Source organism: Solidesulfovibrio carbinolicus (assembly GCF_004135975.1).
Lineage (GTDB): Bacteria > Desulfobacterota > Desulfovibrionia > Desulfovibrionales > Desulfovibrionaceae > Solidesulfovibrio > Solidesulfovibrio carbinolicus.
The window spans coordinates 2786906-2843837 of the sequence record NZ_CP026538.1 but is presented as its reverse complement, the minus strand read 5'-3'; the positions used below and the strand labels follow the sequence as shown (position 1 = coordinate 2843837).

Sequence of the window (56932 nt, the reverse complement as noted above, 5' to 3'; positions counted from 1 at the left end):
GCAGGGCTTTGATGGCGACCACGGTGATGTCGTCGTCCCGGGGCGCGCCGGCCTGAAAAGCGGCTACGTCGGCATGGATGGCCGCCACCAGCTCGGCCGCCGTGCCGCCGGCATGGCGGCGGATCACTTCGCGCAGCCGGTCCTTGCCGTACATGGCGTCCCCGGCGTCGCGGGCCTCCCAGATGCCGTCGGTGCCAAGAAGCAGCACCTGCCCAGGCGTCAGCCCCGGGCAGCTCTGTTCGGCGTAGACATGGTCCGGCAGGACGCCCAGGGGCAGGCCAGGGCCGAGCAATTCGATGAAATCATCGGTAGCCGGGTCGTAGACCATGGCTGGATCGTGGCCGGCCCGAGCCCAGGTCAGCCGACCGTAAGGGGCCAGCCCCCCGCCCTCCAGACGCAGGAAATACAGCGTGATGAAGCGCCCGGAATCGGCCGTGTCCTGCCACAGCAGCGCGTTGGCCAGGGTGAGCAGCTCCGCCGGGCCGCAGCCGACCCCTTGCCCGCCGCGCAGCAGCGCCCGGCCCGTGGCCATGAACAGCGCCGCCGCGATGCCATGCCCGGTGGCGTCGCCCACAATGACGTCGCAGCCGCCGTGGGGAGCCTTGGCAAAGCTGAGATAGTCGAAGTAGTCGCCGCCGGTTTCGTCGCAAAAAATCGTCGCCCCGGCCATGTCCAGGCCCGGCAGATGGGGCGGGGCCTTGGGCAGCAGATTTTGCTGCACTTCCTTGGCTAAAAGCATGTCCTGCTTGAGCCGCATCCGCTCGGCGAGTTTCGGGGCCATGGCGTTAAACGCCGCCGCAAGCTGCCCCAGTTCATCGCGGCCGCCCACCGGAGCCCGGGCGTCGAGGTCGCCCTCGGCCAGCTTGCCGGCCGCCGCAGTCAGTCCGGTCAGCGGCCGGGTCACGGCCCTGGACCCGAAAAAGGCCAGGAGCACGGCCGCGCCGGCTCCAAGCAGCGTGATGCCCGCCACTACCGCCATCATGGCCTTGGTGCGTTTCAGGATGGCCGATTCGGCCGAATCGGCCTGATGCAACACGGCCTGCCTGGGCACCAGCACCAGGAGTCCGGCCGGGGCCTCGGTAAAGGGGCGCAGGGCGGCGAAATAGTCCTCGCCGTCCACGGACAGGGCCACCAACGCCGGTTTATGGGACTGCATGGCCGCGACCAGGGCGGCCTGGCCATCGGCGTTGTCGATGGCCAGCGGCATCGGCGTCAACGGCGTTTTCCAGCCCAGGGCCGGGTCCAGGAAGTCGCGATTGCCGATGAGTTCCAGCCGGCCCGCTTCCAGGCGCACGAAGGAAGCCCGCACCCCGTCGCCCCAGCGGCGCGACAGATCGCTTTCCGGCAACAGCGCCTCCAGGGGCGCATCGACGCCGGCTACGCCGAGAATCTGTCCCTCACGGCCGCGCACCGTACCGGAAACCGTGGCCGTCAGGCGGCCCGTGGCGGCATCGACCAGAATGGTCCAGACGAGGTGGTCCGTGTGCATGGCCGCCTGGAACCAGGGCCGGGCGCGGGCGTCGAAGCCGGCCGGCATGGGGCCATGGCTCGGGGCGGTGGCCATGACGCCGTCGGGCAGGGCGACGTAGGCCCACAGCAGGTTGCCGCCAAGCCGGGCTTGTAGTGTGGCAAACGTCGGAGCCAGGCGGAGCAGAGGCGCGCCGGACGACCGGACCTGGGCCTCATCCACCCCGGACGGAGCGCTGATGGACGGCGCAAGTCCCGGTTCAGCGGGCTGGACTGGCGATTCCAAAATCCGGGCCGCGTCCGTGGCGAGCATGGTTTGGCCCAGTTCGAGCAAAAGCCGGTTGTCGCCCACGTCCTCGCCGATAAGGTCCACCATGAGCGCCAATTCGGCTTCGGCGGCATGCTTGAAGGACTGGGCGGCCCGGGTCGCCAGTTCGTCGCCCAGAAGCCGGGCCTCGCGCAGGGCGTAGTAGCTGACGGCAACCAGGGGCGGTAGCACCAGGGCAAGCAGGATGATGAGCAGTTTGGCGCGGATGCGCATGGCTACCTCGGCCGCCCGGCAAGGGCGCTTGGCGCGGACGCGCCGTGGGATTATGTAGACGGGGCCGGTCGCCTTGGCAAGGCGGCGTTTTCGGGGGCAAGACCGTCGGCGTCGCGGCCGTTGTCTTCGCGCCTGGGGCTTGACAAAAGCGGGGTGGGCGACTAACGACTCCCCTTCGCCTTGCTCTTCCCGGAGGACAGCCGTCCCGGAGGAAGGGCCATGGACCAAAAGGAGGAACCATGCGGAAGTACGAAGCCTTGTTGCTGCTCTCCCCGGAGCTGGCGACGGACAATCGGCAGGAGATCGTCGAGAACCTCAAGGGTGTTCTCGAACGCCAGGGAACCACCATGCTCAGCGTTGACGAGTGGGGCATGAAGGATCTGGCCTATCCGGTGCAGAAAAAGACCCGCGGCCACTACACCCGTTTTGAATTCGCCGCCCCGGCCACGGCCATCGCCGAATTCGAACGCATTGTGCGCATCACCGACGGCGTCATGAAGTTCATCACCGTCAAGCTTGCCGACAAATACGTGCCTGAGGGAGCCTAGCCATGGCCTTTAAGAAAAAGTTCACCCCGAAAAAGAAGTTCTGCCGTTTTTGCGCCAACAAGAACCTGCCCGTTGATTACAAGCGTCCGGACATCCTGAAGGATTTCATCACGGATCGCGGCAAGATCATCGCCCGGCGCATCACCGGCACCTGCGCTAAGTGCCAGCGTCGCCTGACCCTTGAGATCAAGCGCGCCCGCCAGATGGCCCTCTTGTACTACACGGCCACGCACAGCGCCGAACACCTGAAGAAGATGTAAGGTAGGGAAGCCATGGAACTCATTTTGCGCGCGGACGTGGAAAATCTGGGCCGCCTTGGCGATAAAGTCTCGGTCAAGCCCGGTTACGGCCGCAACTATCTGATCCCCCAGGGCCTGGCCATGTTGGCCACGCCAGCCAATCTGCGCCGTTTCGAAAACGAGAGCAAGAAGCTCCAGGCCAAGCGTGACGCCCTGATCGCCGACGCCAAGGGCCTGGCCGACCGTCTGGCCGAAATCGCCATCATCATTGAAGTGCGCGTGGGCGAAGGCGCCAAGCTGTACGGCTCCGTCACCACCGCCATCATCGCCGATAAGCTGGCCGAACTCGGTTTCGACATCGACCGCAAGAAGATCGTTCTGGCCGAACCCATCCGGTCCCTTGGCCACTACGATGTGCCCGTGAAGCTCCTGCCCGAGCTGCGCGGTTCCGTGAAGGTCTCGGTGGTGCGCCAGGGCGGCCCCGAGGATGAAGAAATCGCCGAAGCCGCTCCGGTGGCCGAAGCCCGGGCCGAAGCCGATGGAAACTCCACGGAAGAAACCGCGTAACGCCAGAGCCGCCGGCTCGGGAAGCGGCGAACCGCTGACCGGGCAGGCCCTGGAGCGGGTCTCTTCCGACGTCCTGCGAAAAGTTCCCCCCCAGAACCTCGAAGCCGAACAGTCGGTTTTGGGGGGGATTCTCCTCAAAAACGCCACGCTTTTCAATCTCGTCGACGTCATCGGCGAGGACGATTTCTATTCCCCGGCCCACCGCTTCATCTATCAGGCCATCCTTGATCTGGCCCGGCGCAACGCCCCGGTGGACCTCGTGTCCCTGGCCGAAGCCCTGCGCGCCTCGGGCAAGCTCGACGAGGTCGGCGGCCCGGCCTATCTGGCCGAACTGGCCTCGGCCACGGTCTCGGCCGCCAACGCCGCCCACCACGCTGAGATCGTCCGCGAAAAGTCCGTCCAGCGCCGGCTCATCAGCACCGCCGTGGACATCATCAGCAGCTGCTACGAAGGGGCCCAGACCACCGAACAGCTTCTGGATGCCTCCGAGCAGGCCATTTTTTCCATCGCCGACTCCAAGGCCACCAAGGGGCTCAAGTCCTCCAAGGACATCATCCACAACGTGTTCGAGCAGATCGAACAGCGCATGGAGAACAAGGAACTCGTCACCGGCGTGGCCTCGGGCTACTACCAGTTCGACGAGATGACCGCCGGTCTCCAGCCCTCCGATCTCATCATCGTGGCCGGCCGGCCGTCCATGGGCAAGACCGCCTTTGCCATGAACGTGGCCATGCGCGCCGCCGCCATGTCGGCCATTCCCACGGCCGTTTTTTCGCTGGAAATGTCCATGGAGCAGATCATGCAGCGCATGCTGTGCTGCTGGGGCAAGGTCGATCTGGCCAAGCTGCGCCGGGCGCGGCTTGACGACGAGGACTGGTCGCGGCTCTACGACGCGGCCAATCATCTGTCCGCCTCGCCCATTTTCGTGGACGACACCCCGGCCATCACCACCATGGACCTGCGCGCCCGCTGCCGCCGCCTCAAGGCCGAGCACGGCCTGGGGCTCATCATGGTGGACTACCTCCAGCTCATGCGCGCCTCGCGCCACATCGACTCCCGCGAGCAGGAAATTTCCGACATCTCCCGCAGCTTAAAAGCCCTGGCCAAGGAGCTGCACGTGCCGGTGGTGGCCCTGTCCCAGCTCAACCGCAAGGTCGAGGAGCGCGCCGACAAACGCCCCATGATGTCCGACCTGCGCGAATCCGGGGCCATCGAACAGGACGCCGACGTCATCATCTTTCTCTACCGAGCCGCCGCCTATAAGAAAAAAGAAGAGCTCACCCCCGAGGACAACGTGGCCGAGGTCATCATCGGCAAGCAGCGAAACGGCCCCACGGGCATGGTGAAGCTGCTGTTCCTCAAGGAATCCACGGCGTTTGAGAACCTCTCCGACATCCCGCCCCCGTCCGAATTCGGCATGGGCTGAGTCTTTTCTCCTCCCGCGCCCCTTGAACCCGTGCCCTGCCGGGGGTATAGCCTCGAAGGCACAACACAAGTCACTTAACCCTCCCGTGGAAAGTTTTTAGGGGAGGAGGGGTGTGGGGAGGGACCCCCTTTTTTCAAAAAGGGGGTCCCTCCCCACATTCGCCAGCAAGGAGATGTCGTGGATTGCTACGATGCCGCCGAGGCCCTTTCCCGGCCCGAGATCGCCCAACTGCAGATCGGCCGGCTGCGCCGTTCCCTGGCCCAGGCAGCCCAATCGCCGTTTTACGCCCGCCGTTTTGCCGAGGTCGGGTTTGATCCCGAATCCGTCCATTCCCTGGACGACGTGGGCCGCATCCCCTTTACCACCAAGCAAGACCTGCGCGACAGCTACCCCGACGCCATGTTGGCCCTGCCGCACAGCGAGATGGTGCGGATGCACGCCTCCTCCGGCACCACCGGCACGCCGACGGTCATCTACCACACCCAGAAGGACCTGGACTGGTGGGCTTCGCTCATGGCCCGCTGCATGTACATGGTTGGGCTGAGGCGCACCGACGTTTTTCAGAACATGTCCGGCTACGGGCTTTTCACCGGCGGCCTTGGCATCCACTACGGCGCGGAAAAGCTCGGCTGTCTGACCATCCCGGCCGGAGCCGGCAACAGCCACCGCCAGATCAAGCTCCTCACCGACTTCAAGGTCACGGGCATCCACATCATTCCGTCCTATGCCCTGTATCTGCATTCCATCTTCGCCGAGATCGGCGTCGATCCCCGCGACCTGCCCCTGCGCGTCGCCCTGGTCGGGGCCGAGCCCTACACCGAAGAAGCCCGGGGACGCCTCCAGGAGCTCTACGGCATCAAGGCCTACAACTCCTACGGCCTGTCCGAAATGAACGGGCCGGGCGTGGCCTTTGAGTGCCAGGAGCAAAACGGCATGCACGTCTGGGAGGACGCCTACCTGGCCGAGATCGTCGATCCGGCCACGGGCGAACCGGTGGCCGAGGGCGAACTCGGCGAACTGGTCATGACCACCCTTGGCCGTGAAGGCATGCCCGTCATCCGCTACCGCACCCGGGACATGACCCGTTTCCTGCCCGGACAGTGCCCCTGCGGTCGGGCCCATCGCCGCATCGACCGCTTGCACGGGCGCTGCGACGACATGCTCATCATAAAGGGCGTCAACATCTTCCCCATGCAGATCGAGCGGGTGCTCATGGCCATGCCCGAGGTGGGCCAGGACTACCAGATCGTGCTGGAGCGCGACGGCTACATCGATAACATCCGGGTACGAGTGGAAATCCGCGACGAGTTCTTCGTCGAGGACATGCGCCAGCTCGGGGCCTTGCAAAAACGCATCGCCGCCCGGCTTCGCGACGAGATCCTGGTCACGCCCAAGGTGGAGCTGGTGGAGCGCAACAGCTTGCCCAAGACCGAGGGCAAGGCCTCGCGGGTGGTGGACAAGCGGGAGAGCGGGGCGTGAGCCTTGTCGCCCTGGCCGTTTTCCTCCTGGTCCTGCTCGGCTGCCTGACGCTCCACGTCTTTGGCCTGCCGGGCAACTGGGCGCTTCTGGGCCTGGTCATCCTGTGGGATGTGTTCCACCCGGAACTGCATCTGGGATTTGGGTTTTACGCCCTGCTCGTGTGCGTGGCCCTGGCCGGCGAGGCGGTGGAACTCTTTGCCCAGCTTTTCGGGGCCAAACGCTACGGGGCCAGCGGCAAGGGCAATCTGGGCGGCTTTCTGGGCGCTTTTGGCGGGGCGCTGTGCGGCGCGCCGTTTTTCCTGGGCCTCGGAGCCCTTTTCGGGGCCGTTGCCGGGGCGTTTTTCGGCTGCTATATGTTCGAGCGGCTGCATGGCCGCGACGACGCCGAGGCCCGGCGCGCCGCCCTGGGCGCCCTGTACGGCAAGGTCTTTGGCCTCACGGCCAAGGTGGCCTGCGGCGTCGTCATGTGGACGGCCAGCGCCCGGGAACTCTGGCCGGCCTGAGGCCGACCGCCGGTTCGGCCATTGTTGCAGGTGACCAAAAGATCGTTTTTGCGAAGCATTACGTCCTAACGGCCTTCCGCTCCGAAGGGGAAGCGGATAAAGCGCAGGGAGCGCCATGATTACGACGAGCGATTTTCCCAAATACCGGGGCAAGATGGAGTACGTCTGCCTGGGCTGCCAGGCCCGGTTCGACATTCGCGAACTCTACTACACCTGCCCCCACTGCGGCGGCGTGTTCCTGCTTGAGGACACCACCTTCGACAGCCTGCTTGAATACCCGGCCAGCTACTGGCAGGGCCTTTTCGACAAGCGCGCCTCTTCGCGTTCCACGGCCCTGCGCGGCGTGCTGCGGTTTTATGAGCTCATGGCCCCGGTCATGGAGGAACAGGACATCGTCTACCTGGGCGAGGGCCATACGCCCATCGTTAGCGCCAACGCCGCCCTGACCGAGATGGTCGGCGTACCGTTTGCCTATAAAAACGACGGCCAAAACCCCAGCGCCTCCTTCAAGGACCGGGGCATGGCCTGCGCGTTCAGCTATTTGAAGCATCTCGTGCGGGTCAACGGCTGGGATTCGGTCCTGACCGTGTGCGCCTCCACCGGCGACACCTCGGCCGCCGCCGCGCTCTACGCCGCCTATGTCGGCGGCCCCATCAAGTCCGTGGTCATCCTGCCCAAGGGCAAGGTGACGCCCCAGCAACTGGCCCAGCCCCTGGGCAGCGGGGCCACGGTCATCGAAGTGCCCGGCGTCTTCGACGACTGCATGAAGGTCGTCGAGCATCTGGCCGACAACTACCGCGTGGCGCTGCTCAATTCCAAAAACGCCTGGCGCATCCTCGGCCAGGAATCCTACGCCTTCGAAGTGGCCCAGTGGTACGGCTGGGACACCTACCGCAAATGCGTGTTCGTGCCCATCGGCAACGCCGGCAACGTCACGGCCATCATGGGCGGCTTTTTAAAGCTCAAAAAGCTCGGCATCATCCGCTCCCTGCCGCGCATCTTCGGCGTGCAGTCCCACCACGCCGACCCGGTCTTCCAGTATTACGACGAGGCCGATCCGGCCAAACGCGAGTTTAGGGCCGTGCCCGTCACCCCCAGCGCCGCCCAGGCGGCCATGATCGGCAACCCGGTGTCGTTTCCGCGCGTGGCCCATTTCGCCAAGGAATACGAAAAGATCGGCGGCCCCGGCAGCTTCCAGGTGGTGCAGGTCACCGAGCAGGCCATCGTCGAAGGCATGCTTCTGGCCAACCGCCACGGCCACATCAGTTGCACCCAGGGCGGCGAATGCCTGGCCGGCCTGCAAAAGGCCAAGGAACTCGGGCTTATCGAAGCCTCCGAAGAGGCCATCCTCGACGCCACCGCCCACCACCTCAAATTCATCGGCTTCCAGGAAATGTACTTTGAGGACAGCTTCCCCGCCGCCTACGGCGTCAAGGCCGACTCCAAGTACGTCAACCGGCCGCGCTCCATCATGACCGACGCCGACAAGGCGGCGCTGACTCCCGAAGACTACACCGCCAAGGCCGCCTCGGCCATTGTCGAAAGCTTGGGCTTGGCGCGTAAATGATGAGAACGTAAGAAGAAGATGCCTCCGGCGGCCGGGAGGGGGTTACCCCCTCCCGGACCCTCCCAGTTAGGGGGCGCGTTTTTCGCCAGGTTCCTCCTGGCGAAAAACGCGCCCCCAAACAGGAAGATTCCAGGAAGAACGAGCAGGAACCGTTTGTCGCCCTGCGGCGCAGCCGCCCCCTTTCCCCATGCGGGGGGTCCGGGGGCCTCAGGCCCCCGGCCGCCGGAGGCATATCTTCTCCCCGCAACATAACGCCGGCCTGGAGAGGGGACCTTCTCCAGGCCGGCGTCGGTATTGGCGGCCGGCGGCATGGCGGGAACCGGCTGGCGCTGGCGGGCGGGAGGAGGACGGTTGCCCGTTCGCCAGCGTGGGAAGATCGTTGGTTATGTGTTCATGACGTGGCCCGGACCACACCCGACCAAACCATCGGCAGACGTCAAAACCCCCTTGAACATTTTCCCATGATGGGGGTCTGGGGGCCTAAGGCCCCCAGCGGAGAGGTCCAGGAGAGGCAGCGCCTCTCCTGGCCGCCGGAGGCTCTTCCCTCTTCTCTCCTTGCCGCTACGCGGCGCGACGCGTGGCAGCGGCGAGTTCGCGGGCGGCGGCGGCGGGCACGATGAGCGGCGTGCGGAAGGTGAAGCCTTCGCTTTCGCCCCAGACGGCTTCATCGGCCGGCCGGCCGTCGTAGCAGACGTCGTCGATGACGAGGTAGTCGGCCACGCCGAGGATGGCGTCCCAGCGCTGGACGAAAAATTCGAAGCGGCTCATGTCGTAGTCGGTGACGTTGCGCCAGGTCCAGGTGCGCGAGCAGGCCTCGTCGTCGTAGCCGAGCAGGCACAGGCTCTTTTCCGGGCTCTCCAGGAAGGGCCGCTGGGTGAGCATGGCGGCCGAAGCACTCATGCGGGAGACGTCGAAAGCAATGCAAGCGCCGTCAAGGGCGGCTTCGATGCGCGCATCGGCGGTCAGGCGCATGCCGCAGGTGTTGTTGCTGTTGGCGCGCCACCACTCGATGGAGTTGGTCTTGTAGAGATTGTCGCCGAGCATGCAGACGCGGGCGGCGGTTTCGACGTTCACCGGATGCAGGGCCAGATCGCAGCAGACGCCGGAGATGGTCAGGGTCAGGTTCATATGGGGACTCCTTGGGAGATGATTTCGGGTGATGCAGTGCTTGCCCGTTTGATTGAGAAAAAAAGCACTTTTCATGCCGAATATTTTTATCTTTATTTCTGGTATGTTGAAAGTGTGCCAAGGGGTTTGGTGACTCTGTTGGACGATTTTTGCGTCCGTTTTGGTTGACCCCAAACGCCTTCCGAAGCACACTCCGGCCGCGCTCGGCCCGCCGGCGCGGAGAACCCCCATCCCATGAAAAGACCCCTTGATCCATTTCCCGGCGACGAAGCCAGCGCCTTTGCCCTGGAAAACGTGGCTGACGCCGTATTTGCCGTGGACCGTGATTTCATCGTCCGTTACTGCAACCTGGCCGCCGCCGAGGTGGCCCGTTGCGCCCCGGAGGAGGCCATAGGCCGCACCTGCCGCGAGGTGTTTGGCGTCAAGAACTGCCGCACGGTCTGCGTGTTGCGCCAGAGCATGGACGAGGCGCGCGCCATCGCCAACCGCATCGTGACCTTAAAACGCACGGGCTGTCCGGAAGTGCCGGTCAGCATCAGCGCCGCGCCCATCTGGGCCATGGGCGGCACGGTCATCGGCGGGGTGCAGGTTTTTCGTGATCTCTCGGGCGGCGGCTTCGTCAGCCGCTTGGCCGGCTTGCAACCCTTGGACGACTTCGGCACGCGCGATCCCCAACTGTCGGAGATCGTGCGGATGTTGCCGCAGATCGCCCAAAGCGACTCCACCGTGCTGCTCCTTGGCGAGTCCGGCACGGGCAAGGAGCTTTTCGCCCGGGCCATCCACAAGCTGTCCCAGCGCCATGGCGGGCCGTTCGTGGCCGTCAACTGCGGGGCGCTGCCTGAGCAGCTCATGGAGTCCGAACTTTTCGGCTACAAATCCGGGGCGTTCACCGACGCGCGCAAGGACAAGCCCGGCCGGTTCGCCCTGGCCGAGGCGGGCACGCTGTTTCTCGACGAGATCGGCGATCTGCCCTACGCCATGCAGGCCAAGATTTTGCGCGCCTTGCAGGAGCGCGCTTTCGAGCCGCTGGGGGGCGTGGAGACCGTGCCGGCCGACGTGCGGGTGGTGGCCGCCACCAACCGCGACCTGGGCCGCATGGTGGCCGAGGGAACCTTCCGCCAGGATCTTTTTTATCGGCTAAGCGTGGTGGTCATCCGCATTCCGGCCCTGCGCGACCGTTTGGACGACGTGCCGCTTTTGACGGAACGGCTCCTGGGACGTTGCCGCATGGCCGTCAGCAAGAACATCGAGACGGTCAGCCCCGAGGCCATGGCGCGGCTTATGCGCCACGACTATCCGGGCAACATTCGGGAACTGGAAAACATCATCGAATACGCGGCCATCCTCTGCCAAGGTCAGACCATCGAACTGTGCCATCTGCCCGAACATCTGCGCGGCGAGGCCGGGGCCTGTCCGCCCCGGGCCGGGCGCACCATGGCCGAAATCCGCTTCCAGGCGGCCAGCGACGCGGTGGATCGCCATGGCGGCAACCGCAACGCCGCCTGCCGCGAACTGGGCATTTCCAAGGACACCTTGCGCCGGATTTTGGGGCGTCGCGATGCGGACGATTAACGCGTCTTGTTGGGTCGCTCGCGGACGCGGATCGCGTCCGTTGGATTTTTCGGGAGGCGCGGCATGGCGAAAGTAAAGGCCCGGGCCGACCAGCTTGTCCGCGACCAGGGGCTGGCGGACGACCCGGAGCGGGCCAAGCGGCTCATTATGGCCGGCCAGGTGCTGTTCATTGATTCAGGCGGCCGGGAGAGGCCGGTGGACAAGCCCGGGCGCATGTTCGGGGCCGAGACCGTGTTTGTGCTCAAGCAGGGCGAGCGTTACGTCAGCCGGGGCGGGGGCAAGCTTGAAACGGCCATGGAAGCCTTCGGCCTGGACGTCACGGGGCTGGTCGCCCTGGACGCCGGGGCGTCCACGGGCGGCTTCACGGACTGTCTGCTCCAGCACGGCGCGATAAGGGTCTACGCCGTGGACGTGGGCACGGCCCAGCTTCATGAAAAGCTGCGGGCCGATGCGCGCGTCGTGTCCATGGAAAACGTCAATCTGCGCCATGCCCCGGCCGATCTGCTTCCCGAACCGGTGGATGTGGTGGTGGCCGACGTGTCGTTTATCTCGCTGACCAAGGTCTTGCCGTCCTGCCTGCAGTATTTGAAACCGGGCGGTTTCGTGGCGGCCCTGATAAAACCCCAGTTCGAGCTGTCGCCGGACAAGATCGGCAAGGGCGGCGTGGTGCGCGAAGAAGCCTTTCAGCAGGAAGCGGTGGAGCTGGTGGCGGGCTTTGCCCGCGACGCGCTGGGGTTGTCGCTTCGCGGCGTAGTCCCGTCCAAGGTCAAGGGACCCAAAGGCAACCAGGAGTATCTGGCGGTGTTTGACCGGCCGGCGGGGTGAGGTGCGGCTTGACGCCGCCCCCAAAGAAGCGGAAATCGGACAGACTATCGCCATCCGGCGTGTCCATGTTTGCCCACTTCGACGTGTCGTAACGGGAAAACTCAGGAGGACGCCCCATGTCCGTCAAAGACGCCATCGCCGCGCGCCACAGCGTGCGCGCCTTTGCCAAGGAACCGCTGACCACCGAACAAATACACGAATTGCTGGAAGCCGGCCGCAACGCCCCCTCCAGCCTCAATTCCCAGCCCTGGCGCTTTAAGGTCGTCACCGATCCGGCCGACCTGGCCTGGTTCGGCACCAGCCAGGCCAGCCGCAAGCAGGCCTGGCTCGGCAGCGTGCCGGCCATCATCGTCTGCTGCGCCGACCTTGAACACTACGTCAAGGATTCCCAGTCGGCCGCCTTTTTCTACCGCGACAACAAGATCATCGACGGCGAGCCCATGGACGGCATCGACGCCTACGTGGCCCGGGAAGCGGCCAAGGAAGAGGCGGCGAAATTCGGCGCCTGCGCCATGAACGTAGCCCTGGCCGTGTCGTTCATGATGCTGCGGGCCACCGAAATGGGCCTTGGAACTTGTTGGATCGGCATGTTCGACGAGGCCAACATCAAGGCGAAGCTGGCCCTTCCGGCCGGCTGGCGGGTGGTCAATCTGCTGGCCGTGGGGCGGCCCGACGAGCCGGTGGTCTATCCGCGAAAACGCAAGAGCCTTGAAGAGATTCTCCTGAAATAACGATTTGTTGCTTGCGGGAAGCGGCAGCCTTGCCGCTTCCCGTTGCACTCCTTGGCAAATCTCGTACACTGCCGGCCAGCCTCCCGGTTCCAGGGGAGGCAGGCAGTACCAAGGAGTGCCCCATGACCGAGCGCGTGGCCGTTGCCGGCCTGTCCGTTGAAAAGACCCTGTACGATGTTTTCGCGGGGGACATCCTGCCCGCCACCGGCATCGCCGCCGAAGCTTTTTTTGCCGCCCTGGCCGGCCTTGTGGCCGAGCTGGGCCCAAAAAATCGGGAGCTGCTGGCCAAGCGCGACGTCATGCAGGCCGCCGTCGACGTCTGGCACAACGAGCGACGCGGCCAGCCCCACGATCCCGACGCCTACGACTGCTTTTTGACCGGCATCGGCTACCTGCTGCCCGAAGGGCCGGATTTTGCCATAGAAACCACCGGTGTTGATCCCGAGATTGCCACCATCGCCGGACCCCAGCTCGTGGTTCCCGTCACCAACGCCCGCTACGCCGTCAACGCCGTCAACGCCCGCTGGGGCAGCCTTTACGACGCGCTCTACGGCACGGACGTCATCCCCGAGACCGGCGGCGCGGTGAAGGGACCGGGCTATAATCCCGAACGCGGCGCGGCGGTTGTCGCCTACGCCGCCTCCTTTTTGGACATGGCCGTGCCCCTGGCCTTTGGCCGCCATGCCGAGGTGACGGCCTACGCCGTCCTGGACGGCGTCCTGACCGTCACTTTCGCCGACGGCCGTATGACGGGCCTGGCCCGCCTCGACCAGTTCGCCGGCTACGCCGGCCCGGCCAAGGCCCCCACGGCCGTGGTCCTGGTCAAAAACGGTTTGCACGTCGAACTGCGCTTCGACCGTTCCCACCCAGTGGGCGCGGCCAGCCCTTCGGGACTGAAAGACGTGGTCCTGGAATCGGCATTGACCACCATTCTCGACTGCGAGGATTCCGTGGCCGTGGTGGACGGCCCGGACAAGGCTGCGGCCTACCGCAATCTGCTGGGGCTTTTTCGAGGCGAACTGGAAGCGGCCTTTGAAAAGGGCGGCAAGACCCTGACCCGGGCCATGGCCAACGACAAGACGTTCACCGCCCCGGACGGCGGCGCGCTCCGGCTTCCCGGCCGCAGCCTCATGCTTGTGCGCAACGTCGGCCACCTGATGACCACCGACGCCGTGCTGGACGCGGCCGGCGAGGAGATTCCCGAAGGTTTCCTCGACGCCCTGGCCACCGCCGCCGTGGCCCTGCACGACCAGCGCGACCTGGGCAAGAAACGCAATTCCCGCCATGGCAGCGTCTACATCGTCAAACCCAAGATGCACGGCCCCGAGGAAGTCGCTTTTGCCTGTGAAATTTTCGAGCGGGTGGAGCGGGCGCTTTCCATGCCGCCGCGTACGCTCAAAATCGGGATCATGGACGAGGAGCGGCGCACGTCGCTCAATCTCAAGGAATGCGTGCGCGCCGCAAAGGATCGCATCATTTTCATCAATACGGGCTTTCTGGACCGCACCGGCGACGAGATCCACACCGTCATGGAAGCCGGACCGGTGGTCGGCAAAAACGCCATGCGCTCCCAGGCCTGGATGGCCGCCTACGAGGACGGCAACGTGGACGTGGGCCTTTCCTGCGGCTTTTCCGGCAAGGGGCAGATCGGCAAGGGCATGTGGGCCAAGCCGGACCGCATGGCCGAGATGGTGGCGGCCAAGATCGACCACCCAAAGGCCGGAGCCAACTGCGCCTGGGTGCCTTCGCCCACGGCGGCCACGCTGCACGCCATGCACTACCACGCCGTGGACGTTTTCGCCCGCCAGCGCGAACTGGCCGGGCGCACACCGGCCAACCGCCTCGACCTGCTCAAATTGCCGGTGTTGCCGGCCGGAGAAGGTCCTTCCCCCGAGGACAAGAAGCGGGAGATCGAGACCAACTGCCAAAGCATCCTCGGCTACGTGTCGCGTTGGGTGGACCAGGGCATCGGCTGCTCCAAGGTCCCGGACCTCGACGACGTGGGCCTCATGGAAGACCGGGCCACGTTGCGCATCTCCAGCCAGCACCTGGCCAATTGGCTGCGCCATGGCCTGTGCACGCCCGAGGAGGTGGAGGCGACGCTGGCGCGCATGGCCGCCGTGGTCGACCGCCAAAACGCCCTGGACCCGGCCTACCGGCCCATGGCCGCCGACACGGAAAATTCCCTGGCCTACAAGGCTGCCTGGGAGCTCATTTTTGAGGGGATAAATCAGCCAAACGGCTACACCGAACCTATCCTCACCGCCCGCCGCCGCCAGGCCAAGGCCCGGGGCTAGTGTCGCGTCCCTTCATAACTACGCTGGTATTTATGAAGAACAGTACAGGGTTTTGGTTCGTTGCCGACCAAACGCCATAGGCGCTTAGGGCGGACGCGAAACTCGGCGGGAAAAGCGACAACAACGGTCCGGCCGTCCCCTACCCGGGCCAGGTTTCATGGAGCGCTCATGCGACGCAGTGCGATTGGACTTGCTTTGATCCTTGCCCTGTTCCTGGCCTTGCCCCAGGTCCTGCCGGCCTCTTCTGGCGGCGGCGAAGCCAAGAAACAAGAGAAAAAGGAAGAAAAGAAAGAGAAGAAAGAACCCGGAAAGGTGGAAAACGGCGTCATCACCATCGGGCCGATGACCGTCAACATCTTGAGCAAAAAAGGCTACCGGTTCATGCGCCTGGAGATGATCGTGGAGTGCGTGGACGACCCCTCGGCCGAGCGCCTCTACAAAGCCGATGCCCGGGAAGATCTCATCCTTATGCTGTCCAACAAGCTGGCCGAGGATCTGCTCACCAATTCCGGCAAGATGATCCTGCGCAAGGAGCTCATGGACCTGTTCACCACGTACGCCGGTCCGGGCAAGGTGAAAAACATCTATTTCGGCGAGTTCGTTTTCCAATAACGCGGCCGTGGCCGCCACAGGAGGGCTGGGGATGTTTCCCGGACTCACACCGGCTGTGCCCATCGGCTCCGGCGTGCTTACGGCCCGGCGCACCAGAGTCTAGGCCGGGAGAGAAAACGTAACAAAAGGCTGCACTTGGCCTTTGTTTGCAGCCGTGCTAACCAGATGCCATCCGCCAGACGGCGGCCTGCGGAGGTGTTCATGACCGGCGACGCGGCGAGATTCTGGGGCCTGATCCTCTTTCTGGCGGCCTGCCTGCTCGGGGGACAGGCCAACCTCTGCCATTCCCGGGACGCCACCGCGCCGGCCCTGGTGCTGGCCGCCGGTCCCGGCAAATACGTCATCAAGGCCGGCGACACCCTGGGGCTTCTATCCCTGCGCTACGGCGTGCCCACGGCCGCTATTTTGAAGGCCAACCCCGGCCTCAACCCGGCCCGGCTGCCCCTGGGCAAGGAAATCATCATCCCCAGCGGCACAAAAACGGCAGGCGAGGCCGTGCCGGCTGTCCAGTCCGCTCCTGTGACGGCCCCGGCCGGCAGCGGCGGCCTGGAGCTGCGCCCGGAAAAGGCTCCCCAGGCCACGCCCCCCTTGCACGGCCACGATCTGCCCGACAGCCCGCAAAAAATCGCGCCCCTGTCCCCGCCCTCGACCGGCCCGCGCGATCTGCCCCAGGCCGGCGGGGCCAAGCCGTCCGCGCCGTCGGCCCCTTCGTTGGCCGGCGCGGTGGCCGGATCGCGGGACATGCCTGCCGCATCGAATGCCGCTCCCGCGCCGACCCCGACCGGGCCGGAAGCCGCCTCTGGCCCGGCCGCCAAGGGATGGCCTGTTTGGGGCGTGGTCGCCGTCGCGGCCAGCGGATTGGCGCTGGTTTTCGTCTTTCAGGGGGCGCTGGGCAATCTGGCCGCCGGGATGACCTTGCGGCTGCTGCGGCCGTTTCGTACGGGCGACGCCGTGAGCCTGGCCGGCATCGTCGGCCGGGTGGAGTCCATGGGCGCGTGGTACGTGGCCATCCGCTCCGAAACGGGTGAGGCCGTCTACGTGCCCAACGCCAAGGCGGCCGGGGAGATTGTTGTGGTGGCCAAGGCCGGTAAGGCCGCTACGCCTAAGGAAACGCCGCGTCGGGTCCAGCGAGGCTGACCCGGCCGTTCTTGATGCGGGCCACGGCCCGTATTTCGGGAATCACGTCCTCGGGCCGGTGCACGGCGCACACCACCGTGACCCCGGCCCGGGCCGCCGCCGACACGGCCTCCATGGCCGCCCGGCGCGAGGTCGCGTCCAGGCCTGAGAACGGCTCGTCCAAAAGGAGCAATCGCGGTTCGGCCGCCATGGCCCGAGCCAGAAACAGCCGCCGCGTCTGGCCGGCGGAAAGCGCCCCGAGCTTGCGCTCGGCGAGTTGCTCCACTCCGAAAAAGGCCATCCACCGTTGCGCCGCGCGAAGCTCCCGGTTCGTGGGCTCCATGTAGAGCCCGATGCTGGCCTGGGCGCCGGACAGGACCACCTCCAGGGCGGAAATCTCCTTATCGTAGTCGGCTTCGAGTTCAAACGAGGCTAGCCCGATGCGGCGGCGGATGTCGCGCAGGTCGGTCAGTCCCTCGGGCGCGGCCAGCCCCGGCCGACTGACCCGGCCGCCCAAGGCCGGATGGTGCTCACCGGCCATGAGCTTTAAAAGCGTGGACTTGCCCGAGCCGTTGGCCCCGACCAGGGCCAGATGGCCGCCCGGTGTAACGGTCAGATTCACCGCGCGCAGGATTTCCCGCCGGTCGAGAAAGACCGAGGCCTTTTCCACAACCACCAGCGGCAGGCCCGAGGCCTCATAAGCGTCGGCCTCGTCGGCCAGGGCGCACTCCGGACTATGGGCCGGCAACACCGTTTCCAGGCAGCCGGCGATGGTCCGGGCGTAGTGTTCCCGGGCCGAATTGGCCGAGCCTTCATGGACCACACGGCCGCCGGCCAGGACCAGCCCCCGGGCCGGACCGGGCGGCAGGCCGGCCCCGGTATGGCTGGTCAGCACGATGGCCGCGCCCGAGGCCGCCGCCGCGGCCATGACCTGGCTGGCAGTTCGCGCGGCGGCCGCGTCCAGACCGTCGAGAAATTCGTCGAGAAATAGGACCTTCGGCCGGCAGGCCAGCCCCCGGGCCAGGAGCACGGCCCGCAACTGGCCGTTGGAGAGCGCGCCGACCGGGGCGTCGCGCAGGTGCTCGATACCAAGACGCGTGAGCGCCTCTTCCAGAGCGGCCCGCTCGGCCGGGGTCGGCGCGGCCTGGACATACATGGCGTCGCGGGGGCCGGACAGGATGACGGTTGCGGCGTCCAGGTGGCCCCACAGCCGTTTGACCGTGCGCTGGAGTTCTGGGGATATGACGGCGAAACGGTGGCGCACGCCGATGGGCGAGGCCCGGCCCGGGCCAGGGCCGCTGACGTAGACGCGCCTTCCCTGGCCGTCGTCGTCGGGCCAGATGTCGCCCCGAAGCAGGCGCAGCAGCGTCGATTTGCCCGAGCCGTTGGCTCCAAGGACGAGCAGGGTCTCGCCGGCAGCCAGGGTCAGGGAAACGTCGGACAGGGCCTTGGCCCTGGCCAGGGTGACGGAAGCGTTTTGCAGCTCAATGCGCATGGCGGAGTTCACGAACCCTGCGGCAAAGGTTGAAAAAAGCGCGGGCCTCCCAGATGGAAGGCCCGCGCGAGAAATGGCAAGGAGCGATTAGATGAGGCCGACTTTTTGGAGCACGGCTTCGAGCTTGGCCTTGTTGTCCGGCAGCAGCGGCACCATGGGCAGGCGCGTCTCGAAGGGGAAGCGGCCCATAAGCGCCAGGGCCGTCTTGGCCGGCACGGGGTTGGTTTCAATAAACGCCGCCCGGTACAGCGGGCTCATGTCGTAGTGCAGGGCCTTGGCCGTCTTGAGGTCCCCGGCAAAGACCGCCTCGCACATGGCCGACATCTTTTTCGGCACGAAGTTGGAGACCACCGAGATGACGCCGCAGCCGCCGATGGCCATGGTGGGCAGGGCGGTGAAGTCGTCGCCGGAGAGCACCTGGAAGTCTTCGCCGCAAAATTCCAGCACGCGCGAGACCTGGGTGAGGTCGCCGGTGGCTTCCTTGACGCCGATGACCTGGCGGATCTCCTTTTTGAGGATGGCCAGGGTCTCGGGCAGCAGATTGACGGCCGTGCGGCCCGGCACGTTGTAGACGATAAAGGGCATGTCCACCCGGTCGGCGATGGCCTTGAAATGGGCCACCAGTCCGGCCTGGGTCGGTTTGTTGTAATAGGGGGTGATCAGGAGCGCGCCGTCGGCCTTGGCGTCCTTGGCGTCCTGCGTCAGCTCGATGGCCTCGCGGGTGTTGTTGGAGCCGGCCCCGGCCAGGACGGGCACGCGGCCTTTGACCTGGTCCACGCAGATGCGGATGACCCGTTTGTGCTCCTCGTGGGACAGCGTGGCGGATTCCCCCGTGGTGCCGCAGGGGACAAGGCCATGGATGCCTTGCTCGATCTGCCATTCGATGAGGGCGCGGAAAGCCTCCTCATCGACTTCGCCGCTTCGAAACGGCGTGACCAACGCCGTAATTGCGCCGCGAAACTCCATACGTTCCTCCTTGGAATGAAACCCCGTCATTTCCTAGAATGTTTTTGGCGCGGCGGCAAGGGCGTCAGGGCGGTCAATCGTCATTTGTCGTCTCGGGATCGTCACGATTGCGCACGTCGTCGCGCCAGGCGTTAAGCGGCGCGCAGCAGCCGTGCCCGACGCCGAGCAGAAACCGGAAACGCTCGCCGTGCTCAGGGTCTTCGGCCAGCCGGCAGCGGTAGCAGCCGGTTGCTTCGTCCCAGGAGAGGTCGGGACACCGGCGACGATAGCCGTAGCGGATGTGGGACTCCACGCAGGGATCGGCCAGGCAACACCAGCCGCACCCCACGCAGGGCCGCGAACTCAAACGAGAAGCAGATGGGCTGCTTGACCGGCGGTCAAGCCTGGAATCGCGTAGGGCATGGCGCGATGTCTCCTGACGGCCCCATTACCGAGGGGGGGCCTGTTTGGGGGAGGCTGGGCGGAGAAAATAGGGCCGCTCCAGATAATAAAATGAGAACATGGCCAGCCCCGTGGCGGCCAGGACGGTGACGGCGTGGTTGGCCAGCATGGACCAGACGTTCGTCACCGGGATGCCGACCAGGTTTTGGGTGATCTGCAGGGCCAGCATGTGGGTCATGAAAAGCGAATAGCTGATGATGCCCAGAAACCGCAGGGGCGTGGAGGAAAAAAGGCGGGACAGAATCGAGGCCCGGGTCATGACCGAGGCCGTGACGAGAAACAGCGAGGCGTTGACGGCGCTGAAAAAGAGCAGATTCTTGAGATGCTCGTTGCCGCCGGCGGCCATGAACCAGCCCGAGCCCCACAGCCAGCGGCAATAGAGCAACAGCCCCAACCCCACGGCCCAGGTCCAGGAAGGCAGGGCGGCAAGGGCGCGGCGGCCGGCCTCGACGGCCAGGAGGCGGGCCAGGGCCACGCCCCAGAAAAAGCCCAGGAAACGGCTGAAGGAAATGCGAAAGCGCACCTCGAACTCGCACACGACCAGGGCCGCGACCAGGGCAAAGAAAAACGGCCAGCCGGAAACGAATCGAAGCCGCCGGCAGCCGATGAACACGGCCGCGCACAGCACGTAGAAATACATTTCGTAGACCAGCGGCCAAGTGAAGAAATGGATGGGCGGCTCGTTAAAGATATTGAGAAAAAAGAGGTTGTCGAAAAGCCGTCTGGGCGGCGTGTCGGCGGCCACGTAAAGGGTGACGAAGACGATGACCGGCAAAAGCCGCCGGTAGCGGTCGTAGAGAAAGCGCAAGGCCCCAACCGGCTTGGCCATGAGGCTTTTGTAAACGAGCAGGCCGCTTAAAAAAAAGAACAAGTCCACGCCGAAACTTCCGGCGTGCACGATGGTCAAGGCGGTCCAGGGCGCGCCGCCGGGTTCGGTGAAATAGAATTTCGGCTGGTAACGGGCAAAGAAATGCACGTTGAAGACCATGAGGATGGCCCAGCCGCGAATGCCGTCCAGGGCCGGAATGCGCGCGCCGCGCAGCAAAAAGGTTTCGGCCAGCCAGTCGCCCAAGCGGCGGCCGGACGCGGCAAACGATGCGGGAGCGGAGTTCTTAAGTTGCGTCATGGAAGTCACCAGTTGGCCGCGCCGGGCGTCCAGAAGCCGTAAGCCCAGCAGTCCCGGGTTGGATCGACCATGTCGGGATGGGCCTTGCGGGCCAGGGCGCAGTCGCCGGAGCCGTGGACGATGATTTTGTAGTCCGCGCCGTCGCCGTGGTAGAGATACTGCTTGTCGGGATCGCTCGTGCCGGCCGGGTCGCGGGGCAGGGCGGGCAGAAATTCGCCGGCCAGTTCCGGCAGCCAGTCGTTTTTGGTCTCGCCCTTGGGCCCTATGGCCCCATCGAAACCGGCGTTGGCCGGATAGCGGCCGTACTTGGCGTGGTAGTCGGCCAGGGCGGCACGCAGGCTGGACAGGTCGTGCAGGCGTCTGGCGAAGTGCTCGGCCCGCTGGCCCGTGTACCAGGGCAGGAAGCAGGCCGTGAAATGCCAGGCGGCCAGGGCCGTCAGGAGAACAAGCCCCCAGACGGCCAGGGCCGAGGTCTTGGTCGCGGCAGGCGATTGCGCTTGTTTGGTCATGGCTGCCTTGGGGTAAAGGGCCTGCCCTGGGAATTCAAGGTTTTTGTTGCCATCCGTGGACCGCGCCGGGGGCGCGCCGGGCTTGACTTTGTGATGCAACTTTGTTGCATTGTCAGCTGCGCGTCCAGGCGACGCCAAGGAGCTGCCATGATCCAACGCTTGACTCTTTTGATTCTGGGTATCATTTTCATATCCGCCACGCCAGTCCAGGCCAAGATCCTGGCTGCGGTCAGCATCGCGCCCGAGGCCTATTTCCTGAAGCAGATCGCCGGCGAGCGGGCCGAGGTGGTGGTGATGGTGCCGCCCGGGGCCGACGCCCATACCTACGAGCCCAAACCCCGGCAACTGGCCGATCTGTCCAAGGCGGTGGTCTATTTTGCCATCGGCATGGACTTCGAGGACGCCTGGCTGCCCCGGTTCGCGGCGGCCAACCCCAAGATGGTCATCGTCAAAACCGATGCCGGCATCGACAAGATCCCCATGGTCGCCCATCACGATGACAACGATCACGATCATGACAAGGGGAAAAAAGGCCACGGCCACGGCAAGACGGAAAAAGGCCACGAGCACCATGACGGCGAGCCCGATCCCCATGTCTGGCTGTCGCCGAGCCTGGTCAAGGTCATCGGCGCGTCCATGCGCGACGCCCTGGCCAAGGCCGATCCCGAGGGCGCGGCCGACTATGCCGCCGGTTATGCGCGCTTCGCCGCCCAGTGCGACGCCCTTGACGCGGAGATCAAAAAGGTATTTGCCGATGTGCCGGCCGGGCAGCGCAAATTCATGGTGTTTCATCCTTCCTGGGGGTATTTTGCCCGGGACTACGGGCTGACCCAGATTCCCATCGAACAACTTGGCCGCGAACCCGGCCCTAAGGCCCTGGCCGGGCTCATCAAGGAAGCCAAGGCCGACGGGGTCAAGGTGATTTTCGTGCAACCGCAATTAAGCGCCGCCCAGGCCGAGACCATCGCCAAGGGCATCGGCGGCGCCACCGCCGCCATCAATCCCCTGGCCGAGGACTGGCCGGCCAGCCTTCGCGGCGCGGCCGCAGCCCTGCGCCAGGGACTGGCCGGCAAGACGGAGACCAAGTGACGCAACCGGTCGTCGACATCCGCGACCTGACCTTTTCCTACAACGGCCAGGCGGCGCTTTCGGGCGTGCGTCTGGCCGTTGCCCAGGGAGAGCGTCTGGCCGTGCTCGGCCCAAACGGCGGGGGCAAGACCACGCTTTTAAAGCTCATCCTGGGCATCCTGACGCCCAGCGCCGGAACCATCCGGGTTTTTGGCGAGGAGCCGGGGCGGCACAGCGCCCGCATCGGCTACGTGCCCCAGCGTCTGGACGGCGTGGCCGAGCGCAAGGACCTGCCCATCCGGGTGCGCGAGGTGGCGCTCATGGGCCTGCTGTCGCCTGGGCGGCGGGGCTTTCGCTACACGTCTGAGGAAATCGACAAGGCCGACGACGCCTTGGCCCGGGTCGAGATGGCCGGGCTGGCCCAGCGCCGTTTTTGCGAGCTCTCCGGCGGCCAGAAGCAGCGCACGCTTATTGCCCGGGCCCTGGTTTCCGATCCGGGCCTGCTCATTCTCGACGAACCCACGGCCAACATCGACCCCCAGGGCAAGTTCTGCCTCTACGAGGTGCTCTCGCGCATCGGCGCGGGCGTCACCTCCCTGGTCGTCAGCCATGACCTGAGCATCCTGGCCGCCGGGGTCACGGCCGTGGCCTGCGTCAACGGCCGGGTGGCCTATTCGCCCGAGCCGCGCCTGAGCCAGGACATGCTTGACCTGCTCTACGGCGTGCACAGCCACGCCTGCCCCATGGACGCCTATCTGCGCCGCATTCCGCCGGACCTCGCCCGGCTGTCCCCGTCGGAGCGGCCATGATCGAAGCGCTTTCCCTGCCGTTTATGCAAAACGCCGCCCTGGCGGCGCTGTTGGCCGCCGTGTGCTGCGGCGTCATCGGCACCCTGGTCGTGGCCAACCGCATGGTTTTTCTGGCCGGCGGCGCGGCCCATGCCGCTTACGGCGGCGTGGGGCTGGCCTATTTCCTGGCCCTGCCCGTGCTGCCCGTCACCGTCGCCTTCACCGTGGCCGCCGCCCTGGCCATGGCCGCCGTGACGCTTAGGCGCGTCGAGGACACCGACACCGTCATCGGCGTGCTGTGGGCCGCCGGCATGGCTTTCGGCATCATCCTTTTGGACCTCACGCCCGGCTACAAGCCCGACCTCATGAGCTACCTGTTTGGCAGCATCATCACCGTGCCCGACAGCGACCTGTACGCCCTGGCCGGTCTGGACGTGGTGCTCCTGGCCGCCGCCCTGCGCCACTACAACGGCTTTGTTTCCATGGCCTTCGACCGGGAATTCGCCGCCGTGCGCGGGGTGCCGGTGATGTTTCTCCATTGCCTGCTCACGGCCCTGGCCGCCGTTTCGGTGGTGCTGCTCATCCGGGTGGCCGGCCTGATTCTGGTCATCGCCTTGCTCTCGGTGGCCCCCAGCCTGGCCGTGCGCCGGGCCGCCTCCCTGGGCCGGGCCATGGTCTGGGCGGGCCTTCTCAACATCGTCTTTTGCCTGTCCGGCCTGGGGCTGGCCTATGCCTTCAACCTGACCTCGGGCGCGGCCATCATCGCCGTGGCCGCCGCGACCTTCTTCGTGTCCCTGGTTCCGGGCCTGGCCCGGCGGCGGCAGGGAGCCTAGAGAGAGCCGCCATGGACGCCGCGCTTCACGAGAGCTCGTCCCGGATGTTGGCCCGGGCCGGCATCGGGGCCACGCCGCTGCGGCTGGCCGTGGTCGGGGCCATGGCCGGGGCGGGCAGGGCGCTGCCGGCCGGGGATATCCTGGCCCTGGTGCGCCGACTGCGCCCGGCCAACCGGGTGACGCTCTACCGGATTCTCGATCTGCTGGTGGAAAAGGGGTTGGCCCGCCGCCACAGCGCCGGGGACCGGGCCCAGCGCTACTGCCTGGAGCCCGGGACCGCCGGAGCGCCCCATGGCCATGCCTACTGCGTGCGCTGCGGGGCCATGCAATGTCTGCCCCAAGGGGCCGGTCTGGCCGACGTGGCCGCCCTGGGCGCCGGTCTGGCCATGGACGTGCTGGCCGTGGAGGTGCGCATCGACGGCGTGTGCGCCGCCTGCCGGGAGTCCAAAAGCCGCCCGTCCGGCGCGGCTGTTGACGGCGACCCGGGAAACTCCTAGAAGATGCGCTTACGCGTAACCGCCCCTCCCTGGATGCCATTTCGCATATGAAGCAAGCCCTCATCTTTGGCGTGTCAGGCCAGGACGGAGCCTATCTGGCGCAGCTTCTGCTCCAGAAAGGCTACCGGGTGGCCGGAACCTCCCGCGACGCCCAGATGGCGTCTTTTGCCAGCCTGGCCGCCCTTGGCATTGGCGAGCAGGTCGAGGTCCATTCCGTCACCCTGACCGATTTTCGCAGCGTCTTGACCGTGCTGGCCAAGGTCAAGCCCGACGAGATCTACCACTTGGCCGGCCAGTCCTCGGTGGGCCTGTCCTTTGACCAGCCCGTGGAAACCTTCATGTCCATCGGCGTGGGCACGCTCAACCTCCTGGAGGCCGTGCGCTTTCTCGGCGCGCCGGCCAGGCTCTACCACGCCTCTTCCAGCGACTGCTTCGGCGATACCGGCGGCGAGCCGGCAACCGAACTCACGCCCTTTGCCCCGCGAAGCCCCTATGCCGTGGCCAAGGCGGCGGCTCATTTCGAGGTGGCCAACTACCGGGAGGCCTACAAGCTTTTTGCCTGCAACGGCATCCTTTTCAACCACGAGTCGCCGCTGCGGCCCAAGCGTTTCGTCACCCGCAAGATCGTGGCCGCCGCTGCCCGCATTGCCGCCGGCTCGGGCGAGACGCTGCATCTGGGCAACATCGACGTGGCCCGGGACTGGGGCAACGCCCGGGAATACGTTGAAGCCATGTGGCTGATGCTCCAGCAGGACGTCCCGGAAGACTACGTCATCGCCACCGGCCAGACCATCACCCTGCGCCAGTTCGTGGCCGAGGCCTTCGCCGCCCTGGGCCTGGACTGGCAGGACCACGTGCAGGTCGATTCCACACTTTTTCGGCCCGCCGACATCGCCGTCAGCCGGGCCAATCCGGCCAAGGCGGCGCAGGCGCTGGGCTGGAAGGCGACCATGGGACCGGCCGACGTGGCCCGGGCCATGGCCGTCCACGAACAACAGGAGATTCTCCAGAAATGAAAGGCAAAGTCGCGCTCATTACCGGCATAACCGGCCAGGATGGGGCCTATCTGGCCGAACTGCTGCTCAAAAAGGGCTATGAAGTCCACGGCATCAAACGCCGGGCCTCCCTTTTTAACACCCAGCGAATCGACCATCTCTACCGCGATCCCCACGACATCGGCCGCAAGTTCACGCTCCACTACGGCGACCTGAGCGACTCGACCAACCTCATTCGCATCATCCAGCAGGTCCGCCCGGACGAGATCTACAACCTGGCCGCCCAGAGCCACGTCAAGGTGTCCTTCGAGTCTCCGGAATACACCGCCGACGTGGACGCCCTGGGCACGTTGCGCCTGCTCGAAGCCGTGCGTATCCTGGGCATGGAGAAGCACACCCGCTTCTACCAGGCCTCCACCTCGGAACTCTACGGCCAGGTCGTGGAGACGCCCCAGACCGAGAAAACGCCCTTTTATCCGCGCAGCCCCTACGCCGTGGCCAAGCTCTACGCCTACTGGATCACGGTCAACTACCGCGAAGCCTACGGCATGTACGCCTGCAACGGCATCCTGTTCAACCACGAGTCGCCCCTGCGCGGCGAGACCTTCGTCACCCGCAAGATCACCCGGGCCATGGCCCGCATCAAGCTCGGGCTCCAGGACTGCCTCTACCTCGGCAACTTGAGCGCCCTTCGCGACTGGGGCCACGCCAAGGACTACGTCGAGATGCAGTGGCTCATGCTCCAGCAGGACGCCCCGGACGATTTCGTCATCGCCACCGGCCGCCAGCATTCCGTGCGCGACTTCGTCAAGATGGCCGCCGCCGAACTGGGCATCTCCATCCGTTTCGAAGGCACGGGGGCCGACGAGAAGGGCTACGACGCCAAGACCGGCGCCTGCCTGGTGGCCGTGGACCCGCGCTATTTCCGCCCCACCGAGGTGGAGACGCTGCTTGGCGATCCCACCAAGGCCCGGCAGCGCCTGGGCTGGGTGCCCAAGATCACCCTGGAAGAGATGGTGACCGAAATGGTGCGCGCCGATCTGCGCGACGCCGAGCGCGACGCGCTGTGCAAAAGCCAGGGATTCGCCGTCTTCGACCTCAACGAATAGCGTCCGGCCGGCCTTGACAAAGGCCAAGACCGTATCGATTTCAACGCCTGGCGCGAAGCGCCGGACATCAAGGAGAATGCCCCATGGCTTACGACATCCGACTGGTCAAACTCATCAACGGCGAAACCGTCCTGGGAAAATGGGACGAGGCCGCCAATAAGCTCACTGAAATCGCGCTGCTCCAGACCATTCCCTCCCAGCAGGGCGTGCAGATGATGCTTTTGCCCTTCGGCTACCCCTTTGAGACCGAGATCGGCGGCGAGATCGACGGCGCCCATATCCTGTATCAGTTCAAGAAGTTCCCCGACGAGCTCCAGACCCGCTACCTGGAGGCCACGAGCAACCTGACCCTGTCCACCTCAGGCGACCTCAAGAATCTGTCGTCCCTGGCCGGCAAGGGCGGCAACATCTCGAATCTGCTCAAGAAATAAGTTGTTTGTCCGCGCCGCCGTCTTGGGAGAAACCCGGCGGCGGCGCGTCTTTTTTTCCTGGCCGCCTGGCCACGACCCCCCGGCCTGTTGCCGGCCGGAGACCATCCATGCGCGAGCTCGTTTCCCGTATCCAAAAGCCCACCCAGTACCTCGGCGGCGAATGGGGCCGCACGGCCAAGGACCCGTCCACGGTGCGCGCCCGTCTGGCCCTGGCCTTCCCGGATTTTTACGAAGTCGGCATGTCCTATGTCGGCGGCCGTATTCTCTATGAAGCCGTCAACCGGGTCGAGGGACTGGCCGCCGAGCGTGTCTTTGCTCCGGCCGACGATGCCGTGGCCGTCATGCGCGAGACGGGAACCAGCCTTGCCACCCTGGAGTCCGACACGCCCCTTGCCGCCTGTGACGTGGTGGCTTTCCATCTCACCCACGAGCTGTGCTACACCAGCGTGCTGCACCTGCTCGATCTGGCCGACATTCCCTTCCGCAGCGCCCAGCGGGCCGGGCAGGGCGGCTGGCCCCTGGTGGTGGCCGGCGGCGGCTGCGCCTTCAACGCCGAGCCCATGGCCCCGTTTTTCGACGTCATGGTCCTTGGCGACGGCGAAAAGGCCATCGTCGATCTGTTGACCGCCGTGGCCGACGCCCGGGTGAGCGGGGCGAGCCGCCGCCAGCTCCTGGAGACCCTGGCCGCCATGCCCGGCTTTTACGTGCCGGAATTTTTCGAATTCGACCCCGAAACCGGAGTGCGAAGCCTGCTTCCTGGCTACGAGCGGGTGGACAAGGCCATTGTGGCCGACCTGGACACGGCCCCGTTTCCGGCCTGCCAGGTGGTGCCCTTTGCCCAGGCCGTCCACGACCGCCTCTCGGTGGAGATCGCCCGGGGCTGCACCCGCGGCTGCCGTTTCTGCCACGCCGGCATGGTCTACCGCCCGGTGCGCGAACGCAGCCTCTCGACTCTTGAAAGTCTTGTCGGCGAGGGTCTATGCCGCACCGGCTACGAGGAGCTGTCCTTCCTCTCCCTGTCGACCGGCGATTTTTCGGCCCTGGAAAGCCTTTTCGCCCAGAGCATCGACCGCTGCCGCCGCGAGCAGGTGGCCGTATCCTTGCCGTCGCTGCGGGCCGGGACGCTGTCCGACTCCATCCTCGACATGATGGCCGGCATCCGCCGCACCGGAGCCACCATGGCCCCGGAGGCCGCCACCCAGCGCCTGCGCGACGTCATCAACAAGGGCATCACCGAGGAGGACATCCTCTCCCACGCCGCCCGGCTGTTCGAGCACGGCTGGCAGCAGGTGAAGCTCTACTTCATGATCGGGCTGCCCACGGAAACCGAGGAAGACGTCCACGGTATTTTCGAGCTGGCCAAAAAGGTGCTGGCCCAGGCCCCCAAAGGCGTCAAGCGCCTTCAGGTCACGGCGGCTATCTCGCCCTTTGTGCCCAAGCCCCACACGCCCTTTCAGTGGCACGGCCAGATCAGCCTGGAGCAGATTCGCGCCCGGGTGGGCTACCTGCGCGACCTTTTCGCCAGCGACCGCCGGCTGACCCTGCGCTGGCACGAGCCGGAGATGAGCTTTCTGGAAGGCGTGTTCTCCCGGGCCGGCCGGGAGCTGGCCCCCGTGGTCGAGGCCGGCTGGCAGAAGGGCGCGCTTTTTTGCTCCTGGGTGGACCGCTTTTCCCTGGCCCCGTGGCTGGAGATTTTCGCCGAGGCCGGGCTTGATCCGGCCGACTGGCTGGCCGAGCGCCCGGTGGACAAACCGCTCCCCTGGGACCATCTGTCCTGCGGCGTGTCGCCGGCTTACCTGCGCCTGGAGCGCAAGCGGGCGCTGTCCGGCACGGTCACGGCCGATTGCCGCTTCGGTGACTGCACCGGCTGCGGCGTGTGCAACGACGCCGGCCGCAAGAGTTCCCTGACCGCCGAGGCGGTCATCAAGCCCCGGCTCAATCGTCCGGCCCTGGAGCGCGAGGCCGTGGCCGCGCCGCCGGCGCCGCCCCGGGAAGACATCACCCGCAAGGCCGCCCATTTTCGGGTTTGGTACGCCAAGGAGGGCAGCGCCATTTACTTAAGCCAGCTTGAGCTTGGCCGGGTCATCGAACGCTCCCTGCGTCGGGCCGGACTCAAGCCGAGCTTCTCGGCCGGCTACCATCCGTTGCCCCAGATTTCCTTTGGCCGGGCTTTGCCTGTGGGCGTATCCAGCCGGGCCGAGTGGATGGGGCTGTTCCTGCGCGAACCCATTGCGCCCGAGGAATTTGCCGCGCGCCTGAACCCCAATTTGCCCGAGGGCTTGACCGTGGTCGGGGTGGATGAGCTGGCCGGAGGGCGCAAGGTGGCCCATCCGGTGATTGAAACCTTTGAGCTGACCGTGTCGGACGACCAGGCCGAGGCCTGTCTTCGAGGCTTCGAGGCTTTCGAGGCGGCCAATACCTTCCCCGTGACCTGGGAATCCAAGAAAGGGCCGCGCACCCTGGACGCCAAGACCGTGGTGTGGGGCGTGCTCCCGGCGGGCCCAGGCCGCGTACGCTTTTCCTGCGATTTTTCCGAGACCTATTTAAGCCCCTTGCGTTTGGTCGAAGCGGTCTGTCCGGGGCTTGTCCGGGGGCGCTACGGCTTGCGAAAAACCACGGTCACCTTTGCCGACGGCGGCTCGTTTCCACTTTCGTGAAGGTTTTTTAAGTTCCCTTTCCTGCCAAAAGTCCGCACCTTGCCTTCGGGCATCGTTCGTCCAAGGGAAATCCGGGCTTTGCCGGGGACCGCATACGGTTGACTCCCACGAGGTACGGACGATGGAAGGAGGTCGAAGATGCTGGATGCCAAAACGCATTATGAACAGTTGTTAGCGCGCCATTATTCACGGGCCATGGGGGGCTTTGAGGCCAAGGCCGCGGAAAACGGGGCGCTTTTCGACCGCCTCGGGATCGTGCCCCGCACTTCCGGGCGAGCGGTGGATATGGGCGCGGGGTCGGGTTTTCAGAGCCTGCCTTTGGCCGAACGGGGGTTTTCGGTTACGGCCGTGGACTTTTCTCCCACTCTCGTGGCGGAGCTTTCCCAGCGCACGGCCGGGCGTAAGGTCACCCCGGTTCTTGGCGATATCCGCGACGTCGCAGCCTTGGTCGGCGAGCCGGCCGAACTGGCCGTCTGCATGGGCGACACCCTGGCCCACCTTGGCTCGCTTCAGGAAATCGGAGCCTTTTTGGCGGCGCTGCGCGCCTCGCTTGAGCCCAGGGCGCGTTTGGTCCTCACCTTTCGCGACCAGCAGCGGGCCTTGACCGGCACGGATCGCATTTTGCCTGTGGCCAGCGATGACGACTTTCACTTCGTTTGTCTCTTGGACTACGATGAAGACGTCATCACGGTTACCGATATCGTCCATTATCGCGCTGTTTCGGGCTGGAACATGGAAAAAAGCGCCTATTGCAAGGTGCGTTTGCGCCAACCCGTTGTGGTGGAGATGCTCAAGGACGCCGGTTATGTCGTTCTTGTTGAGGAAATGACACGAGGACTTGTCACCATCGTTGCCCAAAACGACTGATGCAGCGTTTTATCTCTCCGTCGCGTCCGTCAAAGCGGCATTACCTCATGCCGCTGTTCCAACCGCCGCCAGAGGAGCACATGCCCATGCGTTGGCGTACTTTGTTTTTTTTTGTAGCCGTCGTTCTGACGCTTTCCACGGCCGCCTTCGCGGCCGACGCCCCCAAGGTCGTCAGGCTCCAAAACGGGCTTACCGTCATGACCATCGAGGACGACCGATTCCCCTTGGCTTCGGTGCGGCTTTTTGTCCATGCCGGGTCGGCCTACGAGACGCCCAAGCAGGCGGGCCTCAGCCACCTGCTGGAGCACATGGTGTTCAAGTCCACGGAAAAGCGGCCGGCCGGCCAGGTGGCCTCGGACATCGAGGGCGCGGGCGGCGAACTCAACGCGGCCACAAGCTTTGACAGCACCATTTATCGGGTGGACCTGCCGGCCGAGCGCTGGCGGCTGGGTTTGGACGTGGTCAAGGACATGATCTTCGGGGCCAAGTTCGACCCGGCCGAACTGGACGGCGAAAAGCAGGTGGTGCTCTCCGAGATCGCCCGTGGCCGCGACGACCCGGACAGCCGCCTGTTTCAGCTGACCCAGGGCCTGGTCTGGCCGGGGCAGGGCTACGGCCGGCCGGTCATCGGCTATCCCGAGACGGTTTCGGGCTTTACCGACAAGGACCTGCGCGACTACGTGGCCGAGCGCTACCAGCCCCAGTCCATGCTGCTGGTGGTGGCCGGCAAGGTGCGCGCCGACGAGGTGCTCCTGGAAGCCGGGGCGCTTTTCGGCGAGCTGCAAAACGACCGGACCGTGACCCCGCCGGCCTTGTATGCCGCTCCCGTGACGCTCGCGAAGTCGGTGGCGGTGGAATACGGCCAGTGGGGCAAGGTGCGGCTCCAGGTCGCCTTCCCCATGCCGGCCCTGCGCAGCGCCGACGAGGCCGCCCTGGACGTGCTCTCCGGGCTTTTGGCCGGCGACGAGACCAGCCGGCTCTACCGCGCCTTCAAGTACGACAAGCAGCTCGTGGACGACATCTCCTGCGCCGCCATGACCCTGGAGCGTTCCGGGCTTTTCATCATCGACGCCACCCTGGACGCCAAGAATGTGGCCGCCTTCTGGCAGGGCCTGCTGGCCGATCTGGCCAAGCTGTCCGGCGCGTCCTTTAGCGACAAGGAAATCGAGCGGGTCAAGCGCAACGCCGAGGATGGGCTGTTCGGGGCCAAGGAGACCCTTTCCGGCTTGGCCATGAAAGCCGGTTACTTCCAATTCTACGGCTACGAGCCGGGCGGCGAGGCCAACTACCTGCGCGCGGTGCAGCTCGTTGACCGCAAGAGCCTGGGCGACGTCATTGCCGCCGCGTTTCGCCCCGAGCGTCTGACCGTGGCCGCCCTGGTCCCCAAGGCCGATGAAGCCGTGGTCACCGCCGCCAGCCTGGAGGCAACGGCCGGACGCGTCTGGCCGAGGCCCAAGGCGGCCGAGGTAGCGACCGTCGCCGCCGCCGACAAGACCGGCGCGGAAGTCGTGTCCCTGGGCCAGGGCCGCACCCTGGTCCTTTTACCCGACGCGACCCTGCCCTATGTCTCCATCTCCATGGTGTATAACGGCGGCGACGCCTTGCTGGCCAAGGATCGACAGGGATTGGCGGAGCTTACTTCGAGCAGCCTGACCAGCGGCACGGCCAAGCGCTCGGCCAACGCCGTGGAAGATTATCTGGCCGACCGTTCGGCCTCGATCTCGGCTGCCTCGGGCCGCGATTCCTTCTCGGTCGGGGCGCGCTTCCCCAGCCGCTTCCAGACAGACCTGTACGGCCTGTTCGCCGAGGTGCTGACCGCGCCAGCCTTTGCTCCGGTCGAGATTGCCCGGGACGTCAAGGATCAGCTCGCGGCCATTAAGGCCAAGGAAGACGAGCCCATGGGCCTGGCCTTCCGCCGCATCTTCCCGTTTTTATTCGGCGACTCCCCCTACGGCTACATGCGCCTGGGCCAGTCCGCTTTCGTGGCCAAGTTCACGCCCAAGGACGTGGCCGGCTTCTGGAAGGACCAGCAGGCCATGCCCTGGGTCATGGCCGTTTGCGGCGACTTCGACGCCGCCGCCGTGCGCCGTCTGGCCGACACCCTGGCCAAGGCCGGCGGACCGGCCAGACCCTTCGCCTTCCCCGTGCCGGCCTGGGGCCAGACCCGGGACGGCGTGGCCACGCTCACCGAGCGCAACCAGGAACATCTGTTCATGATCTTCCCGGTGCCCGGCAGCGATTCCCCGGAAACCCCGGCCCTAACACTTTTAAACGAAACCCTGGCCGGACAGTCCGGTTTGCTCTTTACCCGCCTTCGCGACGGCGAAAACCTCGGCTACTCCGTCACCTCCTTTTTGTGGCAGTCGCCCCAGGCCGGGTTCCTGGCCTTTTACATCGGCACATCCCCGGACAAGGCCGAGGCGGCCCGGACCGGCTTTGCCGAGGTGGCGCAGCAGCTGGGCTCCACGCCGCTGCCTGACGAGTTGATGCTTCGCGCCAAAAACGTCATGGCCGGCGATTACTACCGCGAGCGCCAAAGCCTCAAGGCCCGCAGCAGCGAAGCGGCCAATGCCCTGGCCCGGGGCTGGCCCCTGGACCGCGAGCGGCAGCAGGTCGAGGCGGCCCAGCAGGTCTCGGCCGAAACCCTCAAGGAACTGGCCGGCAAGTATCTGCTGCCGGAAAAGGCCTACATCTACCGCGTCAAGCCCTGACGCGACAGTGCAAACCGTGTAAAGCCTCGGAAAAGCCCCTGCCGGCGACTGTCGGCAGGGGCTTTTTGCTGGCTATTGCCTGGCGATTGGGACAAGAAACAGGAAAAGGAGACAGGCGTATGATTCAATGCCGAGGACTTCCCACGCCGTTGCAGGTGGCCTTTGGCAACGGCCAATTCACCGGCCTGTGCGACGCTACCCCGGACAAAGGCGGGGCTGGCCAGGGCTTTCGGCCCCATGAGCTGTTGGAAGCCGCTCTGGGCTCCTGCCTGGTCATGATCATGACCAAGTTCGCGGCCAGCCATGACATTCCCCTGGCCGGCGTCGCCGTGACCGTGACGCTTGACCGCTCGGTCCCGGAAACGGCGGCCTACGCCTGCGCCATTGCCCTCGAAGGGGACCTGACGGACGATGACCGCCGCCGCATCCTGCGCGCCGCCCGAAGCTGCCCGGTGCGCCGGACCCTGGGCTGCAAGGCGGTGGTGACCGACGCCTTGGCCTGAACGTGTTATGACGCTACGTGATGCATGGCCGGGGAAGCGATAGTAACAAACGATTGGTGAACCGCCTGCCGTCTGTGGCATAAGGCACGATCCTTTGAGAATTGGTGATCGTGAATCCTTTTGCCCTTGTTGGGAGGTCCCATGCGTTTGCGTTTTGCCTGCGCCCTGGTGTTGCTTGTCGCTTTGTCCGCCCCGGCCCTGGCCGAAACGGTGCGCGGTGGAACCGTCACCTACACGGTTGATGTCCAGGCTGCGGCCGACGCCCAAAATGTGCGTCTGTGGCTGCCGTATCCTCTTTCCGACGCCAACCAGGACATCAGCGACGTGCGCCTTGGCGGCAACTTCGAGCAGTCCGGCGTCTACCGCGACCCGGCCAGCGGCGCGGTTTCCCTCTACGCCCAGTGGAAAGAACCCAAGGAACAGCCCAAGTTGACGCTGTCGTTTCACGTCGATTCCCACTACGCCAAACTGCCCCGGCTCGTGGACAACGGCGGCCCCATTCCGGTCGAGGTCGTTCCCTATCTCAAGCAGGTGGGCCTTACGCCCCAGGATGAGAAGTCCTTCGCCGCCATGGCCAAGGAGGCGACCAAGGGTCGCAAGGGCACGCTGGCCAAGGCGCGCGGCGTTTACGAATGGGTCATCGCCCACACCTACCGCGACAACGACGTGGTGGGCTGCGGCCTGGGCCAGCCGGGCCGCACGCTGTCCAGCTGCAACGGCGGCGGCAAGTGCGCCGACATCAGTTCCGTTTTTGTGGCCGTGGCCCGGGCCGCCGGCATCCCCTGCCGCGACGTGTACGGCCTGCGCATGGCCGCCCCCAAGACCGGAACCATTACCGGCGACTATCACTGCTGGGTGGAATTCTATCTGCCGGGCACGGGCTGGGTTCCGGTCGATCCCGCCGATGTGCGCAAGATGATGCTGGTCAACAAGCTGGAACTCAAGGACGCCAAGCAGTGGGTGGAGTTTTTCTGGGGCGGGGACGACCTGTTCCGCATCGCCCTGGAACGCGGGACCACCGACGTAACCCTGGCTCCCAAGCAGGCCGGCCCGCCGCTGACCTACTACATGTATCCCTTTGCCCAGGTCGATGGCCGCACCCTGGATTTCTTCAGCCCCAAGACCTTTGCCTACACCGTGGAATTCAAGGCCGACTAACGTCGCGTCTCTGAATCTTCGGCGTATGGTTTAAGGGAACTTCGTCGTTTTCGCGCGGCTCCAGCGAAATGGCCCGTGTCCGTTTCACGGATGCGGCACGACACCCGCTAATCCCCTCACGGCCGCGTCCTGCCTGGGCGCGGCCGTTGCCCAGGAGGTACTCCATGCCGACCAGACGCATGGTTTTGCGCCAGGGTCTTGGCGCTTGCCTGGTTGCCGCCGTCCTGCCGGCGACAGGCCTGGCCGCCGAGGTGCCGCCCCCCGACTACGCCATGATCATCGATCTTGGCCGCTGCAACGGCTGCCTGGCCTGCGTGGTGGCTTGCCAGGAACATAACGACGCCATGCCCGGGGGCTTTCCCACCAAGGTGGAGGAGACGGAGGATACGTCCGGTCCCTTTGCCGTGCTGCGCTTCCTGCCGACCCTTTGCAACCAGTGTCGCGAGGCGCCGTGCCTGCCGGTCTGCCCCAACGGCGCGGTGCGCCGTGAGGCCGACGGCATCGTGGTCACGGACCATAAGCGCTGCACCGGCGCAGGGGCCTGCGTGACCGCCTGCCCTTACGGCAGGCGCTTTATCGACAGCCGCACCGGCAAGGTCGACAAATGCGATTTCTGCCGGGAACGTCTGGCCAAGGGGCTAGTCCCGGCCTGCGTGGAGGCTTGCCCCACCGGAGCCCGGTCCTTTGGCGACCGCAACAATCCGGCCGGGCTTTTTGCCGACCATTTGGCCGCCGGCGGCTTGCAGCCGGAGAGGCCCGAGCTTGGGCTTGAAGGGGCCGTGCTGTATCGGCCGGCCAAACGCAAGGAGGCGTCATGACGGGCGAGGGCAACAACGGCCAGGGCGAACTGAATCGCCGCCAGTTCCTGCGCCGGGTCGGCCAGGGCGCGGCCGTGGCCGCCGCCGGGACGATCCTTGGCGACGCCGCTTCGGCCCAGGCCGGGACGACTCCCCCGGCTGACGGCGAGACCAGGGTGGTCCATTCCGTGTGCCTGGCCTGCAACGCCGTGTGCGGTGTGCGCGGCGAAGTGCGCGGCGGCCGGCTGCAACGGGTTTCGGGCAATCCCTACCATCCCTACAACATGGCCTTTGACCCCATCGACCAGGACACGCCGGCGGCGGATTCCCTGGCCGTGCCCAGTCCGGTGTGCGGCAAGTGCCAGGACACGGCCAACCATACCCAAAGCCCCTATCGCCTCGTGCGGCCGCTCAAGCGCTGCGGCCCACGCGGCTCGGGACAATTCGAGCCCATCGAATGGGACCGGCTGGTGGTCGAGATCGCCGAGGGCGGCCGCCACTTCGCCCATATCGGCGAGGAGCGCCACGTTCCGGGCATCAAGGACCTGTTGAGCGACGAGCCCATTGAGCCGGCCGCCCCGGAGCTGGGCAGCCGCCGCAACGGTCTGGTCTTTGTCACCGGCCGCCTGCAAACCGGCCGCCAGCAGTTCATCGACCGCTTCGTCAAAGGCGCGGTGGGCTCCGCCAACCGCATCGGCCATACCGACATCTGCGGCCTGGGCTTTCGCATGGGGAACTTTGCCCTGACCCAGGGCAAGGAGATCGAGCTCAAGGCCGATCCGCTCTCGGCCGCCTACATCCTGGTCTTCGGGGCCAATGTCTACGAGGCCCTGCAACCCGGCATCAACACCTACGGCGCGCTCATGGCCCGCAGGCAAGCCGAGGGGAGCCTGCGCTTTGCGGTCATCGATCCCCGGGCCACCCGGGCCGCCGTCCACGCCGACGCCTGGCTGCCGGTGCGTCCCGGCCGGGACGGGGCCCTGGCCCTGGGCCTGGCCCGGGCGCTGCTGGACGAAAACCTGTGCAACCTGCGGTATCTGAGCGCCCCCTCAGCCAAGGAAGCCAGACTGCGGGGATTTGGTTCCTGCACCAACGCGCCCTGTCTGGTCATCGTCGATCCCAGGCATCCGGAAAACGGCCGCATGTTGCGCCTCAAGGACATTGATCCGTCCAAGGGCGGCCAGGCGGGCGAAACGCTCATGGTCCTTGACGCCGCCGGCCGGGTGGTCGCGGCCGAGGCCACAGGCGAGGCCGTGCTGGAGGGCAAGGCCGTGGCCACCGACTATTTCGGCAATGCCTGGCAGGTCGAAACCGCCTTTTCCCTGCTGCGGGCCGGCATCGAGGCCCACTCCGTGGAGACCTACGCCGCCGAGGCCGGTGTGGATGCGGCCGAACTGCGCCGTGTGGCCCGGGACTTCGCCGCCGCCGGCACCCGCGGCGCGGTGACCCAGTACCACGGGGCCGGCAACTACATCTGCGGCGTCCATGCGGCCTATGCCGTGGCTCTGCTCTCGGCCCTGGTCGGGAGCCCGGACATGCGCGGCGGCTATCTCAAGGGCGGCGGCGGGGCCGGGGACTGCGAGACGGGGCTGTACAATCTCAAGGAGTTCCCGGGCCAGCGCAAACCTGGCGGCGCGGCGATTTCCCGCGAGAAATTCGCCTATGAAAAAACCAGCGAGTACAAGAAGAAAAAAGCTGCCGGAACCAATCCCTATCCGGCCAGGCTGCCCTGGTTTCCTTTTTCCGCCGGCGGCCTTTCCAATGAGGCCCTCATCGGCCTGGACGCCGGCTACCCCTACAAAGCCGAGGTGCTTTTCACCTACCTCTACAACGGTGTCTATTCCGCCCCGGGAGGCTTGCGGTTCAAGGAAACGCTCCTTGATCCCGGGCGCACGCCCCTGCACGTGTCCATCGACACGGCCATCAACGAGACCAACATCTACGCCGACTACATTGTGCCCGACCTGTGCTACCCCGAAGGCCACCATGGCTGGCTCACGCCCCATGCCCCGGCCCTGCGGTTCACGGCCGTGCGCACGCCCATGATGGAGCCGCTGACCGGCCGGACCGCCGACGGCCGTCCGTTCGGCACGGAAACCTTGCTCATTGATCTGGCGCTGCGCCTGGGCCTGCCCGGCTTCGGCGACGCCGCCATTCCCGGCGCCGACGGCGCGACCCATCCGTTGCGCACGGCCGAGGACTTCTATCTGCGCGCCTTCGCCAACTTGGCCCACAACGCCAAGGCCAAGCCAGCCACCGACGCCGACGTGGCCTTTGTGGAGGGCAACTATCCGATAGCCGCCCGCAAGGGCCTGCTGCCAAACGACCAGTGGCGGGCCGTTTGCCGCATCCTGGCCCGGGGCGGGGTCTTCAGGCCTTACGAGGATGTGTTCGAGGGAGAGCGTTTCACGCGCGGCATCGAGCGCTACATGGTCTATAACGAGACCCTGGCCCGGACCAAGGATTCCATGACCGGCCGGCGGTTGCCGGGCACGCCCGTCTGGATGCCGCCCCAAACCGGCGACGGCACGGATCTGGCCAATACCGACCGCGACTATCCGCTGACCCTTGTCACCTACAAGCGCCATCTGCACACCCAATCGCGCTCGCTGTGGTATTCCCGGGCCATGGCCATCGTGCCGGACAATGCCGTGGAGATGCACCCCGATGACGCGGCCGGGCTGGGGTTGGCCCAGGGGGACCGCATCCGCCTGGCCTCGGCTTCCAATCACGAAGGCGTGGCCGGACGGCTGGAGCTTACGCGCATGGTTCGCCCGGGCTGCGTGGCCGTGTCCTTTCATTTCGGCCACACCCAGTTTGGCGGCACGGCCCTGGCTGTCAAGGACGCGGCCTCGGTTTTCCTGGGCGGGAGCGCCGTCGCCGACGGCGACCGGCTTGTGCCCAGGCAAGCGTATCGGGCCGGCATCAATCCCAACGACGTGGCCCGGCTCGATCCGGCCCTGGGCAATACGCCGCTGACCGACGCCGTGGCCGGCATCCCGGATTTCAGCAGCACCAGGGTGCGGGTGACCAAGGAGACAGCCTAAACGGAGACAGCTTCGAGGCTAAGACGAGAAAGCGGGGCCGCGAAGCGGCCCCGCTTGGCGTCGGGCGACTACTGGCGCAGCTTGTCGGTGGTGATCATACGCACGAGGATGACGATGAGGCAGGCGGTGAACACCCCCAGCGACAGATAGCCGAAAAAGGCTTCCGAGGCGGCCAAAAGCCGCAGCTGGGGCGTGGGCATGCAATCGGCGCAGCCGGTGTTGGTAAACTGCGACACGCTGAAATACAGGCAGTCGCGGAAGGATTCCGTCGGCTTGCCGTTGCACAGGATCTGGAAGGCCATGAACGTGCGGGCGTAGCCGGCAATGACGCAGGCGGCGTAGACCGGCAGCGCCGCGGCCAGGATCACCAGGCTGCGGAAGAGCACCAGCGACAGCAGGATGAGCGTGGGGAAGGTGACGGAAAAGGCAAAGGCCAGAAAGATGATCTGGTCGGGCGTGGGGGCCTTGGCCTGGCTGATGTAGACCAGGTAGCCCAGAAAGGGCAGCGAGACCGCAAGCCCGATAAGGCCCAAAACGGAGCGCAGGCTCATGGCGTGGGTCCGAAACCGGCCGCAAGCCTCCCGAAGGAAGCCTGCGGCCGGCGGTCATGGCGGTGGGCCGTGCAAGGGTTCATGCGGCGGTCTGGCTCTGGAGCGTCAGGCGGCCAGGCCAGGGCCTAGGCCCGCACCATGAGGGCGTTGACCAGGCGCATGAGCAGATCCGGCCGGTTGTGTAGGTCGGAATTCTGCAGATAGACGCGGCGTTGGTGGAAACGGTCCTTGAGGGTTTCCAGGTAGCGGTCGCGGTTTTCCACCCGGGAGGGATCGTAGAGCGCGGCGTAGCCGGGCAGGAGCTTTTCCACGCTGTCGGCCTTGGGCAACTGGGCGCCGGGCAGCAGATCCCAGTCCTCCCACTCCAGGCGCTCCAGCAACAGGGCCGTTTGCAGCGTCAGCGAGCTTTGCAGCGGAATCTTTTGCAGCTCGCGATCGGAAGTCTTCCAGAACCCCACGGAATTAAACGTGTAGCCCACGGCCCCGGCCTCGAAGACCTTGACGAAGGCTTCCACGTCCTTCCACAGCTCATACACCCGGAAAGGATTGGCGAAAGGCTCGAAGACGAGCTTTTTGAGCTCCTCCTCGCTGACGTTTTCCGCCAGATTGCGCCGGGTCATCAGCGACGCGCCCATGGCCACGGCCAGATGCTTGTCGGTGAAGCGCACCACCGGCGGCAGGCAGGTGTCCTTCATGAGCCAGACCATGAGGTTGGGGAAGGAGCAGCGGTTGACGTAGGCCCCAAGCAGGTCGCGGTCAATAAGCGCCCGGCCGTTGGGGTTGCGCACGTCCTGGCCCAGGGGCAACACCTTGTCGCCGACTTCGGTCAGCCCCAGGTTCATGGTGGAGATCATGTAGCGCCAGTCGGGATGGCCCGTGGGGCGCGAATCGGTCTTGTCGAACAGGGTCGGTTCCCAGACGCGGCAGACCTTGTTTTCGCAGTCGATCTGGAAGGCGTCGTCGTGGAGCACCACCTTGGAAAACCCGGCCGGCAGGGTGCCGCCGTTGTCGTGGGAGTTGGTGTGCGACGACTTGCCCGTGCCGGACAGGCCGAAAAAGGCGATGGAGCGTTTGCCCATGTCCTGGGCCTTGGCGTCGGCGCAACCCGAGAAATCGATTTCCTTGATGCCGCCGTGGCAGGCGGCCAGGCCCAGACGCATGCCCGAGGTCCAGGCCAGGGTCAGCGTGCCTTTCTTGCGTTCGCCGAAGTAGCGCATGCCCAAATTGAAGATGACGTTGGCGTCTTCGTCGACCAGGGCCAGTTGGGAGCCGCCGGCATTGTGGTAATACGGGTCGGTGGTGGTCCAGTGGTTGAAGCCGACCACCAGGATGTCGGGAATGGGCAGCTTGGGGCTTTTGGCGTAGGCCTCGGCCAGCTCTTCATAGGGCGTGAAATTGGCCAGCCAGTTGAAGATGTTGACCGCATCGTCTTCGGTGCCGACGATGGTGGCCTTGATCATGAGATCGGCGTCGAGGCCGAGGATCGCTTCGGCCTTGATCAGCGGATAGCGCTGCATGGCGTAGACAGCTTCACGCAGGTCGGACTCGACCTTGCGCCGCTCCACGGCCTCCATGCGGGTGTAAAAGCGCCGGGCCAGGGCCGTGCGGCCGACGATGCGGCCGTGGCAGTTATTGAGCACGGTGGCCCCTTCGGGCAGGCCCAGGCGCTTGGCCGCCGGCGGGTAGACGGGCAGATCGGTGTCCATGACGTCGTGCTGGCGCTTGGCCAGTTCGTAGGCCTCGGCGGCCGTGACCTTGCGGACGCGCTTGTCCAGGCAAAGGGTCTGGGCGATGGAGCGCAGCGGCGGCATTTTGGTCATGTCGTCGCGGTAGTAGTCGTGACTGGCGAGGCTTGCCATGAACCCTCCTGTGGGGCGGTGAAGTGACGTCAGTTTCTACGCGTTTGCCAGGTGCGGGTAAACCGTTTTCGTTTTCTGTCAGCCGCGTCGTCCCGGAGTGAAGCGTTTGGGATCGATGGCGTATTTTTTGACCTTGTAGTTGACCACGCGGTAGCTCTCGCGCAGGTCCCGGGCGGCCTGATACATGTTGCCGCGGGCCTTCTTGAGGGCTTCGACAAGCAGTTCCTGCTCGAACTTGGCCACGGCCTCGCCAAAGGACAGCGAGGGTTCGGTGCCGGAGGATTCGCCGGTCTGCAAGGTGGGGGGCAGATGGTAGGTGCGCACCACGGCCTCGTCGCAAAGGGTGGCGGCGCGCTCCATGCAGTTGGCCAGTTCGCGGACGTTGCCCGGCCAGTGGTACTGGCTTAAGAGATCAATGGCCGGCGTGGAGATGCGGCGCACGCTCTTGCCGGTGCGCTGGGAAAAGTCTTCCAAGAAATGTTCGGCCAGGGGCAGGATGTCGCCCATGCGGTCGCGTAGCGGCGGCACGTAGAGCGGAAACACGCCCAGGCCGTAGAAGAGGTCTTCGAGGAAGTCGCCCTGGGCCATGGCGTCTTCCAGGGAGGCGGTGCTGGCGGCCAGCACCCGGGCGTCCACGGCCACGGGCGCGTCGCTGCCGATGCGGGCCACGGCTCCTTCCTGGATGACCTGAAGCACCCGGGACTGGGCTTCCAGGGACAGTTCCTCGATGTCGTCGAGAAAGACCACGCCGCCCTGGGCCAGCTCGAAAAGGCCGCGTTTGGAGCGGGTGGCCTTGGAGCGCTCGCCCTTCTGGACGCCGAAAAGATGTTCCATGACCGCCTCGGGCGGCATTTCGCCGCAGCCCAGGCGCAGAAACGGCCGATGGCGGCGGTTGCCCTGGCTGTGGAGCCAGCGAGCCAGGCACTCCTTGCCCGTGCCTTCCTCGCCGCGCAGGAACACCGGGTCTGAGGAATCGGCGGCCTGGGAAATCTGGCGCAGGACCAGGCGAATGCTCTTGGACACGGCCACGGGCTGGGCCGGGGCCGCCTCGGTCGCGGGTTCCTCGGCGGAGACGGCCACCGGCTGGGCGGCGGCCACGGAACGCCGCGACAGATCGAGCTCGTCGCGCAAGCGCAGGGCGGCGTTGCCGAGGATGCCGCCGACCACGGCCAGCACTTCTCGGTGGGCCTCCAAAAAGACCATGGGGGCCTTGGGCAGATCGACGCTCAGCGCCCCGATGACGTCGGACGAGCCGACCGGGGCGAAACCCTCCACGTGGCCGTCGGGCATGGGCACGGTGACGGGCACGCAGATGTGGGACAGGTTGGAGAGTTCCTCGGGCGGCCGGCCGATGAAGTCGGGATGGTCCTTGACGTCCTGGAGGATGAGCGAGCGGCGCGAGCCGATGACCTGGCCCATGGTGATGGGGGCCGGACCATAGAGGTGGTCCAGGCCCTGCTGGCGGCCGTGGGAGAGCACGATGCGCGCCCCTTGTTGGGGCAGATCGTGGAGCTCCAGGCAGGCCCGGCGGTAGCCCAGGGCCTCGACCAGCACGGCCAGGGCGTTTTCCAGGCCGCGCCGCACCGCCCGGCCAGGGCCGGTCAGCGCCACGATGCGCGACAGCGCGCCGTAAAACGCCGGTCCGGCCCCGTCGAAAGACGTCAAGGAATCGATCACGCCGCCTGGCCCGCCTTGGCGGCCTCGGCTCCCAGGGCCAGGGCCTTGAGGTTCACGTCCACCAGCTTGGGTTTCAGGTACTTCTCAATGGAGCGAGTGAGGTCGGCCACGCCAAACGGCAGCGCGCCGCAGGCCGCCGCCGCGCCTAAAAGCACAGTGTTGGCGGCCTTGGCCGTGCCGGCCTGCTCGGCCAGGCTGATGCAGGGGACCAGCACCACCTGGGCGGCGAAACCCTTGGCGGTTTCCAGCACGGCCTCCAGGGGCGGGTAGCACTCCCGGCCCAGGCACACGCCCACGGGTTGGAGGGCTTCGCTGTTGCCGACGACAAAGCCGCCGCGCCTAAGCATCGGCAGGCCGCGCAGGGTTTCCAGCAGTTCGAAGCCCAGGATCACGTCGGCCTCGCCCGGGGCGATGATGGCGCTTTTGTAGCCGCCCACGAGCAGGGTCGATTCGACCACGCCGCCGCGCTGGGCCATGCCGTGGATCTCGCCCGAGGTGACGGGCAGGCCGGCGTCCAGGGCGGTGCGGGCAAGAAGGGTGGTGGCGGTCAGGGTTCCCTGGCCGCCGACGCCGGTGAAAAAGATGCGGGCGCGGGTCATTTCGCCTCCTTCTTGCCGGGCTTGAGGTCCGGTGAGAGCTGGACGCAGAACATGCAGCCGTCGCACTGTTCGGCGTTGATGGTAAACTGGCCGTCCACCATGGCAAAGGCCGGGCAGGCCAGATTGTCGCGCACGGTCAGGCAGGCGGCGGGATCGCCAGCCACCCGGGCGGGCAAGGTCTTTTTGGCCTGTCCCACGCGCCGGGCGTGGATGGGGCAGGGGTATTCGGCCACCAGCACGCGCGGGCCGGTCTGCTTGGACAGCTCGGTCAGGGCGGCCAGGGTCGCCTTGTGGTTGAGGGGATTGACCTTGACCGGCTCCACGCCGCAGGCCCGGATGAGGGCCATGAGGTCCACCGGGTTGGGGTTTTCGCCAAAGATGGTGGTGTCCACGCCGGGATTGGGCTGATGGCCGGTCATGGCCGTGGTCCGGTTGTCGAGGATGACGATGAGCACGTCGTGGTTGTAGGCCACGGCGTCAATGAGCCCGGTGATGCCGGAGTGGAAGAAGGTGGAGTCGCCGATGAAGGCCACCACCGGCTTGCCCGAGGCCCGGGCGAACCCGGCTCCGGTGGAGATGGACGAGCCCATGCACAGGAGAAAATCGGCGGCCCGGAAAGGCGGCAAAAAGCCCAGGGTGTAGCAGCCGATGTCCGAGGAATAGACGGCGGTGTCGCCGTAGACCTCGCGCACGGCGTAGTAGGCGGCCCGGTGGGGGCAGCCGGCGCAGAGGTTGGGCGGCCGCCGGGGCAGGTCGCCCGGCACGGTGAGCGCCTCGACCACGGCGGCGGGCTGGCCGACGAAGGCCCTCACGGCCTGGCGGACATTGGCCGTGGAGAACTCGCCCAGACGGGGCAGGTGTTCGCTCTTGCCGAGGATTTCCACGCTGATGCCGCGCGTCTGGGCCAGGGCGCGGATCTCGTTTTCCAGCACCGGTTCGAGTTCCTCGACGATGAGCACCTTTTTGCAGGCGGAAAGGAACGCGGCGATGCGGTTTTCCGGCAAGGGGTAGGTCAGGCCGAGTTCGAGCAGGCGTACCTTGCCGACGAGGCCTTCTTCTTCCAGGACGTCGGTGAGATAGTTGCGCGACACGCCCGAGCTGATAAAGCCCAGTTCGCCCGCGCCGGATTCAACGTTGTAGGGCGAGGCGTCGGCCTCGGCGACCAGGCCGTCGAGGATGGCCCGCAGGCGCTTGTGCATGACCCGGGCCGAGGCCGGCAGGGGCACATACTTGGCCGGATCCTTGACAAAGGGCTTTTCATAAGGTGTGGCCGGCAGGTCGCCGGTGACCACCGGGCCGCGCACGTGGTTGACCCGGGTGGTGGTGCGCAGCAGCACCGGCGTTTCGAGCTTGCGCGAAAGGAGCATGGCGTCGCGGGCCATGTCCTTGCATTCCTGGGCCGTGGCCGGCTCGAAGCAGGGCAGGCCGCCCAGGCGGGCGTAGAGGCGGTTGTCCTGCTCGTTTTGCGAGGAATGGCAGCCCGGATCGTCGGCGGACAGGAGCACCAGCCCGCCCGGGGCCGAGACGTAGGCCAGGGTCATGAGCGGATCGGCGGCCACGTTGACGCCGACGTGCTTCATGGTGCACAGGGTCGGCAAACCGGCCAGGGTCGCGCCGCCGGCCACTTCCAGGGCCACCTTCTCGTTGACGGAATATTCAAAGTAATAGGGTGCGCCCTGGCTCAAGCGGAAAAAGGTGTCCGGCGCCTCGGACGAGGGCGTACCCGGGTAGCAGGTCACAAAGCGCACGCCGCCTTCCAGGGTTCCCCGGACGATGGCTTCGTTGCCGAGCAGCAGCAGGGTGTCGCCGCCCTCGGACTTGAGAAGTTCCTTGCCCACGCGTCAATCCTCCACACATGAAAGGGACGCCGCCGTCGGCGTCCGCGCTCCCTTTTGGGGGAGAGGCAAAGCGTTACGGTCGCGGCCGTGATCGGCCGCGTTCGGACTATCCGTTGGTCTTGGCCGCGCCGGCGGTCTTGCCCTTGAGGTCGGCGATGCGGGCGTCGATGAAGCTGGCGTTTTGCACGTTGCCGTCGGCCTTCATGCGCTCATAGGCGGCCAGGGCCTTTTGCCACTGGCCGGCGGCCTCGGCCGTGACGGCCAACTGGCGGTCGATGGTCATGGCGAAGATCTTGGGGGCCTTGGCGGCCAGGGATTCCAGCACATCCACGGCCTTGGCGTCCTGGCCGGCGCGCGACAGGGCGGCGGCTTCGCCGAGGCCGGCGATGGTCTTCATGCCGGTCGGAGCGGACTTGGCCACGGCTTCGAAGGCGCTGGCGGCCTTGGTGAAATCGCCCAGGCCCTGAGCGGTCTTGGCCAGTTCCAGATAGATGCCGGCCTTGGCTCCTTCGGGAGCGGACTTGGCCAGGGTTTCCAGGGCGGCGACGCGGTCCGCGCCGGCCTTGGTGGTGATGATCTCGCCCAGAGCGGCCTCGGCCTTTTCGACCTGCCCCTTTTGGTAGACGCCAAACAGCGCGTAGCCGCCGGCGGCCACGAGTACGATGGCGGCGGCGGCCAGGGAATGCCGCCAGTACTGGACAGGAAGGCGCAGCGCGGCGGGGATGTCGGACGGTTTGGCCGAGCCGTGTTGCGAAGCGGGAGAATCAGTCATGGAAACGCCTCCAAAGCGCGTACGAGTTTCGCGAAAAGGAGGTCAATTAAGCACAAAGGGCCGGGAGTGTCAAAAGGCGTGGGGCCTCAAACGGGCCGGTTGGCCGGCTTTTCGACGGACAATGGCCGCTTGGGGCGAACGGGCTAGGCCGGGTCGGCGGACAGGGCGGCAAAGGCCGCCCCCACGAGTCCGGCCTCGGCCGAGGCTTCCTCGACGAGGATGCGCCCGGCCGTGGCCGGGACTAGGGGCCGGCCGGCGGCAAAGGCGGCGTAGCCGTCGCTTAGGGCGGCAAAAGCCGGGCTGTCCAGACGGTTGGCCTGGGAGCCCATGACCATGATCGCGCCAAGGGGGCGGTGGGCGTGGATTTCGGCGGCCAGCATGGCCAGATGTGCGCCGAGGATTCGGTAGATGCCGGCGGCTTCCCGGGCGGCCTCGGGGTCTTCGCCTGTAAGCCGGCTGTGGAAAAAGGGGATGGCGTCCTCAATGCCCAGGCCATAGCGAGCCAGAAGCCCGAGTTCATGGGCGGCGGCGGCCAGGCCGTAATGGGAGAGCGGGTGGCGCGGGGTGGAGAATAGCGGTCCGCCCGGCCGGGAGGGAACGGCCCGGATGGCCAGCCAGCCGAACTCGTCAAATCCCGGCGGGCTGTGGCCGTCGGCGTCCAGGCAGTGGACGCAGGGGCAGGCCCCCAGGCGCAGGGTCAGCAGATGGCCGCTGCCGGCGGCCGTCTTGCCGCCGGCAAAGTGGAAGGCAAAAAGCGCCTGGGCCCGGCCGTCGTTGACCAGGACCGCCGGCCGGCCCGGAAAGGCTCGGGCGGGCGCTTCGTGAAGAACCGTGGCCGCGCGGTCAAGCTCGCCCTGGGAGCAGGCGGCGAACAGTCCGAATTCGGCCACCGGCAGCGGCCGGCCGTCCAGGACCGTGGCGGCGAGGCTTATGCCCACGGCTTCGACGCCGTCGGTCGCCTGGCCCAGATCAGACTGTACGGCGGCCAGGATGTCGGCGATTTCCGCTGTCAGGCAGCAGCGCGTCAGGTCGAGGCAGGTTTCCCGGCGACACAGGCGTTCCACGACGCAGCCGCCGTCCCTGGTGAGGCGAATAAGTCCCCAGCTCGTCAGGTGTTGGCCGATGTTGACGGCCAGCGCCAGCCCCGGCCGTGCCTGCCCGGGCTTTTCCCCGCCTGTCGCGCCGCCGTGTCCTCGGGCTTCGGGCAGGCAGCCATCGGTCTGGCTGGCGTTGATGGACAGGTCGCGGCCAAAGGCCGACTGCACGAGGCCATGCAGGAAATAGAGGGACATGTTGGAAAAATCGTCGAGCCGGGCGAGAAGATTGCCGCGAACGGCGGCCAGCAGTCCGGCATCGGGGGCTTTTGGGGTGACTATGTCGATGCCGTGGGCTCCGGCAATGGACAACACGTTGTTGAGCCGGGCCGAGAGGTGCAGTTCGGCGATCCGTCGGGAGCGCGGATCGGCCAGGTCCGGCAACAGCCAGCGTTCCACCACATCCGGGTAGGGCGAGCGTTTGAACACCAGGGCCACGGGCGCGGCCTGGGTCGGGTCAAGATCGGCGAAGGCCTGGGACCAGTCCACGAGATAGGGTGAGACGGCCTGTTCGGCGGCGAACAGGTCGCGGTAAGGGTCGCACAGCATGGAAACCGCCTGATCCGTCCCGGCGGCCATGGAAGGACCGGGGCCGAACCATGGCCCGGACATCGCCGGCGGCCGCCCGAAGCGGGTGATGCCGGATGTGTCTGTCGGGAAGGACAGGCGGTTACGGGGCATGGGGCTACAACACGTCGCGCGCCGCAAAAAAGTGCGAGGACGTGGCCGGACAGGAGGCCAAGGCGGCCTCAGGCGGCGGTTTTCTGACCGAGCTTGCGCTCAATGAGCGCCTTGGCCCGCATGGCCAGCTGGCTGACGTCGGGCTTGGAAATCTGGTCGTCGGCGCCCACGGCCTCGCCTTTGTGGCGCAGCTTGTCGGTAATGAGCGAGGAAAAAAGGATCACCGGCAGCTCGCGCAGGACCGGGTCGTCCTTGATGCGTTTGGTGAGGTTGTGGCCGTCCATGGCCGGCATCTCGATGTCGGCCACCATGCAGTGGACAAAGTTGGAAAGGGGCTGGTGTTCGGCCTCGGACTTCTCCTTGATCTGACTGAGGAGTTCCCAAGCCTCGCGGCCGTTCTGCACGGCCGTAACGTCGAAGCCGGCCTTGTTGAGCAGATCTTTTAACATCTCGCGCACCAGCACCGAGTCGTCGGCGACCAGGGCCCGATAGCGGCTGGACGAGTTCCATTCGATGCTCATGTCCAGGCGTAGCCCCAGGCTCGGGTTGAGGTCGGCCACGATTTTTTCCAGATCCAGAAGAAAGACGATTCGGTCTTCCAGCTTGACCACGCCGGTGATGGAATCGCCGCTCATCTTGGATACGTAGCGGTTGGGCGGCTCCACCGACTCCCAGCTCATGCGGTGGATGCGGGTGACGCCGGAGACCAGAAACGAGGACGTGACGTTGTTGAATTCGGTGACAATGACCTTGGGCGAGGCCGTGTCCTGGCGCTGCTTGTCAAGCCAGATGGAGAGATCCACCAGGGGGATGATGTGGTTTCGCAGATTAAACGCGCCCATGACGCTCGGGTGCGACACCTCGGGCATGGCCGTGACCTTGGGCAGGCGGATGATCTCCAGCACCTTGGCCACGTTGACGCCGTAGTAGCCCCGGTAGTGGCCCGAAGCCTCGGGAGCGTCGGCGGTGAACGAGGAAGCCGTGGGTTCGTCGATGAAAAACTCCACGATCTCCAGCTCGTTGGTGCCGGCTTCCAGGAGAATGTTGGTCTGGGCCATGAGGTTCTCCGCGGTTGAGGCCGCGCCGGACAAGGGCGGGGCGGCGTTTGTCGGCCGGTCGGTCGCTAGTGGCGGGCAACCGGCGTGAGGCTAATAGGATTCCAGCACCTGCTGGACACGGTCAATTATTTTCTTCGGCGTTGAAGCGCCGGCTGTCAAGCCGATTGTGACGTAGCCCGTGAACATCCCGGGCGAAAGTTCATCGGCGGTTTCGATATGGATGCTTGGCGTGCCGGCGCTTCGGGCCACCTGGGCCAGGCGTCTGGTGTTGCCGGAGTCGCGTCCGCCGACCACCACCAGGAAGTCCACGGCGGCGGCCAGATCCATGGCCTCCTGCTGGCGGTTCATGGTGGCGTTGCAGATGGTGGACAGCACGGTCAGGCCTGCGCCGAAGCGGTTTCGCAGATAGTCGCGGATGCGCAGGAATTCCTGTTCGTCTTGGGTGGTTTGGGCAGCCAGGAAATAGGTGGGACCGTGGGGCAGGTCGAGCTTTTCGAGCTCGTCCATGTCGCCGAAGACATGGGCTCCGGCCGTGGCGTAGCTTAAAAGCCCCTTGACCTCGGGATGATCCTCCTCGCCGAAAAGCAGCAAGGTCCGGCCCTGCTTGGCCTGGGCCTGGATGAGGGTCTGGGCCTTTTTGACCTTGGGACAGGTGGCGTCCACGATCTCGGCTCCCCGGTCGGCGATGGCCCGGCGCACGGGTTCGGGGATGCCGTGGGCGCGAATGACCACGGTGGTCCCGGGGGCGATGGCGGCCGGGTCGTTGACCACGCCTACGCCCTTGGCGGCGTAGTCTTCGAGCACCTGCGGATTGTGGATGATGGGGCCGAAGGTGACGATGGCTTTGGCCGGGGCGTCCTTGGCCGGGGCGTCGATGAGGGCGGCGAGTTTTTTCAGGGCCAGATCGACGCCCATGCAGAATCCGGCGGTCTGGGCGCGAAGGAGTTTCATGCGGCTTCTCCGGCGGCTTGGGGCGAGGCGGCGGCCAGGGCCTCGGCCTCGCTTATGATGTCGGACAGTTCGTTCCAGGACTGCACCCGGCACAATCGGTCGCGCAGCGCCCGGCAACCGGGCAGGTCGCGCAGGTAGCGGGGCACGGCCGTGCGCATGCGCAAAAGCGCCTGGCGGTCGTCGGCATGTTCCCGGCACAGGGCGGCGTGGCGGCGCACGACGTCGCACACCGACGGGACGGCCTGGGGCGCGTCGTGCCCCTTTTCGGCGAAAAGGGCGGCATGGCGGGCGAAAACGCGGGGATCGGCCAGGGCTCCCCGGGCGTACATGACGCCGTGCGCGCCGGTTTCGGCCAGGACCGCGCGGCCGTCCGCGGCGGTCATGAGGTCGCCGCTGGCGATGACGGGCAGGGTTGAGGCGGCGACGAATTCCCCCAGGGCCGGCCGGTTGGCCGTGCCGGCAAAGCCCTGGCTGGCATGTCGCGGGTGCAGGGCCAACCAGGCCACGCCGGCCTCGGCCAGGCGCGCAGCCAGCTCCAGATCGACCCGGGCCGGGGGCTTGGACCCCAGGCGCAGCTTGACCCCGACCCGGCCCGGGCCCACGGCCCGGACCATGGCCCTGGCGCAGGCGACCAGCCGGTCCGGGGCGCCGAGCAGGGCCGCGCCGGCGCCGGTCTTGACCACCTTGCGCACCGAACAGCCGCAGTTGAGATCGAAAGAGGTGTAGCCGGTCTCGGCCAGGGCGGCGGCGGCCCGCTCCAGATAGTCCGGCTCGGCCCCGAAAAGCTGCACCACCAGCGGGCTGTCGGCCGGGCAGGTGGCCAGCAGGCGTTTGGTGTTGCGCGAATCGTAAAAAAGCCCTTTGGCGCTGACCATTTCCGTCACCGCCACCGCCGCGCCGAGTTCCCGGCACAACAAGCGAAAGGGCAGATCGGAAAAACCGGCCAGGGGGGCCAGCCAGGGCGCGTCGGGAGCGATGGGTGGAGGGGATATGCCGAAAGGATGGGACATAGGGGGTACGCAATTCCTCGGCGGTCTATAGCCCAAGGCCGGCACGGGGGCAATGGCGGTCACGGCTGGCCCAGGCTGGGAATTGCCAGTAGCGGGCGGACCATGTCCGGAAAGGGGCTGGCGTAGCCCGAAATAGCGGTTCCCTGACGGCGCAGTGGCCGCGCAAGCGAGGACGGCCCAGGCATCCCCGGAATTTTTGGCCGTCAACCTCACGGAAACAGTGCTTTTCCGAATTGTCTTGCCCAGCGCGTGAAGCTGTCTTACCCTTGATAATCTTGAATCGTCCGAGGCGTCGTGTCGCGTCCTTGGCTGTCACACCGTCAACGTGCAAAGTATTGCATCAAACTGTATTGGAGTTGCATGGCAGATCATCCTCTAACCCCTTCCCGGCCGTTGCCCCTGCTGGAGCAGGCCTTGGCCCCGTTTCGCCGTTTCAGCCAGGTCCAGGCCTCGGGCGGCATCGTGCTTATCGCCTGTACCCTGATTGCCCTGGTCTGGGCCAATTCGCCCCTGGCCCCGGCCTATTTCGCCTTGTGGGAAACGCCCGTGACCGTGGGCTTTGGCGACCACGTCCTGTCCAAGACCCTGCTGCACTGGATCAATGACGGACTCATGGCCGTGTTTTTTTTCATGGTCGGCCTGGAAATCAAGCGCGAGATCCTGGTCGGCGAACTCAATTCGCCGGCCCAGGCCATCCTGCCCGTGGCGGCGGCCGTGGGCGGCATGGTTGTGCCGGCCCTGCTCTATGTGCTTTTCAACTACGGTCAGCCGACCATGGCCGGCTGGGGCGTGCCCATGGCCACGGACATCGCCTTTGCCCTGGGCATCTTGTCGCTTCTGGGCAATCGCGTGCCGGTTTCGCTCAAGGTTTTCCTGGCGGCCGTGGCCATCGTTGACGACATCGGCGCGGTGCTGGTCATCGCGATCTTTTATTCCGGCGATATTTCCCTGTTTTCCCTGGTGGTCGGCGGGGCCATGTTCGTGACAATGCTCGGCCTCAACATGGCCGGGGCGCGCCATCCTGCCGTTTACGGCATCTGCGGCGCGATCCTGTGGCTGGCCTTTCTCAAATCCGGCGTCCACGCCACCGTGGCCGGGGTGCTGGGGGCCATGACCATCCCGGCGCGCACCCGCATTTCGGCCGGGGCGTTCCTGCACAAAGCGCGTCGGCTCCTTGATTGTTTCGCCGCGTCCATGGAACCGGGCCAGGTGCTCTTGGCCAACAAAACCATGCAAGGGACGTTGGAAAACCTTGAGTCCGCCTGTCAGCGCGCCAGCGCCCCCTTGCCCCGCCTGGAGCACGCTTTGCATCCATGGGTCGCCTACGGCATCATGCCGCTGTTCGCCCTGGCCAACGCCGGAGTGCCGCTCTTTGGCCAGGCCGGGCAGTCCCTGGCCGAGCCGGTGTCCCTGGGCATCTTCCTGGGGCTTTTCATTGGCAAGCAGCTCGGCATCTTCCTGACCTGCCTGGGGCTGTTCCGCCTGGGGCTGGCGTCCATGCCGGAGGGAATGCGGCTCTCCCATTATTATGGGGCCTCGGTGCTGGCCGGCATCGGGTTTACCATGTCGATTTTCATCGCCGGTCTGGCCTTTGGCGACGGCGCAGCCGTGGCCGATCAGGCCAAGGTGTCCATCCTCGTGGCCTCGGCCCTGGCCGGAGTCTATGGTTTTGCCGTGTTGCGGCGCGGCGAAGCAGTGGATGATCCGGCCTGCCGGGAACAAGACGACGACGAAACGGTTTGCCCGGGGTCGCCCCCTGGCTGTCCCGGGAGCGGCGGCCGCCATTGAGGGGGCGTCGCCTCGTTGTGGGGCGTCCTGACGGGAGCGACGGGAGCCGGAACAAAATCGCCGTCAAGGGCGCGCCGCTTGTTCGGGGCCTAAGCGTCTCGGGAACGCGACGCGGCGTTTAGCCGTCATACGGCGGCCGGGCGGGAGGGCCGGGAAGCCGCCCTAAACGGTCAGCCCCGGCCGCGGCCAGGAGCACTGGCGCACCCCGGAAAGCCCCTTGAAGCAGCTGCCGGCCCGGATGCCGGCCAGGGCCGCCTCGGGGTCGGGCACGACGCAGCCGGCCAGAACGTCGATGCCGCAGCGCACAAGGCCCGGGGCAAAGGGCGTGGTGGGGCCGAGCATGATGACCACGGCGTCCTCCCGACAGGCGGAAAGCAGCCCGGCCAGGCTGCCGTTTAAAAGCGTCGTGCCGGTGACGGCCACCATGTCGGCCCGGGGCAGGATCTCGCCGGCCATCTCGGCCGGCAGATCGCCCGGGCGCGGCCGTTTTTCCAGGACCCACAGCGTGCGGCAGGCTTCGCGCAGGCTGGCCGTGAAGGGAAAATGCCCGACCACGGCCACGTCCTTGCCCCGGCCCAGGGACGTCAGCAGGTCCTGGCCCGCGCCGTCGCGGACGTCTTCGGGAAGCGGCAGCAGGGAATTGGCCGCAGCCATGGCCACCGAGGCCAGATCGGTCCCGTCCGTGGCCGGGTCAGCGAGCAACCGTAACGCCTCGTGAACCGTGGCCGGCACGTTTTTGGGCCGGGCCGGGGCCAGCCCCGGGACGATGTGGGAGACCAGCGAGGCCAGCCCCAGGCCGTGCGAGGCCACGGCGGCCAGACACGTGCCCATGGTCAGGGAATCGATGGGCCGGTCGGGCAGGGCCAGCACGTCATCGACCACGGCGGCCAGCACCTCGGCCTGGGACAGTTGGCGGCGCATGGACAAGCTCCTTACGGTTTGGCCGGGCTTGCGGTCGGGCCAAGGACATCAAGAACCCGGCGACAGAGCAGGTCGTAGCCGGTCATGGTCATGTGGACGCCGTCGCCGGCCCGCAGGGTGACGGTCTTGCCGCCGATGTCCTTGGCCTGGACATAATTGCCCGAGGCGTCGGTAAAGACGTCGCCGGGTTCGAGATAACGGCAGCCGGTCGTCTTGGCGCAGCCGGCCCGGGCCGCGGCGTTGACCGCCGCCACGCGCTGGCCGTAGGCCGGGTCCTTCATGGCCGGCAGCCCGACCCACATGACCTGGACACCGGCCTTGGCGGCGATGGCCAGAAAACGCTCCACCTTGGCCGTGTAGGCCTCGTGCCATTCCGGCGTGCCCGCGCCCTTGCCGGCGATGGCGTTGTTGGCGTCGTTGCCGCCAAGGACCACCACCACGGCCGAGACGGGCTGGCGGGCCAGGGTCTCGGCCAGCGCCTTTTCCCAGTCGTACTTCTTGGAAATGAGTCCTGTCGAAACCTTGCCCATGGCCAGACAGCCCGGCCCGCCGGTTTTGGCCAGGCGTTGCTCCATGGTCATGCCCACGCCCACGGCCAGGGAATCGCCGACCACGGCCACCACCGGCCCGTCGGCTTTTTTCGCTTTGGGCTCGGCGGCCTGGGCCTCGGCCGATCTGGGGGCTTGGCCGGACTCGGAGGCGGGCGCGGCCGGTTCGGAACGGGGGGGCTTGATGGCGGCGTTGACGGCCGGTTTGGGTTCCAGGGCCTGCTTGGTGGCCTGTTCGGGAACGGCCGGCTCCACGGCGACGGCCGCCTTGGGCGCCGGCGGCACGGCCGGGGGCACGGCCGTGGGCAGGGTATCGACCGGCTCGGGTTTGACCTCGGCTTCGGCCGAGGTGACCGTTTCTTCGCCGGTCGGCGCGGGAGCCGGCGGGCGTTTGGCGCAACCCGGCAGCATCAGGGCGGCGGCGAGCAGTGGTGCGGCAAATCGAGCAAAAGGGCGCATGGCGCATCTCCGTGAGGGCAGGCGAGCCCATGTGGCGTTGTGTTGGGGCGTTTCGGAGCGCGAGTCGGTCCGGCCGGGGCGGTGGACAGGGAGTTGGCTCGAAGCGGCAGGCCGTGCCCGGTCTAACACCGGCATAACGAACCGTCCCCAGGACACAGCGTACGTCCACTGATGTCATCCGGAACGCATTGCTCCCCGGGCGGGAGTATGGCCCATGGCGGGTGGCCGGGTCAATGCGAGGTTGCGGGGAAAAGAATGGGCGGACAAGGCGTTGGGGAAATGCCGTCCCCGGCCCTCCCGCGCGGGAGCGAGGCGCGCGGGAGGCGGGGAAGACGGCGTCTTGCCGGAGGCGGCCGGCAAGACGCCCGGGGGGAACGACGGTTGGAGCCTGTCCTTGCGGCTTCAGGGCCGGCCGACCGCTTGCGGGGCGGTGGAGAAATCCGGCGAGGCGGCCAAGGGCTGGCCGAAGACGCGGTCGGTCAGCTTCACGTACCAGGCCGCCGACTGGACCTGGATGACATAGGCCAGGGCCACGACCAGGGCCGCTTCGGAACCGCTGGTTCCGAAGGCGTTCATGGCCACGGCCAGGGCGATGGAGAGATTTCGCATGACGGTGCCGTAGACCAGGGCGATGCCTTCGCCACGCGGCAAAAACAGCCGGGCTGCCGCCGTGGAAACGGCGTAGTTGGCCCCGTAGAGCAGGCAAAGGGGCAGCAGGATTTCGGCCAGCACGCCCGGCGTGGCTACAATGGTCTTCGCCTTCAGGGCCAGGGCGATGAGCACGATGCCCAGCACCCCGATGGTGGATAGGGCCGGAAAACGGGGGCCTATGCCCGTAGCAAAGGCCTTTTGGCCGTAGCGTCGCACCAGAAACCGCTGAGTGGCGTAGCCGGCGGCCATGGGCAAAAAGACGATGAGCCCGATCTGCTTCATGACGCCGGAAACGTCTACGGCAATGGCTTCGCCAAGCAGGAGCTTGACGTAAAACGGCGTGGCCAGGGACCCGAGAACGAGGCCGATGACCGTCATCTTCACCGCCGCCGCCACCTTGCCCCCGGCAAAGCCCGTCCAGGAAATGGTCATGCCGCTTGTCGGCACAAGCCCGGCCAGGAGCAGGCCCAGGGCCAGGGTCGGCTGGTGTGGGAAGAAAAACTGGGCCAGGCCATAGGCGACGAAGGGAATGAGACCGAAATTGACGCATTGGGCCAGCAACTGCGCTTTGCCGTCGCCGCCGGAAAGGACTTCCTTGATCTTAAGCGTCACCATCATGGGGTAGACCATGAGGAAGGTGAAGGGCAAAATAAGGGATTGCATCCACGAAACGTCGCCAGACAGGCCCCAGACAAATCCAATGGCCATGGCCGTGGGGATGGCGATAATCAGATTCTTGGAAATGCGTTGCAACGTTGTCCACATGATGTTTCCTCCATGGGATGGTCCGTGTTGGAACGCGGTCCGGGCGATGTGGCGTGGCCGGGCCGACTCCCTGTGAACGGATCATGGGCGCATCACTGCCAAAACGCATTGATCGACATCAACGGCGGAGTTTTTTTCCGGGAAAGCAAAAAAACGGGCAGGAAGTTTGGATGGGATCGTGGCGAAGGTTCCAGTCCCGGCGGCTACGGCCGCGACCGGGGCAACGGCGGCAACGCGGGCGAGACTTGGGCACGGCGCAAGGCGTAGCCGCAGCAAGGGCAAGGACGAGGGCACGAGGCGAGGGATGTCGCGATGTCACGCAAGAGCCGCGTTCCCAAAAGCGCAGAGGGCGTTTTTTAGGCAACGAACGAAAATGAGCGATTGTAAAGACTTTCGTTGTTTGCGGGACGTGACCCTAGCGGCGGCGCACGGGCAGGCGCAGGGGTTGGCCGATGGACAGACGCCTTGGGTCGGCATCGGGATTGAGCGCGACAAGATCGTCTTCGGACACCCCCATGCGTTTGGCGATCAGGCGAAAGGTGTCGCCGTCGCGCACGCTGTAGACCTTGCCGCTGGGGCGGGCCTTGGCCTGGACTTTGGTTTTGCCGGAGGCCTCGCGCTGGGCCTGGGGGGCGGGATCGGCCACGGGGCGCAGGTCCCGGGCCTGGGCGCACAGTTCGTCGAGGCCGGCCGCGGGCGGCAGTTGTTCCTTGCCGGCCAGGGAGGCGGCGACCAGGCCAGCCAGGAGTCTGGCCCCGGCCTCGGTCAAGTGCACGCCGTCGGCGGTGCGGATGGCCGTGGCCTCGGCCGTGGCCGCATCCTTGGCGTGGCGGGCGTAGCGGCCTTCGGGGTCGGAAAAAGCGGCTTCGGCGTCGATGAACCGGCAGCCCGCCTCGGCGCACATCCTGGCCAGCACGGCGTTGATGCGTTTTACGCCGGCGTTTAGGGCCGCGTCGCCCATGGGCGGCGCGGCCACCCAGCTGACGGCGACGTCGGGGTTGGCTTGGCGGCAGATGGCGACAAGTTCCCGGGCCTTGGCGGCGTAGGTGTCATCCCAGGCCGGCTGGTCGAAATAGACCCGGCCGCCGTCGGCG

General features: G+C 66.2%; 49 protein-coding genes (2 of these 49 cut by a window edge). 28 read left to right on the top strand and 21 right to left on the bottom strand.

The window, feature by feature from the left end:
- Positions 1-2008, bottom strand: partial view of a SpoIIE family protein phosphatase gene (locus C3Y92_RS12755; protein WP_165352112.1) — the 5' portion only. 8 nt of this gene lie to the left of the window's left edge; 2008 of the gene's 2016 nt are visible here — the first part of the coding sequence; its start codon is at positions 2006-2008; its stop codon lies beyond the left edge, outside the window.
- Between the two features lie 239 nt (positions 2009-2247).
- Here C3Y92_RS12755 and rpsF point away from each other — a divergent pair, with 239 nt between their 5' ends.
- From rpsF to thrC, 7 genes are all read left to right on the top strand, one after another.
- Entirely contained in the window at positions 2248-2556 is a 309-nt protein-coding gene (gene rpsF / locus C3Y92_RS12750; protein ID WP_006921087.1) for a 30S ribosomal protein S6, read from the top strand.
- Between the two features lie 2 nt (positions 2557-2558).
- Complete coding sequence (rpsR, locus tag C3Y92_RS12745) at positions 2559-2816, top strand: 30S ribosomal protein S18 (protein ID WP_006921086.1); 258 nt, start codon at positions 2559-2561, stop codon at positions 2814-2816.
- Between the two features lie 12 nt (positions 2817-2828).
- Positions 2829-3362 (top strand): 50S ribosomal protein L9, encoded by a 534-nt coding sequence (rplI, locus tag C3Y92_RS12740; protein WP_129353093.1) that lies wholly within the window; start codon positions 2829-2831, stop codon positions 3360-3362.
- Positions 3334-4788 carry a replicative DNA helicase gene (gene dnaB / locus C3Y92_RS12735; protein WP_129353091.1) on the top strand — a complete coding sequence of 485 codons (1455 nt, stop codon included), beginning with the start codon at positions 3334-3336 and terminating at the stop codon, positions 4786-4788. The genes rplI and dnaB overlap by 29 nt, the downstream gene beginning before the upstream one ends.
- Before the next feature lie 177 nt (positions 4789-4965).
- Positions 4966-6267 (top strand): phenylacetate--CoA ligase family protein, encoded by a 1302-nt coding sequence (locus C3Y92_RS12730; RefSeq protein WP_129353089.1) that lies wholly within the window; start codon positions 4966-4968, stop codon positions 6265-6267.
- Positions 6264-6770, top strand: a complete 507-nt coding sequence (locus tag C3Y92_RS12725) for a DUF456 domain-containing protein (RefSeq protein ID WP_129353087.1) — start codon at positions 6264-6266, stop codon at positions 6768-6770. Before C3Y92_RS12730 ends, C3Y92_RS12725 begins: the two co-directional genes overlap by 4 nt.
- A 115-nt stretch (positions 6771-6885) precedes the next feature.
- Positions 6886-8337 (top strand): threonine synthase, encoded by a 1452-nt coding sequence (gene thrC, locus C3Y92_RS12720; protein WP_129353085.1) that lies wholly within the window; start codon positions 6886-6888, stop codon positions 8335-8337.
- Between the two features lie 561 nt (positions 8338-8898).
- Here thrC and C3Y92_RS12715 read toward each other — a convergent pair.
- Complete coding sequence (locus C3Y92_RS12715) at positions 8899-9465, bottom strand: hypothetical protein (protein WP_129353083.1); 567 nt, start codon at positions 9463-9465, stop codon at positions 8899-8901.
- 234 nt (positions 9466-9699) lie between these two features.
- Here C3Y92_RS12715 and C3Y92_RS12710 point away from each other — a divergent pair, with 234 nt between their 5' ends.
- From C3Y92_RS12710 to C3Y92_RS12685, 6 genes are all read left to right on the top strand, one after another.
- The gene (locus tag C3Y92_RS12710) at positions 9700-11037 is read left to right on the top strand and encodes a sigma-54 interaction domain-containing protein (protein WP_129353081.1); all 1338 of its coding nucleotides are present in this window, start codon (positions 9700-9702) and stop codon (positions 11035-11037) included.
- Positions 11038-11100: 63 nt separating this feature from the next.
- Positions 11101-11862: a TlyA family RNA methyltransferase gene (locus tag C3Y92_RS12705; RefSeq protein WP_129353079.1), complete on the top strand. Its 762-nt coding sequence runs from the start codon at positions 11101-11103 to the stop codon at positions 11860-11862.
- 116 nt (positions 11863-11978) lie between these two features.
- The gene (locus C3Y92_RS12700; RefSeq protein ID WP_129353077.1) at positions 11979-12593 is read left to right on the top strand and encodes a nitroreductase family protein; all 615 of its coding nucleotides are present in this window, start codon (positions 11979-11981) and stop codon (positions 12591-12593) included.
- Positions 12594-12715: 122 nt separating this feature from the next.
- Positions 12716-14890 (top strand): malate synthase G, encoded by a 2175-nt coding sequence (locus C3Y92_RS12695; RefSeq protein WP_129353075.1) that lies wholly within the window; start codon positions 12716-12718, stop codon positions 14888-14890.
- 168 nt (positions 14891-15058) lie between these two features.
- The gene (locus C3Y92_RS12690; protein ID WP_129353073.1) at positions 15059-15502 is read left to right on the top strand and encodes a flagellar basal body-associated FliL family protein; all 444 of its coding nucleotides are present in this window, start codon (positions 15059-15061) and stop codon (positions 15500-15502) included.
- A 201-nt stretch (positions 15503-15703) separates the two neighbouring features.
- Positions 15704-16639 carry a mechanosensitive ion channel domain-containing protein gene (locus C3Y92_RS12685; RefSeq protein WP_129353072.1) on the top strand — a complete coding sequence of 312 codons (936 nt, stop codon included), beginning with the start codon at positions 15704-15706 and terminating at the stop codon, positions 16637-16639.
- On the opposite strand, the gene C3Y92_RS12680 is transcribed toward C3Y92_RS12685, so the two are convergent.
- From C3Y92_RS12680 to C3Y92_RS12660, 5 genes are all read right to left on the bottom strand, one after another.
- Positions 16605-18125, bottom strand: coding sequence for an ATP-binding cassette domain-containing protein (locus tag C3Y92_RS12680; protein WP_235669481.1), 1521 nt, complete (start codon positions 18123-18125; stop codon positions 16605-16607). The genes C3Y92_RS12685 and C3Y92_RS12680 overlap by 35 nt on opposite strands.
- Positions 18126-18200: 75 nt before the next feature.
- Positions 18201-19079, bottom strand: a complete 879-nt coding sequence (dapA, locus tag C3Y92_RS12675; protein WP_129353070.1) for a 4-hydroxy-tetrahydrodipicolinate synthase — start codon at positions 19077-19079, stop codon at positions 18201-18203.
- A 73-nt stretch (positions 19080-19152) separates the two neighbouring features.
- Complete coding sequence (locus C3Y92_RS12670; protein WP_129353068.1) at positions 19153-19425, bottom strand: hypothetical protein; 273 nt, start codon at positions 19423-19425, stop codon at positions 19153-19155.
- A gap of 81 nt (positions 19426-19506) precedes the next feature.
- Positions 19507-20646 carry an acyltransferase family protein gene (locus C3Y92_RS12665; protein ID WP_129353066.1) on the bottom strand — a complete coding sequence of 380 codons (1140 nt, stop codon included), beginning with the start codon at positions 20644-20646 and terminating at the stop codon, positions 19507-19509.
- A gap of 5 nt (positions 20647-20651) precedes the next feature.
- Positions 20652-21155 carry a hypothetical protein gene (locus tag C3Y92_RS12660; RefSeq protein WP_129353065.1) on the bottom strand — a complete coding sequence of 168 codons (504 nt, stop codon included), beginning with the start codon at positions 21153-21155 and terminating at the stop codon, positions 20652-20654.
- Positions 21156-21302: 147 nt separating this feature from the next.
- Here C3Y92_RS12660 and C3Y92_RS12655 point away from each other — a divergent pair, with 147 nt between their 5' ends.
- From C3Y92_RS12655 to C3Y92_RS12590, 14 genes are all read left to right on the top strand, one after another.
- On the top strand, positions 21303-22244 hold the full coding sequence (locus C3Y92_RS12655; protein ID WP_129353063.1) for a metal ABC transporter solute-binding protein, Zn/Mn family: 942 nt from the start codon (positions 21303-21305) through the stop codon (positions 22242-22244).
- Complete coding sequence (locus tag C3Y92_RS12650) at positions 22241-23032, top strand: metal ABC transporter ATP-binding protein (protein ID WP_129353061.1); 792 nt, start codon at positions 22241-22243, stop codon at positions 23030-23032. The genes C3Y92_RS12655 and C3Y92_RS12650 overlap by 4 nt, the downstream gene beginning before the upstream one ends.
- Positions 23029-23844, top strand: coding sequence for a metal ABC transporter permease (locus tag C3Y92_RS12645; protein ID WP_129353059.1), 816 nt, complete (start codon positions 23029-23031; stop codon positions 23842-23844). The genes C3Y92_RS12650 and C3Y92_RS12645 overlap by 4 nt, the downstream gene beginning before the upstream one ends.
- Positions 23845-23855: 11 nt before the next feature.
- Complete coding sequence (locus C3Y92_RS12640; RefSeq protein ID WP_129353057.1) at positions 23856-24341, top strand: Fur family transcriptional regulator; 486 nt, start codon at positions 23856-23858, stop codon at positions 24339-24341.
- A gap of 47 nt (positions 24342-24388) precedes the next feature.
- Positions 24389-25357 carry a GDP-mannose 4,6-dehydratase gene (locus C3Y92_RS12635; protein ID WP_129353055.1) on the top strand — a complete coding sequence of 323 codons (969 nt, stop codon included), beginning with the start codon at positions 24389-24391 and terminating at the stop codon, positions 25355-25357.
- Positions 25354-26445 (top strand): GDP-mannose 4,6-dehydratase, encoded by a 1092-nt coding sequence (gene gmd / locus C3Y92_RS12630; protein ID WP_129353053.1) that lies wholly within the window; start codon positions 25354-25356, stop codon positions 26443-26445. Before C3Y92_RS12635 ends, gmd begins: the two co-directional genes overlap by 4 nt.
- Before the next feature lie 83 nt (positions 26446-26528).
- On the top strand, positions 26529-26876 hold the full coding sequence (locus C3Y92_RS12625) for a hypothetical protein (protein WP_129353051.1): 348 nt from the start codon (positions 26529-26531) through the stop codon (positions 26874-26876).
- A 107-nt stretch (positions 26877-26983) separates the two neighbouring features.
- Positions 26984-29533, top strand: coding sequence for a TIGR03960 family B12-binding radical SAM protein (locus C3Y92_RS12620; RefSeq protein ID WP_129353049.1), 2550 nt, complete (start codon positions 26984-26986; stop codon positions 29531-29533).
- A 138-nt stretch (positions 29534-29671) separates the two neighbouring features.
- The gene (locus tag C3Y92_RS12615; RefSeq protein WP_129353047.1) at positions 29672-30400 is read left to right on the top strand and encodes a class I SAM-dependent methyltransferase; all 729 of its coding nucleotides are present in this window, start codon (positions 29672-29674) and stop codon (positions 30398-30400) included.
- 86 nt (positions 30401-30486) lie between these two features.
- The gene (locus C3Y92_RS12610) at positions 30487-33111 is read left to right on the top strand and encodes a M16 family metallopeptidase (RefSeq protein WP_129353045.1); all 2625 of its coding nucleotides are present in this window, start codon (positions 30487-30489) and stop codon (positions 33109-33111) included.
- A 119-nt stretch (positions 33112-33230) separates the two neighbouring features.
- Positions 33231-33614: an OsmC family protein gene (locus C3Y92_RS12605; protein WP_129353043.1), complete on the top strand. Its 384-nt coding sequence runs from the start codon at positions 33231-33233 to the stop codon at positions 33612-33614.
- A gap of 141 nt (positions 33615-33755) precedes the next feature.
- The gene (locus C3Y92_RS12600; RefSeq protein WP_129353041.1) at positions 33756-34772 is read left to right on the top strand and encodes a transglutaminase-like domain-containing protein; all 1017 of its coding nucleotides are present in this window, start codon (positions 33756-33758) and stop codon (positions 34770-34772) included.
- 164 nt (positions 34773-34936) lie between these two features.
- A complete protein-coding gene (locus C3Y92_RS12595; RefSeq protein WP_129353039.1) occupies positions 34937-35590 on the top strand; it encodes a 4Fe-4S dicluster domain-containing protein in 654 nt (217 codons plus the stop codon).
- On the top strand, positions 35587-38616 hold the full coding sequence (locus C3Y92_RS12590) for a molybdopterin dinucleotide binding domain-containing protein (protein WP_129353037.1): 3030 nt from the start codon (positions 35587-35589) through the stop codon (positions 38614-38616). The genes C3Y92_RS12595 and C3Y92_RS12590 overlap by 4 nt, the downstream gene beginning before the upstream one ends.
- A gap of 68 nt (positions 38617-38684) precedes the next feature.
- Here C3Y92_RS12590 and C3Y92_RS12585 read toward each other — a convergent pair whose 3' ends face one another.
- The 10 genes from C3Y92_RS12585 to C3Y92_RS12540 form a co-directional block, all read right to left on the bottom strand.
- A complete protein-coding gene (locus C3Y92_RS12585) occupies positions 38685-39167 on the bottom strand; it encodes an ion channel (RefSeq protein ID WP_129353035.1) in 483 nt (160 codons plus the stop codon).
- A 125-nt stretch (positions 39168-39292) separates the two neighbouring features.
- Positions 39293-41026, bottom strand: a complete 1734-nt coding sequence (locus tag C3Y92_RS12580; RefSeq protein ID WP_129353033.1) for a phosphoenolpyruvate carboxykinase (ATP) — start codon at positions 41024-41026, stop codon at positions 39293-39295.
- Between the two features lie 78 nt (positions 41027-41104).
- Positions 41105-42703, bottom strand: a complete 1599-nt coding sequence (locus tag C3Y92_RS12575; protein WP_129353031.1) for a sigma-54-dependent Fis family transcriptional regulator — start codon at positions 42701-42703, stop codon at positions 41105-41107.
- The gene (locus C3Y92_RS12570; RefSeq protein WP_129353029.1) at positions 42700-43302 is read right to left on the bottom strand and encodes an indolepyruvate oxidoreductase subunit beta; all 603 of its coding nucleotides are present in this window, start codon (positions 43300-43302) and stop codon (positions 42700-42702) included. The genes C3Y92_RS12575 and C3Y92_RS12570 overlap by 4 nt, the downstream gene beginning before the upstream one ends.
- Positions 43299-45140 (bottom strand): indolepyruvate ferredoxin oxidoreductase subunit alpha, encoded by a 1842-nt coding sequence (gene iorA / locus C3Y92_RS12565; protein ID WP_129353027.1) that lies wholly within the window; start codon positions 45138-45140, stop codon positions 43299-43301. The genes C3Y92_RS12570 and iorA overlap by 4 nt, the downstream gene beginning before the upstream one ends.
- A 106-nt stretch (positions 45141-45246) precedes the next feature.
- Positions 45247-45912, bottom strand: coding sequence for a tetratricopeptide repeat protein (locus tag C3Y92_RS12560; protein WP_129353025.1), 666 nt, complete (start codon positions 45910-45912; stop codon positions 45247-45249).
- Between the two features lie 143 nt (positions 45913-46055).
- A complete protein-coding gene (locus tag C3Y92_RS12555) occupies positions 46056-47585 on the bottom strand; it encodes a hypothetical protein (protein ID WP_235669480.1) in 1530 nt (509 codons plus the stop codon).
- A gap of 170 nt (positions 47586-47755) precedes the next feature.
- Positions 47756-48745, bottom strand: coding sequence for a chemotaxis protein (locus C3Y92_RS12550; RefSeq protein WP_129353021.1), 990 nt, complete (start codon positions 48743-48745; stop codon positions 47756-47758).
- A gap of 90 nt (positions 48746-48835) precedes the next feature.
- Positions 48836-49696: a 4-hydroxy-3-methylbut-2-enyl diphosphate reductase gene (gene ispH, locus C3Y92_RS12545; RefSeq protein ID WP_129353019.1), complete on the bottom strand. Its 861-nt coding sequence runs from the start codon at positions 49694-49696 to the stop codon at positions 48836-48838.
- Positions 49693-50706: a tRNA dihydrouridine synthase gene (locus tag C3Y92_RS12540; RefSeq protein ID WP_129353017.1), complete on the bottom strand. Its 1014-nt coding sequence runs from the start codon at positions 50704-50706 to the stop codon at positions 49693-49695. Before C3Y92_RS12540 ends, ispH begins: the two co-directional genes overlap by 4 nt.
- Positions 50707-51066: 360 nt before the next feature.
- On the opposite strand from C3Y92_RS12540, the gene nhaA reads away from it, so the two are divergent.
- Positions 51067-52494, top strand: a complete 1428-nt coding sequence (gene nhaA / locus C3Y92_RS12535; protein WP_129353015.1) for a Na+/H+ antiporter NhaA — start codon at positions 51067-51069, stop codon at positions 52492-52494.
- Between the two features lie 162 nt (positions 52495-52656).
- Here the strand turns inward: nhaA and C3Y92_RS12530 are convergent, their stop codons facing one another.
- The 4 genes from C3Y92_RS12530 to C3Y92_RS12515 form a co-directional block, all read right to left on the bottom strand.
- On the bottom strand, positions 52657-53415 hold the full coding sequence (locus tag C3Y92_RS12530; RefSeq protein WP_129353013.1) for a Rossmann-like domain-containing protein: 759 nt from the start codon (positions 53413-53415) through the stop codon (positions 52657-52659).
- A gap of 11 nt (positions 53416-53426) precedes the next feature.
- Positions 53427-54422 carry a DUF459 domain-containing protein gene (locus C3Y92_RS12525; protein WP_129353011.1) on the bottom strand — a complete coding sequence of 332 codons (996 nt, stop codon included), beginning with the start codon at positions 54420-54422 and terminating at the stop codon, positions 53427-53429.
- Between the two features lie 402 nt (positions 54423-54824).
- A complete protein-coding gene (locus C3Y92_RS12520; RefSeq protein WP_129353004.1) occupies positions 54825-55838 on the bottom strand; it encodes an arsenic resistance protein in 1014 nt (337 codons plus the stop codon).
- Positions 55839-56253: 415 nt separating this feature from the next.
- Positions 56254-56932 carry the 3' portion of a DUF459 domain-containing protein gene (locus C3Y92_RS12515; RefSeq protein ID WP_129353002.1) on the bottom strand. The gene runs 512 nt beyond the window's last position, so only the last 679 of its 1191 coding nucleotides appear in the window; its start codon lies beyond the right edge, outside the window; its stop codon occupies positions 56254-56256.

Excerpts from the sequence above, each read along its gene's own strand:
- rpsF (WP_006921087.1), top strand. The coding sequence starts at position 2,248 with ATGCGGAAGTACGAAGCCTTGTTGCTGCTCTCCCCGGAGCTGGCGACG.
- rpsR (WP_006921086.1), top strand. The coding sequence starts at position 2,559 with ATGGCCTTTAAGAAAAAGTTCACCCCGAAAAAGAAGTTCTGCCGTTTT.
- rplI (WP_129353093.1), top strand. The coding sequence starts at position 2,829 with ATGGAACTCATTTTGCGCGCGGACGTGGAAAATCTGGGCCGCCTTGGC.
- dnaB (WP_129353091.1), top strand. The coding sequence starts at position 3,334 with ATGGAAACTCCACGGAAGAAACCGCGTAACGCCAGAGCCGCCGGCTCG.
- thrC (WP_129353085.1), top strand. The coding sequence starts at position 6,886 with ATGATTACGACGAGCGATTTTCCCAAATACCGGGGCAAGATGGAGTAC.
- C3Y92_RS12715 (WP_129353083.1), bottom strand. The coding sequence starts at position 9,465 with ATGAACCTGACCCTGACCATCTCCGGCGTCTGCTGCGATCTGGCCCTG.
- C3Y92_RS12710 (WP_129353081.1), top strand. The coding sequence starts at position 9,700 with ATGAAAAGACCCCTTGATCCATTTCCCGGCGACGAAGCCAGCGCCTTT.
- C3Y92_RS12705 (WP_129353079.1), top strand. The coding sequence starts at position 11,101 with ATGGCGAAAGTAAAGGCCCGGGCCGACCAGCTTGTCCGCGACCAGGGG.
- C3Y92_RS12700 (WP_129353077.1), top strand. The coding sequence starts at position 11,979 with ATGTCCGTCAAAGACGCCATCGCCGCGCGCCACAGCGTGCGCGCCTTT.
- C3Y92_RS12695 (WP_129353075.1), top strand. The coding sequence starts at position 12,716 with ATGACCGAGCGCGTGGCCGTTGCCGGCCTGTCCGTTGAAAAGACCCTG.
- C3Y92_RS12690 (WP_129353073.1), top strand. The coding sequence starts at position 15,059 with ATGCGACGCAGTGCGATTGGACTTGCTTTGATCCTTGCCCTGTTCCTG.
- C3Y92_RS12685 (WP_129353072.1), top strand. The coding sequence starts at position 15,704 with ATGACCGGCGACGCGGCGAGATTCTGGGGCCTGATCCTCTTTCTGGCG.
- dapA (WP_129353070.1), bottom strand. The coding sequence starts at position 19,079 with ATGGAGTTTCGCGGCGCAATTACGGCGTTGGTCACGCCGTTTCGAAGC.
- C3Y92_RS12665 (WP_129353066.1), bottom strand. The coding sequence starts at position 20,646 with ATGACGCAACTTAAGAACTCCGCTCCCGCATCGTTTGCCGCGTCCGGC.
- C3Y92_RS12660 (WP_129353065.1), bottom strand. The coding sequence starts at position 21,155 with ATGACCAAACAAGCGCAATCGCCTGCCGCGACCAAGACCTCGGCCCTG.
- C3Y92_RS12655 (WP_129353063.1), top strand. The coding sequence starts at position 21,303 with ATGATCCAACGCTTGACTCTTTTGATTCTGGGTATCATTTTCATATCC.
- C3Y92_RS12645 (WP_129353059.1), top strand. The coding sequence starts at position 23,029 with ATGATCGAAGCGCTTTCCCTGCCGTTTATGCAAAACGCCGCCCTGGCG.
- C3Y92_RS12640 (WP_129353057.1), top strand. The coding sequence starts at position 23,856 with ATGGACGCCGCGCTTCACGAGAGCTCGTCCCGGATGTTGGCCCGGGCC.
- C3Y92_RS12635 (WP_129353055.1), top strand. The coding sequence starts at position 24,389 with ATGAAGCAAGCCCTCATCTTTGGCGTGTCAGGCCAGGACGGAGCCTAT.
- gmd (WP_129353053.1), top strand. The coding sequence starts at position 25,354 with ATGAAAGGCAAAGTCGCGCTCATTACCGGCATAACCGGCCAGGATGGG.
- C3Y92_RS12625 (WP_129353051.1), top strand. The coding sequence starts at position 26,529 with ATGGCTTACGACATCCGACTGGTCAAACTCATCAACGGCGAAACCGTC.
- C3Y92_RS12620 (WP_129353049.1), top strand. The coding sequence starts at position 26,984 with ATGCGCGAGCTCGTTTCCCGTATCCAAAAGCCCACCCAGTACCTCGGC.
- C3Y92_RS12615 (WP_129353047.1), top strand. The coding sequence starts at position 29,672 with ATGCTGGATGCCAAAACGCATTATGAACAGTTGTTAGCGCGCCATTAT.
- C3Y92_RS12610 (WP_129353045.1), top strand. The coding sequence starts at position 30,487 with ATGCGTTGGCGTACTTTGTTTTTTTTTGTAGCCGTCGTTCTGACGCTT.
- C3Y92_RS12605 (WP_129353043.1), top strand. The coding sequence starts at position 33,231 with ATGATTCAATGCCGAGGACTTCCCACGCCGTTGCAGGTGGCCTTTGGC.
- C3Y92_RS12600 (WP_129353041.1), top strand. The coding sequence starts at position 33,756 with ATGCGTTTGCGTTTTGCCTGCGCCCTGGTGTTGCTTGTCGCTTTGTCC.
- C3Y92_RS12595 (WP_129353039.1), top strand. The coding sequence starts at position 34,937 with ATGCCGACCAGACGCATGGTTTTGCGCCAGGGTCTTGGCGCTTGCCTG.
- C3Y92_RS12590 (WP_129353037.1), top strand. The coding sequence starts at position 35,587 with ATGACGGGCGAGGGCAACAACGGCCAGGGCGAACTGAATCGCCGCCAG.
- C3Y92_RS12585 (WP_129353035.1), bottom strand. The coding sequence starts at position 39,167 with ATGAGCCTGCGCTCCGTTTTGGGCCTTATCGGGCTTGCGGTCTCGCTG.
- C3Y92_RS12580 (WP_129353033.1), bottom strand. The coding sequence starts at position 41,026 with ATGGCAAGCCTCGCCAGTCACGACTACTACCGCGACGACATGACCAAA.
- C3Y92_RS12570 (WP_129353029.1), bottom strand. The coding sequence starts at position 43,302 with ATGACCCGCGCCCGCATCTTTTTCACCGGCGTCGGCGGCCAGGGAACC.
- C3Y92_RS12560 (WP_129353025.1), bottom strand. The coding sequence starts at position 45,912 with ATGACTGATTCTCCCGCTTCGCAACACGGCTCGGCCAAACCGTCCGAC.
- C3Y92_RS12555 (WP_235669480.1), bottom strand. The coding sequence starts at position 47,585 with ATGGCCGCCGGGACGGATCAGGCGGTTTCCATGCTGTGCGACCCTTAC.
- C3Y92_RS12550 (WP_129353021.1), bottom strand. The coding sequence starts at position 48,745 with ATGGCCCAGACCAACATTCTCCTGGAAGCCGGCACCAACGAGCTGGAG.
- ispH (WP_129353019.1), bottom strand. The coding sequence starts at position 49,696 with ATGAAACTCCTTCGCGCCCAGACCGCCGGATTCTGCATGGGCGTCGAT.
- C3Y92_RS12540 (WP_129353017.1), bottom strand. The coding sequence starts at position 50,706 with ATGTCCCATCCTTTCGGCATATCCCCTCCACCCATCGCTCCCGACGCG.
- nhaA (WP_129353015.1), top strand. The coding sequence starts at position 51,067 with ATGGCAGATCATCCTCTAACCCCTTCCCGGCCGTTGCCCCTGCTGGAG.
- C3Y92_RS12530 (WP_129353013.1), bottom strand. The coding sequence starts at position 53,415 with ATGCGCCGCCAACTGTCCCAGGCCGAGGTGCTGGCCGCCGTGGTCGAT.
- C3Y92_RS12525 (WP_129353011.1), bottom strand. The coding sequence starts at position 54,422 with ATGCGCCCTTTTGCTCGATTTGCCGCACCACTGCTCGCCGCCGCCCTG.
- C3Y92_RS12520 (WP_129353004.1), bottom strand. The coding sequence starts at position 55,838 with ATGTGGACAACGTTGCAACGCATTTCCAAGAATCTGATTATCGCCATC.